The organism is Pseudomonas sp. HMSC08G10, assembly GCF_001808425.1.
Classification (GTDB): Bacteria; Pseudomonadota; Gammaproteobacteria; order Pseudomonadales; family Pseudomonadaceae; genus Aquipseudomonas; species Aquipseudomonas guariconensis.
On sequence record NZ_KV793281.1, the window covers coordinates 1 to 57671 of the forward strand.

Annotated in this window: 49 protein-coding genes and 1 pseudogene (1 of these 50 running past the window's edge); 32 read left to right on the forward strand and 18 right to left on the reverse strand. The window is 62.4% G+C overall.

The genetic code is table 11. The features are described from left to right. Positions 1–117 precede the first annotated feature (117 nt). A complete protein-coding gene (locus HMPREF3173_RS00010) occupies positions 118–2046 on the reverse strand; it encodes a transglycosylase SLT domain-containing protein (RefSeq protein WP_070571016.1) in 1929 nt (642 codons plus the stop codon). 221 nt (positions 2047–2267) lie between these two features. On the opposite strand from HMPREF3173_RS00010, the gene HMPREF3173_RS00015 reads away from it, so the two are divergent. After that, positions 2268–4202: an ATP-binding cassette domain-containing protein gene (locus tag HMPREF3173_RS00015; RefSeq protein ID WP_070571017.1), complete on the forward strand. Its 1935-nt coding sequence runs from the start codon at positions 2268–2270 to the stop codon at positions 4200–4202. A gap of 111 nt (positions 4203–4313) precedes the next feature. On the opposite strand, the gene HMPREF3173_RS00020 is transcribed toward HMPREF3173_RS00015, so the two are convergent. Next, positions 4314–4757, reverse strand: a complete 444-nt coding sequence (locus HMPREF3173_RS00020; RefSeq protein WP_043206695.1) for a universal stress protein — start codon at positions 4755–4757, stop codon at positions 4314–4316. A 108-nt stretch (positions 4758–4865) separates the two neighbouring features. On the opposite strand from HMPREF3173_RS00020, the gene HMPREF3173_RS00025 reads away from it, so the two are divergent. The 7 genes from HMPREF3173_RS00025 (at position 4866) to HMPREF3173_RS00055 (ending at position 13030) form a co-directional block, all read left to right on the forward strand. Beyond that, positions 4866–5303 carry a hypothetical protein gene (locus tag HMPREF3173_RS00025; protein WP_070571018.1) on the forward strand — a complete coding sequence of 146 codons (438 nt, stop codon included), beginning with the start codon at positions 4866–4868 and terminating at the stop codon, positions 5301–5303. A 404-nt stretch (positions 5304–5707) separates the two neighbouring features. Beyond that, positions 5708–7855, forward strand: a complete 2148-nt coding sequence (gene fadB, locus HMPREF3173_RS00030) for a fatty acid oxidation complex subunit alpha FadB (RefSeq protein WP_070571019.1) — start codon at positions 5708–5710, stop codon at positions 7853–7855. A gap of 31 nt (positions 7856–7886) precedes the next feature. Next, positions 7887–9062 carry an acetyl-CoA C-acyltransferase FadA gene (gene fadA / locus HMPREF3173_RS00035; protein WP_043206692.1) on the forward strand — a complete coding sequence of 392 codons (1176 nt, stop codon included), beginning with the start codon at positions 7887–7889 and terminating at the stop codon, positions 9060–9062. Between the two features lie 77 nt (positions 9063–9139). Next, positions 9140–9391: a DUF1653 domain-containing protein gene (locus HMPREF3173_RS00040; RefSeq protein ID WP_070571020.1), complete on the forward strand. Its 252-nt coding sequence runs from the start codon at positions 9140–9142 to the stop codon at positions 9389–9391. Positions 9392–9491: 100 nt separating this feature from the next. Next, positions 9492–12101 (forward strand): type I DNA topoisomerase, encoded by a 2610-nt coding sequence (gene topA / locus HMPREF3173_RS00045; protein WP_070571021.1) that lies wholly within the window; start codon positions 9492–9494, stop codon positions 12099–12101. A gap of 122 nt (positions 12102–12223) precedes the next feature. After that, positions 12224–12745 (forward strand): DUF6586 family protein, encoded by a 522-nt coding sequence (locus HMPREF3173_RS00050; protein WP_070571022.1) that lies wholly within the window; start codon positions 12224–12226, stop codon positions 12743–12745. Between the two features lie 51 nt (positions 12746–12796). Beyond that, positions 12797–13030 (forward strand): hypothetical protein, encoded by a 234-nt coding sequence (locus tag HMPREF3173_RS00055; RefSeq protein ID WP_043215749.1) that lies wholly within the window; start codon positions 12797–12799, stop codon positions 13028–13030. A 50-nt stretch (positions 13031–13080) separates the two neighbouring features. On the opposite strand, the gene sulA is transcribed toward HMPREF3173_RS00055, so the two are convergent. Then, positions 13081–13569, reverse strand: coding sequence for an SOS-induced cell division inhibitor SulA (gene sulA, locus HMPREF3173_RS00060; RefSeq protein ID WP_070571023.1), 489 nt, complete (start codon positions 13567–13569; stop codon positions 13081–13083). A 13-nt stretch (positions 13570–13582) separates the two neighbouring features. Beyond that, positions 13583–14191, reverse strand: coding sequence for a transcriptional repressor LexA (gene lexA, locus HMPREF3173_RS00065; RefSeq protein WP_070571024.1), 609 nt, complete (start codon positions 14189–14191; stop codon positions 13583–13585). A gap of 242 nt (positions 14192–14433) precedes the next feature. On the opposite strand from lexA, the gene HMPREF3173_RS00070 reads away from it, so the two are divergent. From HMPREF3173_RS00070 to nagZ, 3 genes are read left to right on the forward strand one after another with little or no spacing between them, the layout of a single operon-like run. Then, the gene (locus HMPREF3173_RS00070; protein ID WP_070571025.1) at positions 14434–15147 is read left to right on the forward strand and encodes a TetR/AcrR family transcriptional regulator; all 714 of its coding nucleotides are present in this window, start codon (positions 14434–14436) and stop codon (positions 15145–15147) included. A 39-nt stretch (positions 15148–15186) separates the two neighbouring features. Next, the gene (locus HMPREF3173_RS00075) at positions 15187–15711 is read left to right on the forward strand and encodes a L,D-transpeptidase (RefSeq protein WP_070571026.1); all 525 of its coding nucleotides are present in this window, start codon (positions 15187–15189) and stop codon (positions 15709–15711) included. A 23-nt stretch (positions 15712–15734) separates the two neighbouring features. Then, a complete protein-coding gene (gene nagZ, locus HMPREF3173_RS00080; RefSeq protein ID WP_177343680.1) occupies positions 15735–16733 on the forward strand; it encodes a beta-N-acetylhexosaminidase in 999 nt (332 codons plus the stop codon). A gap of 57 nt (positions 16734–16790) precedes the next feature. Here the strand turns inward: nagZ and HMPREF3173_RS23745 are convergent, their stop codons facing one another. The 3 genes from HMPREF3173_RS23745 to mfd are packed head-to-tail and all read right to left on the reverse strand — an operon-like array spanning position 16791 to position 24138. Continuing rightward, on the reverse strand, positions 16791–20105 hold the full coding sequence (locus HMPREF3173_RS23745; protein ID WP_083299888.1) for a DEAD/DEAH box helicase: 3315 nt from the start codon (positions 20103–20105) through the stop codon (positions 16791–16793). Between the two features lies 1 nt (position 20106). Then, entirely contained in the window at positions 20107–20679 is a 573-nt protein-coding gene (locus HMPREF3173_RS00090) for a peptidoglycan binding protein CsiV (protein WP_070571027.1), read from the reverse strand. 9 nt (positions 20680–20688) lie between these two features. After that, positions 20689–24138, reverse strand: coding sequence for a transcription-repair coupling factor (mfd, locus tag HMPREF3173_RS00095; protein ID WP_070571028.1), 3450 nt, complete (start codon positions 24136–24138; stop codon positions 20689–20691). Between the two features lie 167 nt (positions 24139–24305). Here mfd and HMPREF3173_RS00100 point away from each other — a divergent pair, with 167 nt between their 5' ends. From HMPREF3173_RS00100 to sthA, 3 genes are all read left to right on the forward strand, one after another. Next, positions 24306–25769 carry a glyceraldehyde-3-phosphate dehydrogenase gene (locus tag HMPREF3173_RS00100; RefSeq protein WP_070571029.1) on the forward strand — a complete coding sequence of 488 codons (1464 nt, stop codon included), beginning with the start codon at positions 24306–24308 and terminating at the stop codon, positions 25767–25769. Positions 25770–25890: 121 nt separating this feature from the next. Further along, positions 25891–26889: an FAD:protein FMN transferase gene (locus tag HMPREF3173_RS00105; protein ID WP_070571057.1), complete on the forward strand. Its 999-nt coding sequence runs from the start codon at positions 25891–25893 to the stop codon at positions 26887–26889. 202 nt (positions 26890–27091) lie between these two features. After that, a complete protein-coding gene (gene sthA / locus HMPREF3173_RS00110) occupies positions 27092–28486 on the forward strand; it encodes a Si-specific NAD(P)(+) transhydrogenase (protein ID WP_043212867.1) in 1395 nt (464 codons plus the stop codon). Between the two features lie 42 nt (positions 28487–28528). Here the strand turns inward: sthA and HMPREF3173_RS00115 are convergent, their stop codons facing one another. Both HMPREF3173_RS00115 and HMPREF3173_RS00120 read right to left on the reverse strand, forming a co-directional pair. After that, entirely contained in the window at positions 28529–29251 is a 723-nt protein-coding gene (locus HMPREF3173_RS00115) for a glycerophosphodiester phosphodiesterase (RefSeq protein WP_070571030.1), read from the reverse strand. 31 nt (positions 29252–29282) lie between these two features. Beyond that, positions 29283–29867, reverse strand: a complete 585-nt coding sequence (locus HMPREF3173_RS00120; protein WP_043212871.1) for a PilZ domain-containing protein — start codon at positions 29865–29867, stop codon at positions 29283–29285. 93 nt (positions 29868–29960) lie between these two features. Between HMPREF3173_RS00120 and HMPREF3173_RS00125 the strand changes: the two genes are divergently transcribed. The 3 genes from HMPREF3173_RS00125 to HMPREF3173_RS00135 all read left to right on the forward strand — a co-directional run bounded on the left by HMPREF3173_RS00125 (position 29961) and on the right by HMPREF3173_RS00135 (position 33205). Then, complete coding sequence (locus HMPREF3173_RS00125; protein ID WP_043212874.1) at positions 29961–31211, forward strand: lipoprotein-releasing ABC transporter permease subunit; 1251 nt, start codon at positions 29961–29963, stop codon at positions 31209–31211. After that, complete coding sequence (gene lolD / locus HMPREF3173_RS00130; protein WP_043212877.1) at positions 31204–31899, forward strand: lipoprotein-releasing ABC transporter ATP-binding protein LolD; 696 nt, start codon at positions 31204–31206, stop codon at positions 31897–31899. Before HMPREF3173_RS00125 ends, lolD begins: the two co-directional genes overlap by 8 nt. Positions 31900–31960: 61 nt before the next feature. Then, positions 31961–33205, forward strand: coding sequence for a lipoprotein-releasing ABC transporter permease subunit (locus HMPREF3173_RS00135; RefSeq protein WP_070571058.1), 1245 nt, complete (start codon positions 31961–31963; stop codon positions 33203–33205). A 24-nt stretch (positions 33206–33229) separates the two neighbouring features. Here the strand turns inward: HMPREF3173_RS00135 and HMPREF3173_RS00140 are convergent, their stop codons facing one another. Then, entirely contained in the window at positions 33230–34582 is a 1353-nt protein-coding gene (locus tag HMPREF3173_RS00140; RefSeq protein ID WP_070571031.1) for a heavy metal sensor histidine kinase, read from the reverse strand. Further along, complete coding sequence (locus HMPREF3173_RS00145; protein ID WP_043212887.1) at positions 34579–35259, reverse strand: heavy metal response regulator transcription factor; 681 nt, start codon at positions 35257–35259, stop codon at positions 34579–34581. Before HMPREF3173_RS00145 ends, HMPREF3173_RS00140 begins: the two co-directional genes overlap by 4 nt. Positions 35260–35458: 199 nt before the next feature. Between HMPREF3173_RS00145 and HMPREF3173_RS00150 the strand changes: the two genes are divergently transcribed. Together HMPREF3173_RS00150 and queF are read left to right on the forward strand one after the other, a co-directional pair. After that, positions 35459–35947: a cupredoxin domain-containing protein gene (locus tag HMPREF3173_RS00150; protein ID WP_070571032.1), complete on the forward strand. Its 489-nt coding sequence runs from the start codon at positions 35459–35461 to the stop codon at positions 35945–35947. 67 nt (positions 35948–36014) lie between these two features. Continuing rightward, a complete protein-coding gene (gene queF, locus HMPREF3173_RS00155; protein WP_070571033.1) occupies positions 36015–36845 on the forward strand; it encodes an NADPH-dependent 7-cyano-7-deazaguanine reductase QueF in 831 nt (276 codons plus the stop codon). A gap of 118 nt (positions 36846–36963) precedes the next feature. On the opposite strand, the gene HMPREF3173_RS00160 is transcribed toward queF, so the two are convergent. Then, positions 36964–37227: a DUF4404 family protein gene (locus tag HMPREF3173_RS00160; RefSeq protein ID WP_043212894.1), complete on the reverse strand. Its 264-nt coding sequence runs from the start codon at positions 37225–37227 to the stop codon at positions 36964–36966. A gap of 123 nt (positions 37228–37350) precedes the next feature. Next, positions 37351–37914, reverse strand: a complete 564-nt coding sequence (locus tag HMPREF3173_RS00165; RefSeq protein ID WP_070571034.1) for an HAD superfamily inactivated hydrolase PcrP — start codon at positions 37912–37914, stop codon at positions 37351–37353. 192 nt (positions 37915–38106) lie between these two features. On the opposite strand from HMPREF3173_RS00165, the gene HMPREF3173_RS00170 reads away from it, so the two are divergent. After that, positions 38107–38814 (forward strand): MlaA family lipoprotein, encoded by a 708-nt coding sequence (locus HMPREF3173_RS00170; RefSeq protein ID WP_043212899.1) that lies wholly within the window; start codon positions 38107–38109, stop codon positions 38812–38814. 53 nt (positions 38815–38867) lie between these two features. On the opposite strand, the gene HMPREF3173_RS00175 is transcribed toward HMPREF3173_RS00170, so the two are convergent. Continuing rightward, positions 38868–39167 (reverse strand): PilZ domain-containing protein, encoded by a 300-nt coding sequence (locus tag HMPREF3173_RS00175; RefSeq protein ID WP_043212901.1) that lies wholly within the window; start codon positions 39165–39167, stop codon positions 38868–38870. A 269-nt stretch (positions 39168–39436) separates the two neighbouring features. Between HMPREF3173_RS00175 and rssB the strand changes: the two genes are divergently transcribed. Both rssB and rssC read left to right on the forward strand, forming a co-directional pair. Continuing rightward, entirely contained in the window at positions 39437–40621 is a 1185-nt protein-coding gene (rssB, locus tag HMPREF3173_RS00180) for a two-component system response regulator RssB (protein WP_043212903.1), read from the forward strand. After that, positions 40618–41100, forward strand: coding sequence for an anti-sigma factor antagonist RssC (gene rssC / locus HMPREF3173_RS00185; RefSeq protein WP_008099230.1), 483 nt, complete (start codon positions 40618–40620; stop codon positions 41098–41100). The genes rssB and rssC overlap by 4 nt, the downstream gene beginning before the upstream one ends. Before the next feature lie 123 nt (positions 41101–41223). Here rssC and HMPREF3173_RS00190 read toward each other — a convergent pair whose 3' ends face one another. From HMPREF3173_RS00190 to dusA, 3 genes are all read right to left on the reverse strand, one after another. Next, positions 41224–43110 carry an alkaline phosphatase D family protein gene (locus HMPREF3173_RS00190; RefSeq protein ID WP_070571035.1) on the reverse strand — a complete coding sequence of 629 codons (1887 nt, stop codon included), beginning with the start codon at positions 43108–43110 and terminating at the stop codon, positions 41224–41226. 120 nt (positions 43111–43230) lie between these two features. Next, positions 43231–44157: a transaldolase gene (gene tal / locus HMPREF3173_RS00195; RefSeq protein WP_070571036.1), complete on the reverse strand. Its 927-nt coding sequence runs from the start codon at positions 44155–44157 to the stop codon at positions 43231–43233. 122 nt (positions 44158–44279) lie between these two features. Beyond that, positions 44280–45290, reverse strand: a complete 1011-nt coding sequence (gene dusA / locus HMPREF3173_RS00200) for a tRNA dihydrouridine(20/20a) synthase DusA (protein WP_070571037.1) — start codon at positions 45288–45290, stop codon at positions 44280–44282. A gap of 95 nt (positions 45291–45385) precedes the next feature. Between dusA and HMPREF3173_RS24745 the strand changes: the two are divergent. Beyond that, positions 45386–45553 (forward strand): annotated as a pseudogene (locus HMPREF3173_RS24745) (site-specific integrase); the annotation flags it as partial. 103 nt (positions 45554–45656) lie between these two features. Here HMPREF3173_RS24745 and HMPREF3173_RS00210 read toward each other — a convergent pair. Beyond that, entirely contained in the window at positions 45657–46571 is a 915-nt protein-coding gene (locus HMPREF3173_RS00210; RefSeq protein ID WP_070571039.1) for a LysR family transcriptional regulator, read from the reverse strand. A gap of 174 nt (positions 46572–46745) precedes the next feature. Here HMPREF3173_RS00210 and HMPREF3173_RS00215 point away from each other — a divergent pair, with 174 nt between their 5' ends. From HMPREF3173_RS00215 to HMPREF3173_RS00255, 9 genes are all read left to right on the forward strand, one after another. Further along, positions 46746–47714, forward strand: coding sequence for an ABC transporter substrate-binding protein (locus HMPREF3173_RS00215; RefSeq protein WP_070571040.1), 969 nt, complete (start codon positions 46746–46748; stop codon positions 47712–47714). Positions 47715–47789: 75 nt separating this feature from the next. Continuing rightward, the gene (locus HMPREF3173_RS00220; RefSeq protein WP_070571041.1) at positions 47790–48641 is read left to right on the forward strand and encodes an ABC transporter permease; all 852 of its coding nucleotides are present in this window, start codon (positions 47790–47792) and stop codon (positions 48639–48641) included. A gap of 11 nt (positions 48642–48652) precedes the next feature. Beyond that, the gene (locus HMPREF3173_RS00225; RefSeq protein WP_371906654.1) at positions 48653–49471 is read left to right on the forward strand and encodes a quaternary amine ABC transporter ATP-binding protein; all 819 of its coding nucleotides are present in this window, start codon (positions 48653–48655) and stop codon (positions 49469–49471) included. Between the two features lie 12 nt (positions 49472–49483). Further along, positions 49484–51007, forward strand: coding sequence for a histidine ammonia-lyase (gene hutH / locus HMPREF3173_RS00230; RefSeq protein WP_070571042.1), 1524 nt, complete (start codon positions 49484–49486; stop codon positions 51005–51007). A gap of 408 nt (positions 51008–51415) precedes the next feature. Continuing rightward, positions 51416–51898, forward strand: coding sequence for a formate dehydrogenase subunit gamma (locus HMPREF3173_RS00235; protein WP_043212943.1), 483 nt, complete (start codon positions 51416–51418; stop codon positions 51896–51898). Then, positions 51892–53451, forward strand: a complete 1560-nt coding sequence (locus HMPREF3173_RS00240) for a formate dehydrogenase beta subunit (RefSeq protein ID WP_043212921.1) — start codon at positions 51892–51894, stop codon at positions 53449–53451. The genes HMPREF3173_RS00235 and HMPREF3173_RS00240 overlap by 7 nt, the downstream gene beginning before the upstream one ends. Next, positions 53448–56333 (forward strand): formate dehydrogenase subunit alpha, encoded by a 2886-nt coding sequence (gene fdhF, locus HMPREF3173_RS00245; RefSeq protein WP_070571043.1) that lies wholly within the window; start codon positions 53448–53450, stop codon positions 56331–56333. The genes HMPREF3173_RS00240 and fdhF overlap by 4 nt, the downstream gene beginning before the upstream one ends. After that, complete coding sequence (locus HMPREF3173_RS00250; RefSeq protein WP_070571044.1) at positions 56330–56545, forward strand: formate dehydrogenase subunit delta; 216 nt, start codon at positions 56330–56332, stop codon at positions 56543–56545. Before fdhF ends, HMPREF3173_RS00250 begins: the two co-directional genes overlap by 4 nt. A 179-nt stretch (positions 56546–56724) precedes the next feature. After that, on the forward strand, positions 56725–57671 hold the 5' portion of the coding sequence (locus HMPREF3173_RS00255; RefSeq protein WP_070571045.1) for an ABC transporter ATP-binding protein/permease. The gene runs 871 nt beyond the window's last position; the window shows 947 of its 1818 coding nt (coding positions 1–947); its start codon is at positions 56725–56727; its stop codon lies off the right edge, out of view.

Consider the following 57671-nt stretch of genomic DNA (forward strand, 5'->3'; position numbering starts at 1 on the left):
GGCCAAGACCAAAGTGACCCGCCGTGAGGGCGGAAAGCGCCAGTGGCGCCCCCACCCAAAAAGGATATTCACACTATCTGCAAGCCCAAGCCCAAGCCCAAGCCCAAGCCCAAGCCCTCACATATCGTCGAAATACCGCTCATGCCAGTCCACCAACGGCTGCGGCGAGTTCAGCTTCTGCCCGTAGATCACCGAATAAGACAACACGTTCTGCACATACTGGCGTGTTTCGTCGAATGGGATCGACTCCACCCATACATCGAAGCTCAGGTGCTTGGCCCCTTTGAGCCACTGCCGTACCCGCCCGGGACCTGCGTTGTACGCCGCCGAGGCCAAGACCCGATTGCCATTGAACTGCCCATGCACCTGGCTCAGGTAAGCCGCACCAAGCTGGATGTTCTTGTCCGGATTGAGTACCTGCGAAGGCGAGGCCAGCGGAATGTTGAATTTGCGCGCTGTCTCCTTGGCCGTGGCCGGCATCAGCTGCATCAGACCACTGGCTCCCACACTGGAGCGGGCGTCTTCCATGAAGGCGCTTTCCTGGCGGGTGATGGCGAATACCCAGCTCGAATGCAATCCGCGCACCTTGGCTTCGCGCACCAGCGTGTCGCGGTGAGCCATGGGGAAGCGGATGTCCAGATCATCCCAGTACTGGGCCTGACTGATCGTACGGATCGCTGGGAAGTACCAGCGCAGGTCGTAGGCTAGGCGGGCCTGGGCGACCATCTCGTCGCGGTTGAAGTGGCGGCTAACGTGGTACCACTCACGACGACCCTCGACGATCTGGCCACGCGCATGGAACTCCAGGGCACGACGCACCCCGGGGGTGTTGCGCACCTTGTTGATGACCTGCTGGCTCAGCATCAACGGCTTGTTGTTGAGCTGGTAGGGCGTCTGTGCCCGATCGGCGGCCAGGAATCCATAGAAATCACGCTCGCGGGCCACTGTCTTGTACAACAGTGGGATCTGCGGGTTGTTCGGCTGCGCCAGCTCCAGGCTGCGGGCCTGCCAATAGCGCCACCGGTTGCTGCTGGCCAGGTCCTGAGGCAAACGCTTGGTCAACTCGTAGGCGTCTTCCCAGCGACCCAGGCGCAACAGCAGGCGCAGGCGCCACTCGCTGACGGTATTGTCACGCAGCTCGGGGTCGTAGCGAGTCATCAGGTCCAGGGCGCGTGGGTCGTAACGGCGTGCCAGGGTCAGGCCGATTTCGCGGGCGATGGCGACCTTCTCGTCGCGCGAGAAGTGCATGCGCTGGGCGTAGTCGTCGAGCAGTGACATGGCCCGCTCAGGGTCCTGACGCGCCAGGCGACGCAGGCCCAGGCTGACCACATCGGACATGGCTTCGTTGACGGGCATGAAACGCGACGGCTGGTTGAGCAGCTCCGGCTTTTGCGCCACATCGATCAGCAGTCGGCCCTGGGGGGCGAGGGTGGTCAGGGTCTTGACCAGGTTATTGGCCAGGCTGTAGTTGCGCGCCTGGGCCGCGAGTTTGGCCCGTTGCCAGCGTTTGGCCTCGGTCAGCTGGCCTTCGGCCGCCCACAGGCCGAACAGGGTGTCGCAGGCGGCAGGTTGCGACTTGCCGACGTTCCACAGTTTTTCGGCGCTGGCAAAGCCTTCGGCGCGCAGGCCGTGGGTGAGCTGGTACTGGCCGTTCAGGCAATCCAGCTCTGTAAAGTTGAGCTTGGGGTCGTAGTATTTGACGAAGGTGTTCCATTCGCCGCGTTCGGCCAGCCAGCGTAGCCAGCGCAGTTTCATCCAGTTGGCCTGGGGCAGGTCGCCATGCCGGGCGAGGAAACCTTCGATTTCTTCGTTGCTGGCGCTCTTGAGGCGGGCGGTAAGCTCGTCATAGGCCAGGTAAGGTGTCAGCGGATAATCGCGAAGCGCATTGGCGTAGCGCAGGTAAGGCCCCTTGTCGCCCTTGGCCAGGGCGCGCTTGGCCTCATCGTAATATTGACGCTGCTGAGTGATATCGATGGCCTGTGCCGCGCTCGCGGTGGTGGCGGTGAGCAGCAGGCAGGAAACGAGTTGGAACAGGCGGCTGCGCATGAGACGTCCGGGCAAGTGAACCAAGGAAAAGTGACGGCGAAGCCAGCACTGTTGGGATCTATTGCCTTAGCTTAGCCGTTTGCCGGCAGCGGGTGAAAGCACTGTGCTTGTATCCAATCATTATCTTCGACCGGATGTCGCAACGTCTGCGGGGTGCGGTCTGGCTAATGCCCGCAAGGGGCAAGTCAGGTAGAATGCGCGCCCGGTTTTTGGAGAAGATTATGACCCTGCTCAAATTCAGCGATGTGTCCCTTGCGTTCGGCGCCATGCCGCTGCTGGACAAGGTGTCCTGGCAGATCGCGCGTGGCGAGCGGGTGTGCATCATCGGCCGCAACGGCACTGGCAAGTCGAGCATGCTGCGCCTGGTCAAGGGCGAGCAGAAGCCTGACGACGGCGAAATCTGGCGTGCTCCGGGCCTGAAGATCGGCGAATTGCCGCAGGAATTGCCGGTTGCCGACGAGCGCACAGTGTTCGATGTGGTGGCCGAAGGCCTGGACGGCGTCGGCGCGCTGCTGGCCGAGTATCACCACTTGAGCCAGAACATTCAGGGCGACGCCGACCTCGAGAAACTGATGCACGTCCAGCATGAGCTCGAAGCCCGCGATGGATGGCGATTGCAGCAAGTGGTGGAAAGCACCCTGAGCCGTCTGCAGCTGCCCGCTGACAAGACCCTCGCCGAGCTGTCCGGTGGTTGGCGTCGGCGTGTGCTGCTAGCCCAGGCGCTGGTGTCCGAACCAGACCTGCTGCTGCTCGACGAGCCGACCAACCATCTGGACATCGGTGCCATCGCCTGGCTCGAGGAGGCCCTCAGCGGGTTCAACGGGGCCGTGCTGTTCATCACTCACGACCGTTCCTTCCTGCAAAACCTGGCCACCCGCATCCTGGAACTGGATCGTGGCGGTCTGATCGACTGGAACGGCGATTACGCCAGCTTCCTGGTGCACAAGGAGGCCATGCTGGCCGCCGAGGAAACCGCCAATGCGCTGTTCGACAAGCGCCTGGCTCAGGAGGAGGTTTGGATTCGCCAGGGCATCAAGGCCCGGCGTACCCGTAACGAGGGCCGCGTGCGCGCCCTGAAGGCCTTGCGTGTGGAGCGCGGCGAGCGTCGCGAGCGCCAGGGTAAGGCGAACATCCAGATCGAGGTTGCGGACAAGTCCGGCAAGCAGGTCATGACGCTTGAAAATGTCAGCTTCGCGCACGCCGATGGTCCCATGCTGGTCAAGAACTTCTCCATGGTCCTGCAGCGCGAGGACCGCATTGGCCTGCTGGGCGCCAACGGTACTGGCAAGACGACCTTGCTCAAGCTGATGCTGGGCGACTTGGAGCCCACTTCGGGCAAAGTCGAGCGCGGCACCAAGCTTGAGGTCGCCTACTTTGACCAGTTGCGCCATCAACTGGACCTGGAGAAGACGGTTATCGACAACCTCGCGCAAGGGCGGGACTTTATCGAGATCGACGGCCAGAGCCGGCACGTGCTCAGCTACCTGGGCGACTTCCTGTTCAGCCCACAGCGTGCCCGTACGCCGGTCAAGGCGTTGTCCGGGGGCGAGCGGGCGCGGCTGTTGCTGGCCAAACTGTTCAGCAAGCCGGCCAACCTGCTGGTGCTGGACGAGCCGACCAACGACTTGGATGTGGAGACCCTCGAGCTGCTCGAGGAAGTGCTCTCCAACTTCAAGGGCACCGTGCTGATGGTCAGCCATGACCGGGCATTTCTCGACAACGTGGTGACCAGTACCCTGGTGTTTGAAGGCGAAGGCCGGGTGCGTGAGTATGTCGGTGGCTATGAGGACTGGATCCGTCAAGGTGGCTCGCCGAAGCTGCTCGGCGTGGCCGAGAGCAAGGGCGGCAAAGCCGAGCTGGGCAGCGCCGTAGTGGAAAAGCCTGCGGAGCAGGCGGCACCGGCTGCAAACGTTGCGGCTGCTGCGTCGGATCCGGCTAAGAAGAAGCTGAGCTACAAGCTGCAGCGTGAGCTGGAGGCGCTGCCAGGGCTCATCGATGAATTGGAGCAGCGCATGGCTGCGGTGCAGGAAGAGGTCAATGCCCCGGGCTTCTATCAGCGACCGATCGGTGAGACCTCGGCGGTGCTGGCCAGACTTGAGCAGATGCAAAGCGAGCTGGATACGCTGGTCGAGCGCTGGGCTGAACTGGAAGGGTAAGGCTGTCTCAGGCCATCAGGGGCGCTTGGCGCCCCGCCGCAGGCTTCGCCAGCCCAAACGATCAGAAGCTGGTGAAACCTGCGAGTGGCTGTTGGTGGGTCCAGGGGGCGTTTAGCCTTCTTTTTTCTGCAGGCGTACGGCCAGCACGTCGCAAGGCGCGCCATGCAACACATCGTTTGCGGTGGAGCCAAGCAGCAAGGCAAGACCGTGGCGGCCATGGCTGCCAACCACAATCAGGTCGCAGTTCTGGTCCTTGGCCAGTTGATGGATTTCCTGGCGTGGCTGGCCGTAGGTCAGGTGCGAATCGCCACGGTTGATGGTCGGGTACTTGTTGAACAGGCGATCCATGCGCTCCTTGGCCTGATCGAACTGTTGCTGCTGCAATTGCGACAAGTCCATCGGCACGTCGCCACCGAAGGCCATGGCCATGGGTTCGACGATGTGCACCAGCGAGACCTTGGCTCCAGTAGGTTCGGCGAGCTTCATGGCGCGCTTGATCACCGGGTCGCATTCTTCGGTCAGGTCGACAGCAACCAGAAGATGTTCGTAGGACATGGTGGTACTCCTGACATTTGCGATAGTAGAAGTATGGTCGCTTTCGGGCCGAGTGCCGAGAAACCTGGCTAACCAGCTCATTTGCAACGCTTTATGGAATCTACAGATATGACGGTATGGCTGGTGGTGTCAATCCTTGCGCTGATTCTGAGCCCCATGGCTTGGTTGCGCCCTTCGCGAAAACAGAGCGAGCAGATGAATCTGCGCCTGGAGGGCCGGCGCATGGGATTGGCCATGCAATTGGCGCCTCAGCAGTGGCCTCATTGGCTGGAAAAAGAGCCTCCCAGCCCCTGTCCGCAATACCATCGAGCCCGGCGCAAGGGCAGCAACGATACTTGGAGCTATTGGCAGGTCACGCCGGGAGTGTGGTGGAACCAGTGGCGCGAGCCCTGCGAAGACCCGCGTCTGAGTGAGGCCTTTGCGCGTCTGCCGGCAACGGTCTACAAGGTCGAAGCCGACAGCCGCATGCTGGCCCTGTACTGGAGCGAGCGGGGCGACAAGACTGTTTTGCAGGATATTGCCCGCGTGCTCGAAACCCTCGCTTGATCTCTACCCTCCCTGGGCCGCTTTTCGCGGCCCCGATAGCGTAACGCCTCTGCCGTGTGCCCCATTTTCCTCATTTACCAGTGCATTTCTGGGTGTATGGGGTGTCTATCTTCCCGATGAATGTGCCGCAATCACCGTCATCATGTTTGGTACCTGTGCGGTGCAAAATGACCGGAAAGTCGCGTTTTAAGGGTGCTTTCGAGCATTTGACAACGCCGATCTTTTCGGTGAATGTGTGCATACCCAAATCAAACGGGCGTATGAATTGAGCGTTTGTATGTCAGATCGCTCTTACAGAATCCCGACTATCGCGCTGACGGGTGTGCCTGGAAAGAAGGCTTGATCGGCTTTCGCACCAGCGATCGGCGTGTACAGTTCAGCTTCCATATCGTGGAGATCAGTTGATGATTTACGAAGGTAAAGCCATCACGGTTAAGGCTCTTGAAAGCGGCATCGTCGAACTGAAGTTCGACCTCAAGGGTGAGTCCGTCAACAAGTTCAACCGCCTGACCCTGGAAGAGCTACGCCAGGCCGTGGACGCCATCAAGGCCGACGCCGCCATCAAGGGCGTGATCGTCAGCAGCGGCAAGGACGTGTTCATCGTCGGCGCCGACATCACCGAGTTCGTCGACAACTTCAAGCTGCCCGAGGCCGAGCTGGTCGCCGGCAACCTGGAAGCCAATCGCATCTTCAACGGCTTTGAAGACCTCGCCGTGCCGACCGTCGCTGCCATCAACGGCATCGCCTTGGGTGGCGGCCTGGAAATGTGCCTGGCGGCCGATTACCGCGTCATGTCCTCGAGCGCCAAGATCGGTCTGCCCGAAGTCAAGCTGGGCATCTACCCAGGCTTCGGTGGCACCGTGCGCCTGCCGCGCCTGATCGGTTCGGACAACGCGATCGAGTGGATCGCCTCCGGCAAGGAAAACCGTGCCGAGGACGCGCTCAAGGTCGGCGCCGTCGACGCCGTGGTTGCCCCTGAACTGCTGCAGTCCGCTGCTCTGGACCTGATCAAGCGTGCCATCAGCGGTGAGCTGGATTACAAGGCCAAGCGCCAGCCAAAGCTTGAAAAGCTGAAGCTCAATGCCATCGAACAGATGATGGCCTTCGAGACCGCCAAGGGCTTCGTCGCAGGTCAAGCCGGCCCGAACTACCCAGCACCGGTCGAAGCCATCAAGACTATTCAGAAAGCCGCCAATTTCGGTCGTGACAAAGCGTTGGAGGTCGAGGCCGCAGGTTTCGCCAAGCTGGCCCGCACTTCGGTCGCCGAAAGCCTGATCGGCCTGTTCCTGAACGATCAGGAGCTCAAGCGCAAGGCCAAGGCCCATGACGAGATCGCCCGTGACGTGAAGCAGGCTGCCGTGCTCGGCGCCGGCATCATGGGTGGCGGCATCGCCTACCAGTCCGCCGTCAAGGGCACGCCGATCCTGATGAAGGACATCCGCGAGGAGGCCATCCAGCTGGGCCTGAACGAGGCCTCCAAGCTGCTCGGCAAGCGTGTCGAGAAGGGGCGCCTGACCCCGGCGAAGATGGCCGAGGCGCTCAATGCCATTCGTCCTACCCTGTCCTATGGTGATTTCGGCAACGTCGATATCGTCGTCGAAGCGGTGGTCGAGAACCCGAAGGTCAAGCAGGCAGTGCTGGCGGAAGTGGAAGGGCAGGTCAAGGAGGACGCGATTCTGGCCTCCAACACCTCGACCATCTCCATCAACCTGTTGGCCAAGGCCCTCAAACGTCCTGAGAACTTCGTCGGCATGCACTTCTTCAACCCGGTGCACATGATGCCGCTGGTAGAAGTCATCCGTGGCGAGAAGTCCAGTGAGGTAGCAGTTGCTACCACCGTCGCCTACGCCAAGAAGATGGGCAAGAACCCGATCGTGGTCAACGACTGCCCGGGCTTCTTGGTCAACCGTGTGCTGTTCCCGTACTTCGGCGGTTTCGCCAAGCTGGTCAGTGCCGGTGTTGACTTCGTGCGCATCGACAAGGTGATGGAAAAGTTCGGCTGGCCGATGGGCCCGGCTTACCTGATGGACGTCGTCGGTATCGACACCGGCCACCACGGTCGCGACGTCATGGCCGAGGGCTTCCCGGACCGCATGAAAGACGATCGCCGCTCCGCCGTCGATGCCCTGTACGAGGCCAATCGCCTGGGCCAGAAGAACGGCAAGGGGTTCTACGCCTACGAAACCGACAAACGCGGCAAGCCGAAGAAGGTCGCCGATGCCTCGGTGCTGGATGTGCTCAAGCCGATCGTCTTCGAGCAGCGTGAAGTGACCGACGAGGACATCATCAACTGGATGATGATCCCACTGTGCCTGGAAACCGTCCGCTGCCTGGAAGATGGCATCGTCGAGACTGCCGCCGAAGCCGACATGGGCCTGGTGTACGGCATTGGCTTCCCTCCCTTCCGTGGTGGCGCGCTGCGTTACATCGATTCGATCGGGGTTGCTGAGTTCGTCGCCCTGGCCGACCAGTATGCCGATCTGGGGCCGCTGTACCACCCGACCGCGAAGCTGCGCGAAATGGCCAAGAACGGTCAGCGCTTCTTCAACTGAGCGCCCAACGAGTTAGAGCGAGAGTATTGATATGAGCCTGAATCCAAGAGACGTGGTGATTGTCGACTTCGGTCGCACGCCGATGGGTCGTTCCAAAGGTGGCATGCACCGTAACACCCGTGCCGAGGATATGTCCGCGCACCTGATCAGCAAGCTGCTGGAGCGCAATGACAAGGTCGATCCGAAAGAAGTCGAGGACGTGATCTGGGGCTGCGTCAACCAGACCCTGGAGCAGGGCTGGAACATCGCCCGCATGGCGTCGCTGATGACCCAGATCCCGCACACTTCTGCGGCCCAGACCGTGAGCCGCCTGTGCGGCTCGTCGATGAGCGCGCTGCACACCGCCGCCCAGGCGATCATGACTGGCAACGGTGATGTGTTTGTCGTCGGTGGTGTCGAGCACATGGGGCACGTCAGCATGATGCATGGCGTGGATCCCAACCCGCACCTGTCCCTGCATGCCGCCAAGGCGTCGGGCATGATGGGCCTGACTGCGGAGATGCTCGGCAAGATGCATGGCATCACCCGCGAGCAGCAGGACCTGTTCGGCCTGCGTTCGCACCAGTTGGCCCACCAGGCGACGGTCGAAGGCAACTTCAAGGACGAGATCATCCCGATGCAGGGATATGACGAGAACGGTTTCCTGAAGGTCTTCGACTACGACGAGACCATTCGCCCGGAAACCACCCTTGAAGGCCTGGCGTCGCTCAAGCCGGCGTTCAACCCGAAAGGGGGTACCGTCACCGCTGGTACTTCGTCGCAAATCACTGACGGCGCTTCGTGCATGATCGTCATGTCCGGCCAGCGTGCCATGGACCTGGGGATCCAGCCTCTGGCGGTCATCCGCGCCATGGCGGTGGCCGGCGTCGACCCGGCAATCATGGGCTACGGGCCGGTGCCGTCGACCCAGAAAGCCCTCAAGCGTGCCGGCCTGACCATGGCCGACATCGACTTCATCGAGCTCAACGAAGCGTTCGCCGCGCAGGCCCTGCCCGTGCTCAAGGACCTGAAAGTGCTCGACAAGATGGATGAGAAGGTTAACCTGCACGGCGGCGCGATTGCGTTGGGTCACCCGTTCGGTTGCTCGGGAGCGCGGATTTCCGGCACCCTGCTCAACGTCATGAAGCAAAAAGGCGGTACCCTCGGCGTCGCCACCATGTGTGTCGGCCTGGGTCAAGGCATCACCACTGTCTTCGAACGCGTCTGATCGCGTCAATGACAGCAACCGGGGCCTTGTGCCCCGGTTTTTGTTTTTTACAGGATTTGTTTCAAGAGGTGGGCGACATGCAGATACAACCCGGTGTGTACCGGCATTACAAAGGGCCTGAGTACCGTGTGTTCGGCGTTGCGCGGCACTCCGAGACCGAAGAATGGGTCGTGTTCTACCAGGCGTTGTATGGCGAGTTCGGGCTTTGGGTGAGGCCGTTGACGATGTTCCTGGAGTCTGTCGAGGTTGACGGCGAGCAGGTGCCACGCTTTGCTTTGGTCAAGGCCGAAGAGGGGCGATTCGAGCAGCCTGGTGTAGCGCAAGGCTGAACCTGAGCGCTTGACCTCACCCTGTTGCCACTATATATAGCGGTGCCGCGTCTGGCACCTGACGCGTTTTTCATCTTCAGATTCAGGAATACTCCGATCCATGGGCAAATCGCTGGTCATTGTGGAATCCCCGGCCAAGGCCAAGACCATCAACAAGTACCTGGGCAGCCAGTACGTGGTGAAGTCGAGTATCGGCCATATCCGAGACCTCCCCACCAGCGGTTCGGCCAGCGCCACCAAGGAGCCGGCGGCCAAGCGCGGTAAGACCGCGTCCGAGGCCCCCGCGCTGTCGCCGAAGGAGAAGGCGCGCCGCCAGCTGGTCGCCCGCATGGGGGTCGACCCGGAAGCCGGCTGGAAAGCCAAGTACGAAATCTTGCCCGGCAAGGAAAAGGTCATCGACGAACTGCGTCGCCTGGCCAAGGATGCCGACACCATTTATCTCGCAACCGACTTGGACCGCGAAGGGGAAGCCATCGCCTGGCACCTGCGCGAGGCTATCGGTGGTGATGACAGCCGCTACAAGCGCGTGGTGTTCAACGAGATCACCAAGAAGGCCATTCAGGAAGCCTTCTCCCAGCCAGGCGAGCTGGACATCGATCGGGTCAACGCCCAGCAGGCCCGGCGCTTCCTCGATCGCGTGGTCGGTTACATGGTCTCGCCGTTGCTGTGGGCCAAGATCGCCCGTGGCTTGTCCGCCGGTCGGGTGCAGTCGGTGGCCGTGAAGCTGGTAGTGGAACGTGAGCGGGAAATTCGGGCCTTCAATCCTGAAGAATACTGGGAAGTGCATGCTGACCTGGGGACCGCCAAGAATGCCAAGGTGCGCTTCGAAGTGGCACGTGAGAAGGGCGAAGCCTTCAAGCCGTTGAACGAAGCCCAGGCCATGGCGGCGCTTGAGAAACTCAAGGCTTCCAGCTACAGCGTTGCCAAGCGCGAAGACCGCCCGACTAGCAGCAAGCCGTCGGCGCCGTTCATTACCTCGACGCTGCAACAGGCCGCGAGCAACCGCCTGGGCTTTGGTGTGAAGAAAACCATGATGATGGCCCAGCGTCTCTACGAGGCGGGCTACATCACCTACATGCGTACCGACTCGACCAACCTGTCGGTCGATGCGCTGGATATGGCGCGCAGCTACATTGAGCGCGAGTTCGGCAAGCAGTACCTGCCGGAAAAGCCAGTGGTGTATGGCAGCAAGGAGGGTGCCCAAGAAGCGCACGAAGCGATACGCCCCTCTGATGTCAACACTCATCCGACCAAGCTCAGTGGCATGGAGCGTGACGCCGAGCGCCTGTACGAATTGATCTGGCGCCAGTTCCTGGCGTGCCAGATGCCTCCTGCGCAATACCTGTCCACCAGCGTCACGGTCAATGCCGGTGACTTTGAATTGCGTGCCAAGGGCCGCATCCTCAAGTTCGACGGTTATACCCGTGTACTGCCTCAGCAGAGCAAGCCGGGCGAAGATGACGTGTTGCCGGAAATGGCCCAGGGCGAGTCGCTCAAGCTCATCCAGCTCGACCCGAGCCAGCACTTCACCAAGCCGCCGGCGCGCTACACCGAAGCCAGCCTGGTCAAGGAAATGGAAAAGCGCGGGATCGGTCGACCATCGACCTACGCGGCGATCATCTCTACCATCCAGGACCGCGGCTATGTGACATTGCACAATCGCCGCTTCTACTCCGAGAAGATGGGCGACATCGTCACTGAGCGTCTGTCGGAAAGCTTCTCCAATCTCATGGATTACGGTTTCACCGCCGGCATGGAAGAGAACCTCGATGACGTCGCCCAGGGCGAGCGCGACTGGAAGAACGTTCTGGATGAGTTCTATGGCGATTTCAGCAAGAAGCTGCTGGCTGCCGAATCCGCCGAGAACGGTATGCGTGCCAACCAGCCGACCCTGACCAACATTCCCTGCAAGGAATGTGGTCGACCCATGATGATCCGTACCGCCTCCACTGGCGTGTTCCTGGGATGCTCGGGTTACAGTCTGCCACCCAAGGAGCGCTGCAAGGCCACCGTGAACCTCGTACCGGGCGATGAAATCGCTGCCGACGATGAAGGTGAGTCCGAGTCCTTGGTCCTGCGTGGCAAGCACCGTTGCCCGATCTGTTCCACGGCGATGGATGCTTACCTGCTGGATGAAAAGCACAAGCTGCACATCTGTGGCAACAATCCGGACTGTGCCGGTTACGAGATCGAGCAGGGCAGCTATCGCATCAAAGGCTACGAAGGGCCTAGCCTGGAATGTGACAAGTGCGGTAGCGAGATGCAGCTCAAGACTGGCCGTTTCGGCAAGTTCTTCGGTTGCACCAATCCCGCATGCAAGAACACCCGCAAGCTGCTCAAGAGCGGTGAGGCAGCGCCACCGAAGATGGACAAGGTGGACATGCCCGAGCTCAAGTGCGAGAAGGTCGATGACACTTACGTGCTGCGCGACGGCGCCTCGGGGCTGTTCCTGGCTGCCAGCCAGTTCCCGAAGAACCGCGAAACACGCGCGCCACTGGTGCTGGAGATCATCCCGCACAAGCACGAGATCGATCCGAAGTATCACTTCTTGTGCGATGCCCCACAGAAAGATCCCGACGGGCGTCCGGCGGTGATTCGCTATAGCCGCAAGACCAAGGAGCAATACGTGCAGTCCGAGGTCGACGGAAAGCCGACCGGCTGGAAGGCATTCTTTGACGGCAACAGCTGGAAAATCGAAGACAAGCGCTGATCCAAAGTGCTGAAAGGGGGCCGCAAATCGGCCCCCTTTCTTTGTGACATTGAGCTTGCGGCGGGGCAGGGCAATCCCTGACACTGGGATATCGCCTTGCAGCCTCAGGGAGGTCACTGAAGATGGCCCAGGAACTCTACACCCGCACCAATCAGAAACTCTTCTTCGCCGGGCTTGCCCTGGAGTCCATGGCCAAGGCTGAAGGTAGCCAGGCGATGAATGCCCAAGGCCTGATACAGGCCGAGCGCGAGTCTGCACTGTTTCACTTGTATGGCGCTTTACTGGGGCTGTGCCATGAAATCGCAGGTTTCTACCGCTTGCCCCAGGCTGCGGCGTCGCGGGTAGAGCTTTTGCTCAACGACGAGACGCTGGATGGCATTGCCATTCCTGAGGTGGCCGAGCTGCTTGAGCTGGTGCGTCAGCCAGAAACTTGGCTTGCCCAGATGCTGCGTGCTTATGCCGATTTGTTCCGACCGCCGGTCGCCAAAAAAGCCCCTAAATCCGATGTCACCCAGCCGCTGATCCAGGCCGTGAATTTGGACGAGCCCGAGCAACCAGCGCTTTCCCGGCAAGAGCTGGAAAGTTGGCGGGCCAACCTCAAGGACGTGGTTCGGCGCTTTCGTGACGCGTTGAGTGAGTGCTGATAGCGCTGGCGGCTGGTACAATAATCGCCTTTCGTGAAAAGCAGGCCCTATATGTCAACGTCCTTTCTAGAAATTGTCGAGTTGCCTGATGGCCGGATTGAACTGCGCCGCGCCGAGGACGAGGGTTCCCTGGTGACCCTGGATTTCTCCGAGGACGCCAAGGCCTTCCTGCAGGGCCAGCATGTTGAAGTGGCCAAGGCCATGTTGAGCGTGGGTGTGCAGATGGCAGGTCGCCTGGTAGAGGGCGATTTCGAGCGTGACGAAGGACCGCGCGTTTTGCACTGAGCACCGCGCTCCGATTCAGGGATTGGATTGAGACAGGCAAAGCCTGAACATCAGCCGAGGCGGATGTTCAGGCTTTGTGCGTTTCCGGTGTTGGCAGCGCGGATCAATTGCTGGCGTGCATTAGCATTGACGTTGCCAAGCCAACTGACGACGGTGTGACTGTGGCCCAGGCGTAGCGCTTCACACGCTAGTTGCAAGGCGCTCTGGTTTGCGCCTGGTTGCAACAGCAAAATACGTTCGCGGTTCAGGCCGGCATCACGCAACCAGGCCTGGGTCAGGCTGACAGGGGGCGCGATGAGCGTCAGCCAGCGGGTTTCGTCCTCTTCGCTCAGCTCGCGCAGGATCGGGGCCAGCAGGCCCTGGCAATGACCTAGAGCGCCGCGCAAAGACAGTTCGCTGAACAACTCCGGCTGGGTGCCCTTGCGCGGCTGCTCACCGGCAGTGTCTCTAGGCTTGAGACCTGGCAGCGCCGGCTGGGCCAGGAAGGCTTCGAACAGCGGCAACTGGGCTTGCTGGGGTGTGTGGATGAACTGCTGCATGACGCCTCCTGGATCAGCGGCGAATGACGCCGACACTCAAGCCCTCGATCACCAGTTCCTGTTCTTTCAGGTCGACTTCGATGGGGGCGAATTCGGGATTCTCGGCGATCAACCAGACCTTGCTGCCTTCGCGCTTGAAACGCTTGACGGTCACTTCGTCACCGATGCGGGCGACCACGACCTGGCCGTTGCGGGCCTCCCGGCAGGTGTGGACCGCCAGCAGATCACCGTCGAAGATGCCGATGTCCTTCATGCTCATGCCGTGGACACGTAGCAGATAGTCGGCGCGAGGATGGAAGAAGGCTGGGTTGATGTTGCAGGATTCTTCGATGTGTTGCTCGGCGAGGATCGGTGCGCCGGCAGCGACCCGGCCGATGATAGGCAGGCTGTTCTCTTCTGCCTTGGCCTCAAGCCCTGGGATGCGAATGCCGCGGGAGGCGCCCGGGGTCATTTCGATCGCTCCTTTGCGGGCGAGCGCCTTGAGGTGCTCTTCGGCCGCATTGGGCGATTTGAAACCAAGCTCCTGAGCGATTTCCGCGCGGGTCGGCGGAAAGCCGTTGTCTTCCAGGCAGCGTTTGATGAAGGCCAGGATTTCAGCTTGGCGTGGCGTCAGTTTAAGCATGGCAAGCGCTCTGTCTTTTTATACAGTGACTGGGATTATATACAGTGGCTGGCCAGCTGCAAGCACTGTGGGCCGGGAAAACACGTCACTGTGTGGTGCATATAGGGCGAAGCCTACGCCAACCGTGGCTTGCAGCGAATGTTTCAATGCTGTGGTTAAATGGCGACTGGCGGGTCACGCGTCTTGACAGATGAAAGCTTGAAACGTATGTTTCAAACAACTGTTTGTCAGACGGAGTAGTCATGGCCCAATCGGAAACCGTTGAACGCATTCTCGATGCTGCAGAGCAGCTGTTTGCGGAGAGGGGGTTCGCGGAAACCTCGTTGCGGCTGATCACCAGCAAGGCCGGGGTCAACCTGGCGGCGGTGAACTACCATTTCGGCTCCAAGAAAGCCCTGATCCAGGCGGTATTCTCGCGTTTTCTCGGCCCGTTCTGCTCCAGTCTCGAACGTGAGCTGGATCGTCGTCAGGCGCGCCCCGAGCCCAAACCGAGCCTGGAGGAGTTGCTCGAGATGCTGGTCGAGCAAGCGCTGGCCGTGCAGCCTCGCAGCAACAACGATCTGTCGATCTTCATGCGCCTGCTTGGCCTTGCCTTCAGCCAGAGCCAAGGTCACCTACGTCGATACCTCGAAGACATGTACGGCAAGGTGTTCCGCCGCTACATGCTGCTGGTCAACGAAGCCGCGCCGCGTATCCCGCCGCTGGAGCTGTTCTGGCGCGTGCACTTCATGCTTGGGGCTGCCGCTTTCAGCATGTCGGGCATCAAGGCGCTGCGTGCCATCGCCGAAACCGACTTCGGCATCAATACCTCGATCGAGCAAGTGATGCGCCTGATGGTGCCGTTCCTCGCCGCTGGCATGCGTGCCGACAGTGGGGTCACCGATCCGGCCATGGCCGCCGCGCAACTGCGACCGCGCAGCAAGAGCGGTACCGCGCCAGCGCCAGCCAAGGCCTGACACTGTGCGCTAAGAGGCGCTTGGGCTAAGCTAGCGCCCATGCCTGACCTCGACTTTCTGCAAATCTCTCTTGCCGACCAGCGCCTCTACGGATTCACCCGTGGGGCACTGCGCGTGCGCCTGGAGGTGTCCACGGCGCGAAACGGTGCCGGGGAGCTCAATGGCTCCGGCTGTACGCCGCGAGGCCTTCACCAGGTCCGCGCCAAGATCGGTGCCGGCCTGCCGCAGGGCGCTGTACTGCGCAGCCGGCGCTGGACGGGCGAGGTCTGGTCCCCGGCGCTGCATGAGCAGTTTCCCGGGCGCGACTGGATCCTGAGCCGCATTCTCTGGCTCAGTGGTTGTGAACCTGGGGTCAATCGGCTTGGCAAGGTCGACACCTTTCGCCGCTACATCTACCTCCACGGTACGCCGGACACTGAACCTATGGGCATCCCGTTGTCCCATGGTTGCATACGTCTCAGGAACAGCGACTTGATCGCGTTGTTCGATCGGGTACCGAACCATTGCGCGGTGCGGATCGACGAGTCCGCCTGCCCGCACTGGGGCGTGCTGCCCCTCCCATGAAGGAATCCAATATGACTGCCCGCCTGCAAGGCTCCCTGATGGTGGATATCGCCGGTAAATGGCTGACCGCCGAAGACCGTCATCTCCTGCGCCAGCCCGAAGTGGCCGGCCTGATCATTTTTGCCCGCAACATCGATAGCCCTCGCCAGGTGCGTGAGCTGTGCGCCTCCATCCGTGCTGTGCGCCCCGACCTCATCCTGGCTGTCGACCAGGAGGGTGGACGGGTCCAACGCCTACGCCAGGGGTTCGTACGTCTGCCGGCCATGCGTGCGATCGCCGACAATGCCAACGCCGAATACCTGGCCGAGCAGTGTGGTTGGCTGATGGCGACCGAAGTGCAGGCTGTAGGCCTTGACCTGAGCTTCGCTCCGGTGCTTGACCTGGATCATCAGCGCAGCGCTGTAGTCGGCAGCCGTGCCTTCGAGGGTGACCCGGCGCGCGCCACCCAACTGGCGGGGGCGTTCATCCGCGGTATGAATGCCGCTGGCATGGCTGCTTGTGGCAAGCACTTCCCGGGGCATGGCTGGGCGGAAGCCGACTCTCACGTGGCTATACCTACGGATGAGCGCAGCCTTGAGCAGTTACGCCAGGCGGACCTGCTGCCTTTCATTCAGCTAAGAGGCCAATTGGCGGCTGTGATGCCTGCGCATGTGATCTACCCGCAAATCGATAACCAGCCGGCCGGGTTCTCGCGTCGCTGGCTGCAGGACATCCTGCGCGGTGAGATGGGGTTCGAGGGGGTGATTTTCAGTGACGACTTGTCCATGGCCGGTGCCCATGTGGTGGGTGATGCTGCCAGCCGGATCGAGGCGGCCCTGAGCGCCGGTTGCGACATGGGGTTGGTGTGCAATGACCGGGCAGCGGCGGAGCTGGCATTGAGCGCGGCCCAGCGGCTGAAGGTCGAGCCATCGCCGCGGATCGCGAGGATGCGCGGACGTGGCTTCGCCCGCACCGATTACCGCCAGCAGCCGCGTTGGCTGGAGGCGCTGGGTGCTTTGAAGGAAGCACAGTTGGTCGATTGATTTGGGGTGCCTTGATTCGGCGCGATCTGGTGGAGCGACGAAAGCGTCCTCCACAGATCAGCGACTGCGCTTGCCAGGCAGTGGCGCAAACAGTGCCTCGATCTCCTCATCGCCCAAGCGCCATTGGCCAGCCGATCCGCCATCGAGCAGGCCGGCTGCCAGGGCTGCCTTTTCCTGTTGAAGCTGCTGGATCTTTTCTTCTACCGTGCCTCGGGTGATCAGCTTGAACACAAACACCGGCTTGTCCTGGCCAATGCGATAGGCGCGGTCGGTGGCCTGGCTCTCGCTGGCTGGATTCCACCACGGGTCGTAGTGGATCACCGTGTCGGCAGCCGTCAGGTTAAGGCCCGTGCCGCCGGCCTTGAGGCTGATCAGGAATACCTCGCTTTCGCCGGTCTGAAACTGCTGCACAGGGGTGCGTCGGTCACGGGTGTCACCGGTCAGTAGGCTATAGCGGACATTGCGCTTGGCAAGTTCGGTCTCGATCAACGCCAGCATCGAGGTGAATTGCGAAAACAGCAGCACCCGGCGCCCCTCGCTGAGCAACTCCTCGAGCATGTCCATCAAACTGCCGAGCTTGCCCTTGTCGGCCTGGTTGCCCTTGGCCTCCACGCCCTTGACCAGGCGAAGGTCACAGCACACCTGGCGCAGCTTGAGCAAGGCATCGAGGATGACGATCTGACTGCGCGCCGCCCCATTGCGGGCTATCTCGTCACGGACTTTCTTGTCCATGGCCACGCGCACGGCTTCGTAGGTGTCGCGCTGGGCATCGCTGAGCTCGACCCAGTGGATCATCTCGGTTTTGGCCGGCAGCTCGGTGGCCACCTGTTCCTTGGTCCGGCGCAGCAGGAATGGTCGGATGCGACTGGCCAGATGCGCCATGCGTTCGGTATCGCCGTGGCGTTCGATCGGTGTGCGGTAGTCCTGGTTGAAGCGCTTCAGATCGCCCAGCCAGCCAGGCATCAGGAAGTGGAACAGCGACCATAGCTCGCCCAGGTTGTTCTCCATCGGGGTGCCGGTCAGGCACAGGCGCTGGCCTGCCTTCAGATCGCAGACCGCTTGGGCTGCCTTGCTGGTACTGCTCTTGATGTTCTGCGCCTCGTCGAGAATCAGCAGGCTCCAGTGCACTGAACGCAGGTGCTCCAGGTCCCGCGGGAGCAGGGCGTAGGTGGTCAGGATCACATCGTAGTCGTGCAGCGCGGTGAAGTGCTTGCTGCGGCCCGGGCCATGCAGTGCCAGGACGCGAAGTGCGGGAGCGAAGCGTTGGGCTTCATCGAGCCAGTTGGGCACAAGGCTCGTGGGCATCACCACCAGGGCCGGTTGCTCCAGGCGTGCACTTTGTTTCTCAAGCAGCAGGTGGGCAAGGGTCTGCAGGGTCTTGCCCAGGCCCATGTCATCGCCCAGGATGCCGCCAGTGCCCATTTCGCGCAGGGCCTGCAGCCAGCTCAGGCCTTGCTGCTGGTAGGGGCGCAGCTCGGCCTTGAGCCCCTTGGGCGGCTTGATCTGCAAATCACGCGCATCGCGCAGCCGTCGGCCCAGCTCACGCACATGCTCGCCGCCTTCCCAGTGCAGGGGCAGGTGCTCGATATCGTTCAGTCGCGCCGCATCGGCACGCTCCAGGCGCAGGGATGGGCCGACAGCATCTTCATGCAGGTAGAGCTCGCCGAGGGTGCCCATCACCGCTTTGATCCGGCCATAGGGCAGGGCGACACGCAGGGCAGGGCTGTCCTGGCGGCCGCGGTTGAGGTCGATGAGCAGGTGTTCATCGTCGCTACGTCGGGCCAGTTCGCCGGCGCGCAGCAGTTCAGGACTGGTGCGCAACAGCTGCAGCACGATCGGCAGCAGGCTGTGGCGTTGCCCATCGACCACGATACCCAGCTCGAGATCGAACCATTCATGGCCCGGCGCTTCTTGGACGGTGGCGTACCAGTCGTCCACCTCCTGTAGATCGAAGGCGAAATCCCGAGGAATGTCGATCTCCCAGCCGGCCTGACGCAGTTTGGGTAGCCCTTCGCGGGCAAAGCGCAGCCAAGCCTCATCGTCGGGTAGCTGGAGCATCTCGCCTGCGCTGTCCGGCAGAGCTTTGCTCTGTCGGGTGGCAGGCTTGAAGCCCAGTTCGCGCAGGGTTTGGCGAAAGGCTTGCTCGGCCTTGGGCTGGCGACGGATGCGCTGGCTGGTTTCGCCTACCAGGCGGCTCAGGGGCTTTTCGTCGGTACCGCTGGCCAGCAGGCCGTCATAATTGAACGCCAGCGCAGCGCGATGCTGCATCTGACGCTGCATGCGCCCGGTCTTGGGCATGTAGGCACTGAATTCCAGGCTGCCCAGGGTCAGGTGCGGACGTGGCTGGATGTCATCGTGCTCTTCGCTACGCACGGCGGTAGGGGTGGGGACTTGGCGGTTCAAGGCGTTCAGGCGGTGACTCAAAGGGACAACCAGGTGTTCGGGTACGATGGGCGCGCGCGCCAGCTGGCTGGCGATGAATGGGTCCAGGTTATGTTGCAGTCTGCCGGTTTGGCGGGTCTGTGGATTGACGTAATACAGCGGGTCGAGCGGCAGGACCTGCAGCGGTGTGTCGCTGTCGTGATGCCAGACGCCCCGATACGCGCCGTCCTCCAGTCGGACCCAGCGAAACTCGGCGGCCTGGTCCGGGCCAGGAGTCAGCGGCTCCTGCTGCTGGTCGAACAGCAGGCGACCGCTTGCCAATGCGTACTCGAGGAGTTCGGAACCCTTTTTCCCCTCCAGACGGGTTACTGGCGAGACGACGTTGCTGTTTTGGGCGCTGATCAGGCGCAGCAGCCGCGCATCGGCTTCGGTCACATAGCGTGGCGTGTAGTAGATCATTTCCGGCAGCGAGGTGATCCTGCTCAGCTTCAGTGTGCCGTCGCTCTGGCGTGTGCCTTTCACCGCCTCCAGCCGACATTGTGCCTGGTTCAGGCTGATCTGGTAGTAGATGGCCGGCCCTTTGCGCGAAGGGCTTGGATTGGCCGGCGCAGACTCGGGCGTTTCCAGTGCCTTGACCCACTGGCTCAGCTCCGGGGGAAGGGACAGCCCGTCGCTGGCGTCATGATCATCGAGGGACGCGTGCAAATGGAAAAGTGTCGCAGCGCAATGTTTGCAGTTGACGCCCACAGGACAGCTACAGCGGCCCAGTACCCGCAGCCTGCCAGCGTTCGGCTCGAGAAGGATCTTCTGAGTGTAGCGCTGGCCTGCCGAGCCCAGGCAGGCAGCCTCTATCGTTCTGTCATGGATCGAAAGCGTTTTTGTCCGGCCCTGCGCCGCGTAGTTCTGTCCACGGGCGAGCGCTCCGTCGTCGAAGTCCGCCTTCCAGCTTTCATCACGCTGAAGCAGGCGCCGCACATCGCTCTCGCTCACCTCACTGCTCCATCATCTCCGGATCCATCACCGGCATCTTGCGCATGCCAGCGGGTGTCACCTTCAGCAGTACGGCAAGGTGCCCGCCGTCGAGGAAGGTCAGCTGGTTGCCTTTCATGTTGCTGTTGCTCTGCTTGAACTGCTCGCTGCGTACCACGGCACCATTGCCATCGAGTTGGTTCACCCAGAAGTTGGCCTGCACGGCGATGAAGCGGCCATCGGCGATGCTCAGGTTGCCCTCGATGGGGAAATGACCGAACTGCTCCTGGCCTGCACTCAGGGCGATACGGCTCGGTTCGCTGCTCACTTCCTGCTGCCAGGCCTTGTGCATCAGCACGGTGTAGTCGGCGGTGGCTTGCAAGCGGGTGACTTCGTCCTCCAGCGCCAGTGGGCGCTCGGCGCCCTTGTCCAGGCGGGGGGCGCCGGCGCTCCAATCTTCGGGGGCGAACGGGCTGGTTACCGCAGGTACGGCGTTCTGCCGCACCAGGATCATTTCCACCTGATAAAGGCCTTCGGCGAAGGCGGCCGGCGCGAACAGCGTCAGCATCAAGGTCAGGCAACGAATGGCACGCATGGATCTTCCTTAGGCAGGCTGTGGGGTCAGGCGCTCGAACAGCGCCTCCAGGGTGTTGAAACGTTCATCGGGGCGCTCCATCGGCACGAGGAAGCGGAACTGCGTGGCGCCCTCGAATTTGTAGCGCTTGGGCTGGCCCTGGATCAGCTTGATCAGGGTCAGCGGGTCGACCGGGGTTTCGGCCTCGAACTCGAGCTTGCCGCCATTGGGGCCGGCATCGACTTTCTTGATGCCGAGTTTTTCCGCCTGCAGCTTGAGCAGGGTCAGGCGCATCAGGTTCTTGGTCGGTTCAGGCAGCAGGCCGAAGCGGTCGATCATCTCCACTTGCAGGTCCTTGAGGCCCTCTTCGTCGGCGGCCGAGGCGATGCGTTTGTAGAGAATCAGACGGGCATGCACGTCCGGCAGATAGTCCTCGGGAATCAGCGCCGGTAGGCGCAGGTTGATCTCCGGGCCGCCACCAAGCGGTTGCTCGAGGTTCGGCTGGGTGCCCTTGCGGATGGCCTTGACGGCGCGCTCGAGCATTTCCATGTAGAGGGTGAAGCCCACGGCCTGAATCTGCCCGCTCTGGCCTTCGCCGAGCAGCTCGCCGGCACCGCGAATCTCCAGGTCGTTGGTGGCCAGCACGAAACCTGCACCCAGGTCCTGGGTGTTGGCGATGGCCTCGAGGCGTTTTTCGGCATCGGCGCTGATCTGCTGGCGCGGCGGCGTCAGCAGGTAGGCGTAGGCCTGGTGGTGGCTGCGTCCGACCCGGCCGCGCAACTGGTGTAGCTGGGCCAGGCCGAACTTGTCGGCGCGTTCGATGACGATGGTGTTGGCGCTCGGCACGTCGATACCCGTCTCGATGATGGTCGAGGCCACCAGCACGTTGAAGCGCTTGTGGTAGAAGTCGCTCATCACCTGCTCGAGTTCGCGCTCGCGCATCTGGCCGTGGCCGATGCCGATACGTGCCTCGGGTACCAGTTCGGCCAGCTCGGCGGCGCATTTCTCGATGCTCTTGACGTCGTTGTGCAGGTAGTACACCTGGCCGCCACGCAGCAATTCACGTAGCAACGCCTCTTTGACCGTGCTCTTGTTCTGCTCCATGACGAAGGTGCGCACCGACAGGCGTCGCGCCGGCGGGGTGGCGATGATCGACAGGTCCCGCATGCCCGACACGGCCATGTTGAGGGTGCGCGGGATGGGGGTGGCGGTCAGGGTAAGGATGTCTACCTCGCTGCGCAGGGCCTTGAGCTGTTCCTTCTGGCGCACACCGAAACGGTGCTCCTCATCGATGATCACCAGGCCTAGGTCCTTGAAGCGCACGTCGTCCTGCAGCAGCTTGTGGGTGCCGATGAGAATGTCGATCTTGCCTTCGGCCAGGTCCGCGGCGGCGGCGCTGACTTCTTTGGCCGACTTGAAGCGGCTCATCACCTCGACGGTCACCGGCCAGTCGGCGAAACGGTCGCGGAAACTGTTGTAGTGCTGCTGGGCGAGCAGGGTGGTAGGCACCAGTACTGCCACCTGGCGGCCACTGTGCACGGCAATGAACGCTGCGCGCATGGCCACTTCGGTCTTGCCGAAGCCGACGTCGCCGCACACCAGGCGGTCCATCGGCTTGCCGGCGAGCATGTCGGCGCGCACTGCCTCGATGGCCGATTGCTGGTCCGGGGTTTCCTCGAACGGGAAGCCGGCACTGAAGGTGGCGTAGTCTGCGGCCGGATCGGCGAATGCATGCCCCTTGCGGGCGGCGCGGCGGGCATAGATGTCGAGCAGTTCGGCCGCCACGTCACGGACTTGCTCGGCGGCTTTGCGCTTGGCCTTTTGCCAGGCTTCGGAGCCAAGGCGGTGCAGTGGGGCCAGGGCATCGTCGCTGCCGGTGTAGCGGGCGATCAGGTGCAGGTTGGCCACCGGTACGTAGAGCTTGGCGCCCTCTGCATATTCCAAGGTCAGGAACTCGGCGGCCTGGCCTTCGATTTCCAGGGTGGCCAGGCCCAGGTAACGTCCCACGCCGTGGTCGATATGCACCACTGGTGCACCTTCGCGCAGTTCGGTGAGGTTCTTGATGACGGCATCGTTGGCCGCCTCACCACGTTTTTCACGACGCCGGCGCTGCATCACGCGCTGGCCGAACAATGGGCTCTCGGCGATCAGGGCCAGGCCTGGGTCATCCAGCAGCAGGCCGTCGTCGAGCGGGGCGATGGTGATCGCCAGGCGGTCCTTGCCGGTGACGAAGTCGGCCCAGCCTTCGACGGTTTGAGGGCGCAGCTTCAAGCGCTCGAGCAGTTCCAGCAGCACTTCGCGGCGGCCGGCCGATTCGGCGGTGAACAGCACGCGTCCGGGGAACTGCTCGAGGAAATTCGACAGCTCCGCCAGTGGCTGGTTGGCCTTGGCTTCGATCGCCAGATTCGGCAAGGCTCGCGCCGGGAACCGTAGGCGACCCGCGCCGGTTTCGATCTCGTCGCTGCTGACCACGACCCGGGGCCACTGCTTGAGCTGGGCGAAGCAGTCCTCGACCGGCAGGAACAGCTCGGCCGGTGGCAGCAGGGGGCGGGACAGGTCGCCGCGGCGCTCTTCGTAGCGTCCGCGCACATCGTTCCAGAAATGCTCGGCTGCCTGTTCGACACCCGGCAGGGAGAACACCTGGGTGTCGGTCGGCAAGTAGTCGAAGAGGGTCGAGGTTTCTTCGAAGAACAGCGGCAGGTAGTACTCGATACCGGCGGGAATGATGCCGCTGGTCAGGTCCTGAAAGATCGCGCTGCGCCGGAAATCCACGTCGAAACGCTCACGAAAGCGCGCCTTGAAGCGGGTGACCTCGTCCTTCTGCATCGGGAACTCGCGGGCCGGCAGCAGGCGAACCGAGTCGACCTTGTCGATCGAGCGCTGGGTCTCGGGATCGAAGGTGCGCAGGGTCTCGATCTCATCGTCGAACAGGTCGATCCGGTAGGGCAGCTTGCTGCCCATGGGGAACAGGTCGATCAGGGCGCCGCGCACGGCGAACTCGCCATGCTCGTAGACCGTGTCGACGCAGCGGTAGCCGCTGGCTTCCAGGCGCGTGCGCATTTGTTCGACGTCGATCGTCTGGCCCACATCCAGCACCAGGCTGCTGCCCAGCAGGAAGCGGGTCGGGGCCAGGCGGTGCAGGGCGGTGGTGATCGGCACCACGAGGATGCCGTGATCGAGCTCAGGCAGCCGATAGAGACTGGCGATGCGCTGGGAAATGATGTCCTGGTGGGGCGAGAACAGGTCGTAGGGCAGGGTTTCCCAATCGGGGAACGGCAGCACCGGCAGGTCGGGCGCGAAGAAGCGCAGCTCCTGTTCCAGGCGGTCGGCAGCCTGGCTGTCGGCGGTCAACAGCAGGGTGAAGCGACCGGCGCTGCTGGCGGCTTCGGCGATGGCCAGGCTCAGGGCGGCCCCGGGCAGGTTTCCCCAGGTTTGTTTGCCGGCCGTGGCCGATAATTGCGGTAGGCGCAGAACTGACACGGGAGATTGGACTCCAAGCGTTGCGGCAAAGAGGACAATTGTACCGGTGCCGGTGCGCGCTGTCAGGCTCGGAAGGGCTTGGCGACGGGCTCGAGCGGCGGCGACAGGCGCTCATTGCCCGATACGTCGAGGGGCGTCATAATGTAGCCCCTTTTTTCTCCCCCTACATGTGGAAGGTTCCCGTGACTCAGAAGCCCGACCAGTGTCTTGGTGAGTGGATCGATCGTGAAGCCCTGGCTGAAGCGATGATCCCGCTTATCGGTCAGCTCTACCGCAACAATAACGTGGTGAGCTCGATCTATGGCCGCAGCCTGATCAATCGTTCGGTTATCTCGATCCTCAAAGCCCACCGCTTTGCCCGTCACCGTCAGACCGACGAAACCGAGCTGTCCGTCCACGAGACATTCCCCCTGCTCAAGGCCATGAGCGAGCTGAAACTGGGCGCCGCTTCGGTCGACCTGGGCAAGCTGGCAAACAAGTTCAAGCTCGAAGGCAACGGCCGCAGCGTCGAGCAGTTCGTGCGTGAAGAACTGGCCGATGTCGTCGGTCAGCAGAACCTGTCCGCCCGCAAGGGCACCGACGTCGTCCTGTACGGCTTCGGTCGCATCGGCCGCCTGCTGGCGCGTATCCTGATCGAGAAAACCGGTGGTGGCGACGGCCTGCGCCTGCGTGCCATCGTCGTGCGCAAGGGCGCCGAGAACGACCTGACCAAGCGTGCCAGCCTGCTGCGCCGCGACTCGGTACATGGTCCGTTCGACGGCACCATCGTCATCGACGAAGAGCACAACACCATCACCGCCAACGGCAACCTGATCCAGGTGATCTACTCCAACGATCCGGCCTCGATCGACTACACCCAATACGGCATCGACAACGCCCTGCTGGTGGACAACACCGGTAAATGGCGTGACGCCGAAGGCCTGGGTCAGCATCTCAAGTGCCCTGGCATCGATCGCGTGATCCTCACCGCTCCGGGCAAAGGCGCGCTGAAGAACATCGTTCACGGCATCAACCATGGCGATATCAGCGCCGATGACAAGATCATCTCCGCTGCGTCCTGCACCACCAACGCCATCGTACCGGTGCTCAAGGCTGTCAATGACCAGTACGGCATCATCAACGGCCACGTCGAAACCGTTCACTCGTTCACCAACGACCAGAACCTGATCGACAACTTCCACAAGGGCAGCCGCCGCGGCCGCGCCGCGCCGTTGAACATGGTCATCACCGAGACCGGCGCAGCCACCGCTGCCGCCAAGGCACTGCCTGTGCTCAAGGGCAAGCTGACCGGCAACGCCATTCGCGTGCCGACGCCGAACGTCTCGATGGCCATCCTCAACCTGAACCTGGAAAAGGCCACCAACCGCGACGAGATCAACGAGTACCTGCGCCAGACCGCCATGCACTCGGAACTGCACAAGCAGATCGATTACGTCAGCTCCCAGGAAGTGGTCTCCACCGACTTCGTGGGCTCGCGCCACGCCGGTGTGGTCGACGCCGAAGCGACCATCTGCAACGACAACCGCGTTGTCCTGTACGTCTGGTACGACAACGAGTTCGGTTATAGCTGCCAGGTGGTGCGTGTGATGGAAGAGATGGCTGGTGTGAACCCGCCAGCGTTTCCACGCTGATCCGCTTGTAATGCGTTGAAGAAACGGGAACCTTCGGGTTCCCGTTTTTTTATGCCGTGTGCGGGCCTATTCATGGGTAAGCCCGCGAAGAGGTCAGTACGGCCAGTCGAGAAACTTGAAATTGCGTACAGGTCTTCTGCTTACCCTGATGTTCCTGGCAGGTTGCGACCAGGCTCCGAGCGTGGAGCGCTTTGGCGGTCCAACCATGGGCAGCAGCTACAGCATCCAGTATGTCCGCGAGCCAGGTGGGCCGTCGCGCCTTGAGGCGCAGGAGGCCGTGGAAGCGATCCTGCGCGATATCGATGAGCACTATTCAACCTACCGTGGCGATTCTGCGGTCAGCCGCTTCAACCAGTTGCAGGCAGGCCAATGCCAGGCGCTGGGAAAGGACATGCTGGCGCTGGTCGGGTTTGGTCAGCGGTTGGCCGAACAAAGCCAGGGCGCTTTCGACCTGACCGTCGAGCCATTGCTCGATCTCTGGGGCTTCGGCCCTCAGGCGCGCCAGGAGCAGGTGCCTGACCCGTTGCAGTTGGCCCAGGCCCGTCAGCGCGTCGGCTACCACCACTTGCGCATCGATGGCGATACCCTGTGCAAGGACGCCGCAGTGGAACTGGACTTCAACAGTATCGCCGCAGGCCACGCTGTGGACCTGATCGCCGAGCGCCTTGGGGCGATGGGCGTCGCAAGCTTTCTTGTCGAAGCCACGGGCGAACTCAAGGCTGTGGGTCGCAAGCCCGATGGCGGTCCGTGGCGAGTGGCTCTGGAACTGCCGCGCGAAGACCGTCAGGTCGCGCGCCAAGTCATCGCCGTGGATGGTCTGGCTGTATCGACCTCGGGTGACTATCGGCATTATTTCAAGGACAATGGCCGGCGCTATTCGCACACCTTCGATGCCCGCCTGGGGCGTCCGGTCGAACATGACCTTGCTGCTGTCACCGTGCTCGATGCCTCGGCGCTCCAAGCCGATGGCTACTCGACCCTGTTGTTGATCCTGGGGCCGGAACAAGGCTGGGACTTCGCCGTCGCCCATGGTATTGCCGCGGTGCTGGTGACCCGGGCCGAGGGTGGCTTCGTCTCTCGTGCTACGCCTGCGTTCGAGCGGGCACTGAAAGGCGAGTGAAAGCGCAAACACGGATGATCGTCGCCAGGGAATCGGTGAATGACATGTAGTGCAGGCAAAATTGGCCTACGACGCGACCAAGGGTTAATGTGCGCGGCGTTCACGCTTGATTAGACTGCACCCGAATTTTCTCATGGCGCCCCGGCGACATGATCGTGCCCCGCGGCCATCCGGTCGGCGGGCCAGTTCTGAAGGAGTACGCATGGCTGTCTATAACTACGACGTAGTGGTGCTGGGTTCCGGCCCGGCCGGAGAAGGTGCGGCAATGAATGCCGCCAAAGCAGGACGCAAGGTGGCCATGGTCGACAGCCGTCGCCAGGTCGGCGGCAACTGCACTCACTTGGGCACCATTCCGTCCAAGGCCCTGCGTCACTCGGTGCGCCAGATCATGCAGTTCAACACCAACCCGATGTTCCGCGCCATCGGTGAGCCGCGCTGGTTCTCCTTCCCCGATGTGCTCAAGAGCGCCGAGAAGGTGATCTCCAAGCAAGTGGCCTCGCGCACCGGCTACTACGCGCGCAACCGCGTCGACGTGTTCGTTGGCACCGGCAGCTTCGCCGATGAGCAGACCGTCGAAGTGGTGTGCTCCAATGGCGTGGTCGAGAAACTGGTCGCCAAGCACATCATCATCGCCACCGGCTCGCGTCCGTACCGTCCAGCCGATATCGACTTCCACCACCCGCGCGTCTACGACAGCGACACCATCCTCAGCCTGAGCCATACCCCGCGCAAGCTGATCGTCTATGGCGCTGGTGTGATCGGTTGCGAATACGCCTCCATTTTCAGTGGCCTGGGCGTGCTGGTCGAGCTGGTGGACAACCGCGGCCAGCTGCTGAGCTTCCTGGATTCGGAAATCTCCCAGGCGCTGAGCTACCACTTCAGCAACAACAACATCACCGTACGCCACAACGAGGAGTACGAGCGGGTCGAAGGCTTGGACAATGGTGTGATCCTGCACTTGAAGTCGGGCAAGAAGATCAAGGCCGATGCCTTGCTGTGGTGCAACGGCCGTACCGGCAACACCGACAAGCTGGGCCTGGAGAACATCGGAATCAAGGTCAACAGTCGCGGCCAGATCGAGGTCGACGAGGCCTACCGCACCAGCGTGCCGAACGTCTATGGCGCCGGTGACGTGATCGGCTGGCCGAGCCTGGCCAGCGCTGCCCACGACCAGGGGCGTTCCGCCGCTGGCAGCATCGTCGACAATGGCAGCTGGCGTTTCGTCGATGACGTACCGACCGGCATCTACACCATTCCGGAGATCAGCTCGATCGGCAAGAACGAGCAGGAGCTGACCCAGGCCAAGGTGCCGTATGAAGTGGGCAAGGCCTTCTTCAAGAGCATGGCCCGTGCCCAGATCGCCGGTGAGCCTCAGGGCATGCTGAAGATCCTGTTCCACCGCGAGACCTTGGAAATCCTGGGTGTACACTGCTTCGGCTACCAGGCCTCGGAGATCGTCCATATCGGCCAGGCGATCATGAACCAGCCCGGTGAGCAGAACAATCTGAAGTACTTCGTCAACACCACCTTCAACTACCCGACCATGGCCGAAGCCTATCGGGTAGCGGCCTACGACGGCCTGAACCGGCTTTTTTGAGCGGCTCCGGCCGGTGGCCTGAGCCGGTCGGGGAGTCCGGATTCAGCCCTTCCCAAGGGTGGTCATGGCCAAACCGGGAAAGTCTGTAATCAGGCTGTCTACGCCAAAGTCGGCGAGCCGGCGCATCAGCGCCGGTTCGTTGACCGTCCACACCGATACGTGCAACCCCTGACGCTGTGCCTTGAGCAGGCGCTCGGGCGTGCACAGTGTCCAGTTCAAGGCCAGCATCTGGCAGCCATAGTTCTGGGCCACCTTCAGCGGGTCGAGCCAGGCGTACTCGGCGACCAGTCCGCGAGACACATCCGGCACCAGTTCCAGCGCGGCGCCAAGTACTTCCCGGGAGCTGGAGGTGATGGTGATCTTGTCCAGCAGGCCGTACTGCTGCGCCAGCTCGCGAATCGCCAGCACGGTACTGGCGGCCCGGGTACGCGAGGCGCTCTTGACCTCCAGTTGCCAATGCGCGAAAGCGCACTTCTCGAACAGTTCTTCCAGGCGTGGGATGGGGCAGGGCTGCACCCAGCCCGGGCCGCCCTTACGTGCATCGTAGGTGACCAGCTCGGCGGCGGTGTGCTCGACCACCTTGCCGCGCCGACCGGTGGTGCGCTTGAGCGTCGGGTCGTGGATCACCATCAGCTCGTTGTCGGCCGACAGGTGCAGGTCCAGTTCGCAGCGATCGACGCCATGTGACAAGCACTGGCGGAAGCTGTTCAGGGTATTCTCGGGCGCTTCGCCTTTGGCGCCGCGATGGCCATAGATCAGGGTCACGTTCGTTCCTTCAGGTCAAAATGGAAAAGGCTCAAGAGGCGGGGTCGTTCTGTTCCAGCGCCTGGCGTCGTTGTTGTTGCTGGCGCTGCAGGATGTACCGGGCCAGCAGTTGGCGCTGGGCGTCGGTCATGTCGATGAATTCGGTGCCGACCTCGTGATTGCCTTCCGGGCGTGGGTCGCAGTGGGTGACCCGCGCGCGCAGCAGTAGGCCGAGGGCACGGGGCATGAGGATCATCTTCACTGCCAGTCGCGTACCGGGGGCGATGGGCGTTGCGTGGGCGAACTCGATGCCGCCTTCGGAGAGAATCACCCGCCGGGGCTTGCCGATTTCACCCAGCAGGGTCTGGGCGAGCACCGCGCTGAGCAGGTCGATGCGTTTGTTTTGTACCCGCAGGAAGGCCGCGAGGGTGCGGTCCTTCTCGCTCAACTGGCGCATCAGGTGCTGGGACTCGAAGTCGGCCAGGTGCAGTTCGCTGAGCAGATTGAACAGCGGTGAAGCATCCTGCAACAGGTCTGTCTCCTGGCCTTGGGCCGTGTCCAAGGCGTTGATTTCAAGTGCGATACTGTCTTCGATGCGGTAGTATTCGCGGCGATCTTCTTCGTCTAGTGTCGTCATGGCGAACCCATGGTTACGGCGGTGGTCCGAGTGTAAAGCCGCTGCAGGCGCCCTGCCACAAGGACGTTCCCTTTCATCCGAACAAGCCCCGACATGTTCAGACCTCTTTTCGTATTCATTGGCACCCGCTACACCCGTGCCAAGCGTCGCAACCACTTCGTCTCGTTCATTTCGCTGACTTCGATGATCGGCCTCGCCCTTGGCGTGGTGGTGATGATCGTGGTGCTGTCGGTCATGAACGGCTTCGACCACGAGATGCGTACCCGCGTGCTGGGCATGATCCCCCATGCCACGCTCGAAACCGGCCAACCGCTGGACAACTGGTCGGGCCTTGCCCAACAAGTAAAGCAGAATCCACAGGTGCTGGCGGTCGCGCCCTTCACCCAGATGCAGGGGTTGCTGACTCATGACGGCAAGGTGCAGAAGGTGCTGCTCAACGGCATCGACCCTGCGCTGGAGCGGCAGGTATCCATCATCGAGAATTTCGTCCTGGAGGGCAGCCTCGACAAGCTGGCGCCGGGCGAATGGGGCATCATGATCGGTGACAAAGCCGCGGCCAAGCTGGGCGTGGGTATCGGCGACAAGCTGACCTTCGTCGCCCCGGAGGTCAGCGTGACCCCGGCGGGCATGTTCCCGCGCATGAAGCGCTTCACCGTGGTCGGCACTTTCCACGTTGGCGCCGGCGAAATCGACGGTTACCTGGGCCTGACCAACATCAGTGACCTCTCGCGCCTGCACCGCTGGAAGGCCGACCAGGTCCAGGGCCTGCGCCTGAAGTTCGACGACCTGTTCCAGGCCCCGCGCGTGGCCTGGGATATCGCCCAACGCCTGGGCGAGCAGGAGTTCTACACCCGCGACTGGACTCGCAGCCACGGCAACCTGTACCAGGCCATCCGTATGGAGAAGGCCATGATCGGCCTGTTGCTGCTGCTGATCGTGGCAGTGGCGGCGTTCAACATCATTTCCACACTGGTGATGGTGGTCAACGACAAGCGTGGCGACATCGCCATCCTGCGTACCCTCGGCGCCACGCCGGGGCAGATCATGGCCATCTTCATGGTCCAGGGGACGGTGATTGGCGTGGTCGGCACGTTGATCGGTGCCGTCGTCGGCATCGTCGCCGCACTCAATGTCAGTGCGGTGATCGCCGGCATCGAGAAGCTGATCGGGCACAAGTTCCTGAACGCGGATGTGTACTTCATCGATTACCTGCCGTCGCAGATCATGGCCGAGGACGTCTGGATGGTCTGCGGTGCGGCGTTGGTCCTGAGTTTCTTCGCCACCCTGTATCCGGCCTGGCGTGCGGCCCGCACCCAGCCAGCAGAGGCGCTACGTTATGAGTGAGTCGCGCATGAATAAAGCCGTACTGAGCTGCCGCAACCTGGGCAAGTCCTACGAGGAAGGGCCGGAGTCGGTGAAGGTGCTGTCCGGGTTGAACCTGGAGCTGCATGCAGGTGAGCGGGTGGCTATCGTCGGCAGCTCCGGCTCCGGCAAGAGTACCTTGCTCAACCTGCTCGGCGGCCTCGACACCCCGACCCAGGGCAGTGTCTGGCTCGCGGGCGAGGAACTGTCTGCCCTTGGCGAGCGCGCCCGTGGCCTGCTGCGCAACCGTGCGCTGGGCTTCGTCTACCAGTTCCACCACCTGCTGCCGGAGTTCACCGCCCTGGAGAACGCCTGCATGCCGCTGCTGATCGGCCGCACGCCGATCCCCGAAGCGCGTGAGCGCGCCGAGGCCCTGCTCAAGCGGGTGGGCCTGGGTCATCGTCTGAACCACAAGCCGGCCGAACTTTCCGGTGGCGAGCGCCAGCGCGTGGCAATCGCCCGTGCCCTGGTCAACCGCCCGGGCCTGGTGATGCTCGACGAGCCCACCGGCAACCTCGATCACCACACCGCCCTTGGTATCCAGGAATTGATGCAGGAGCTGTCCAGCGCTTCGCAGACGGCGTTCCTGGTGGTCACCCATGACTTGAACCTGGCGCGTCAGATGGACCGCGTGCTGCACCTGGAAGACGGCCGTCTGGTGCCGATCTGAGTCGATTGCACGGCGCGGCATGGGCTGCGCCGTAACCTTTTTTCATTGGGTGTTCTCGTACATGTTCAGACCCTTGCCCTTGTTCATCGGTGCTCGCTACACCCGTGCCAAGCGCCGCAACCAATTCATCTCGTTCATTTCCATGACCTCGATGATCGGCCTGTCTCTGGGCGTGCTGGCGATGATCGTGGTGCTGTCGGTGATGAACGGTTTCCAGCGTGAGATGAGCTCGCGCATCCTTGGGCTGGTGCCACACGCCAGCATCCTGGGGGTGCAGCCGCTGAATGACTGGCGCAAGGTGGCCGATGCGGCGCTGAAGAATCCTGCCGTGGTCGCAGCTGCGCCCATCACGGAAATGGAAGGCATGTTGTCCTATAAGGGGGCGATGCAGCCGATCCAGGTCAGTGGTATCGACCCGGCCGAGGAGGGCAAGGTCTCCATCGTCGGTCAGCATATCGTTCAGGGGCGCCTGCAGGACCTGGTACCCGGCGAGTATGGCGTGGTCATCGGTGAGCTCACCGCGCGGCGTTTTCGTCTCAATACCGGCGACAAGCTGACGCTTATCGTCCCTGAAATCAGCAAGGCCCCTGGCGGTATCACGCCGCGCATGCAGCGCTTGACCGTGGTCGGCATCTTCAAGGTGGGCGCCGAGCTCGACGGTTCCCAGGCTTACATCCATGTTGCCGATGCCGGCGACATGCAGCGCTGGGCGTCGGGTAGCGTGCAGGGGGTGCGCCTGAAACTGCACGACCTGTACGCCGCACCCCAGGTGTCCAAGGCAATCGCCGCAGGCCTGGGCGATGCCTATCGCGCCGATGACTGGTCCCACACACAAGGCAGCCTGTTCAGTGCCATGAAGATGGAAAAGACCATGATCGGCCTGTTGCTGATGATGATCATCGCGGTGGCCGCATTCAACATCATCGCCACATTGGTGATGGTGGTGAACGACAAGGGTTCGGACATTGCCATCCTGCGCACCATCGGTGCGACGCCTGCGCAGATCATGGGGACCTTCATGGTCCAAGGCTCGCTGATCGGTATCGTCGGTACCTTGATCGGTGGTGTGCTCGGCGTGATCGCGGCCCTCAATGTCAGCCAGATCGTGGGCTGGCTGGAGCGGATCAGCGGGCAGCACATCTTCACGTCCGACGTGTACTTCATCAGCAGCCTGCCCTCTGACCTGCAATGGGGAGATGTGGCGATCATCTGCACCGCGGGGCTGGTCATGAGCTTCCTGGCCACCCTTTATCCCGCGTATCGGGCTTCCCAGGTGGAGCCGGCGATGGCGCTGCGTTACGAGTGATCTGAAGGGGCCATGGCGGCCCCTTCACAACGTTTCGGGCAGCTCGATCACGAACCGCGTCCAACCCTGCGCGCACTCGGCGCGGATGCTTCCGCCATGGGCCTGGATGATCGAACGGGTAATCGCCAGACCCAATCCCGCATGTTCGCTGCTGCCTTCCCGTCGGGCGGGATCTGCCCGATAGAAACGGTCGAAAAGCCTGGGCAGAACAGCCGGTTCAATTGCAGGACCGGTGTTGGCGACGACGATGTGAGCCCCGGGCTGCAGCGACACACGGATCTCCCCACCTTGCGTCGTGAAACGCAGGGCGTTGTCCAGCAGATTGGACAATGCCCTGCGTAGCATATGTCGGTCACCCTCCAGCCGCGCCTCGCCTTCGCGCACCAGGCGCACCTCGGCGTCCTCGGCCAGCGGCGCGTAGTATTCCAGCAAGGCATCCAGCTCCACCGCCAGGTCCAACGCCTCGCGGTTGGGCATTAGCAGGCCGTGATCGGCCTTGGCCAGGTAGAGCATGTCATTGACCAGTTGGGCCATCCATTGCAGTTCCTCCAAATTGCCGTGCAACGCCTCGCGATACTCGTCGAGGCTGCGTGGACGGGTGAGGGTGACCTGGGTGTGGGTCAGCAGGTTGGACAGCGGTGTGCGCAGCTCATGGGCGATGTCGGCGGAAAACGCCGACAGGCGCTGAAAGGCATCATCCAGGCGTTGCAGCATGGCATTGACGGTGGTGGCCAGCTCGGCCAGCTCCTCGGGCATCTGGGCCACGGGCAATCGGGTGGTCAGGGAACGGGCATTGACCCTGGCAGCCACTTCGCCCATTTGGCGCAAGGGCCGCAGCCCGCGCCGAGCAGCCCAGGCGCCGAGCAGGGCGGTGGCCAAAGCCGAGAGGCCGACGGTCAGCCAGATCAGACGCTGCATGCCTTGCAGGAAGTGTTGGTGGTGGGTGATGTCCAGCAAGAGGGTCAATTGGGCCGAGTCTGGGCTGCCTTCGTCCAGTTGGATGCACAGGCTGCGGTAGTCAACGCCATCGGCATGCAGGGTGGTAAGCCCGGTGTGGCTGGGGGTATCTGGCAAGTCGTTGCGGCTGTCGAACCACAGCGCGCCATCCGCACCGCGGATGCGCAAGGCCAGATCGGCCTGGTGGCTCAGTTCGTTGCGAAGGGCGGGCAAGCGCGACGCCAGGTCGGCAGGGCGGGTGACGCCTTCGAGCAAGGTGCGCATCAAGGACAGCCGGCCATTGAGCAGTTGCTGGTCCAGTTCGATGAAGTGCCGTTCGCTGGCGCGGCTGAACAGCAGGCCGGCGGTCAGCGAGACGGCCGCCGTGCAAACGGCGAACAGCAGGGCCAGACGCCCGCCTAGGGACACGCGCGGCATCAGTCGTGGCGCTCCTCGAGTACGTAGCCCATGCCGCGCACGGTATGGATCAGCTTGTTGTCATGGTGATCGTCGATCTTCAGGCGCAGGCGGCGGATCGCCACCTCGATGACATTGGTGTCGCTGTCGAAATTCATGTCCCAGACTTGCGAGGCGATCAGCGATTTGGGCAGTACCTCGCCCTGGCGGCGCAACAGCAGTTCGAGCAGGGCGAACTCCTTGGCGGTCAGGTCGATACGTTGGCCGGCGCGTTCGGCGCGGCGGCGGATCAGGTCCAGGCGCAGGTCGGCCAGACCCAGTTGCGTATCCTGGCTGGAGTTGGCGCCCCGGCGAAGCAGCGTGCGCACCCTGGCCAACAGCTCGGAGAAGGCGAAGGGTTTGACCAGATAGTCGTCCGCGCCCAGCTCCAGACCATGGACCCGGTCTTCCACGGCATCGCGGGCGGTGAGGAACAGTACTGGAGTTTCCAGGCCAGCCTGGCGTACCGCCTGGAGGATCTGCCAGCCGTTGCGCCCCGGGAGCATGACATCGAGAATCAGCAGGTCATGATCGCCAGTCAAGGCCAGGTGCTGGCCGGTGTCGCCATCACAGGCGAGTTCGGTGGCAAAGCCGGCTTCGCTGAGCCCTTGGCGCAGGTATTGGCCGGTCTTGACCTGGTCTTCGACGATCAGCAGTTTCATGTCCTGTCCATAATTCGAAAAGTACGCACCTGCCTCGGTGGGGCGGGGAAGCCCGCGTTCGCAGGAGGTGACGGCTGAAATGATACGTGACTCCGGCAAGCGGCAACCAAGCTGACAAAGTTGTAATCCGACTGTCAGCTAAGCGCCAGCGGAGCCTTATAGAGTGAGTCTCATCCTGCTGCGTCTGTTTGGAGTCTTCATGAAGCACCTGTTCATCGCCGCCGCCCTGGCCCTGGTCAGCCTGCCCATTTTGGCAAGCGAAGCAAAAACCTTCGCGTTCGGCGAACCAGCCCCGGCATCCAAGGCCACTCGCACCGTGGAAGTCATACTCAAGGACATCGCCTTCGAGCCGGCCGGCCTCGAGGTCAAGGCGGGCGAGACTGTGCGCTTCGTCCTGGTCAATCAGGGCAAACTGCCCCACGAATTCAACCTGGGCGACGCGGCCATGCATGCCGCGCATCAGAAGCAGATGATGGCCATGACAGGCATGAGCATGAACCATGAAGGCATGGACCACGGTGCGATGATGGGCGGGCACGGTCATGACGGCGGCAATACGGTGCTGGTGCAGCCTGGCCAGCGTGCCGAGTTGACTTGGACCTTCCGCAAGTCTGCGCCTATCGAGTTCGCCTGCAACGTGCCGGGCCATTACCAGGCCGGCATGGTCGGGAAACTGACCATCGAGTGACTTCGACCCCAAGGCGGGATGCAAAACCGGTAGAATGAGGGCCATCACGAGTCTTCAGGTCAGGTCCATGCATCCCGCCGCCGAACATTCCCCGCTGGGCAAGTCCAGCGAGTACATCGCCACCTACACCCCTTCGTTGCTGTTCCCTATTCCGCGCGCGGCCAAATGGGCCGAGTTGGGCGTGACCGCCCAAACCCTGCCGTGGCAGGGCGTGGACTACTGGAACTGTTTCGAGCTGTCCTGGTTGCTGCCTTCGGGCAAGCCGGTGGTGGCCATCGGTGAGTTCGCCATTCCGGCCGATTCGCCCAACATCATCGAATCCAAGTCGTTCAAGCTTTACCTCAACTCCTTGAACCAGACTGTCTTCGCCTCCACCCGCGAACTTCAGGTTTGCCTGGAGAGAGACCTGTCCGCCGCCGCGGGCAAGTCTGTCACTGTTCGGGTTCGTACCTTGGCGGATGTCGAGGCCCAGGGCGTGGTAGCGCTGCCAGGCCATTGCATCGATGATCTGGATGTAAGCATCAGCAACTACGAGCAGCCCCGGCCTGAATTGCTGCAATGCGACCCGCAGCGCGTTGTCGAGGAGGCAGTGCACAGCCATTTGCTCAAGTCCAACTGCCCGGTCACCGGGCAACCGGACTGGGGAAGTGTCGTGGTGGCGTACAAAGGCCTGGCGCTGGATCATGCGAGTCTGTTGAGCTACCTGGTGAGCTTCCGCCAGCATTCGGACTTCCATGAGCAGTGCGTCGAACGCATTTATCTGGATCTCTTGCGCCTGCTCAAACCGGAGCACCTGACCGTATATGCGCGCTATGTGCGTCGTGGTGGCCTGGACATCAACCCTTACCGCAGCACCGGGGCGATCAGCCCAGACAATCAGCGGCTCGTTCGTCAGTAAGTTTGGCGTTGTCCGCGGCGGGCTCTGTTCGCGACACAAGGCCGCTCCTACAGCACGATGTCCGTAGGAGCGGCCTTGTGTCGTGAGAGGGCTGCGCAGCAGCCCCGGATGAGCAGGGTCAGATACCCATGCTGTGGAGATAGTTGGCAATATTGCGCAGTGTGGCGGTCAGGTCGGGGTGGTCGACCTCGAAGCGTTCAATGGCGAGGTTCACACCGTCAACCAGGTTGTTGTCGGGGGTGGCTTCCTCAAGCTTGAGTTGCGCCTCTATCTGCCTCGCTTCCTCGTGCAGACTGGCCAGTTCTTCGTCCGACAGCGGTACATTCCGATCCAGTTGCTCGCGCAGGCTATTGAGTCGCTCTTGCAGTTCGCGGGCGGGCATTGGGTGTTCTCCCTCTATGGCTTGGCAAGGCATGGACCTTCGCGGTGGTGCAAAGGTTCTGGCCTGTTTCCAAGCGTAATCCACCTGCAGGCGCTTTGCATGATCGGCGTCAACGACCCTGTATCAGGGCTTTTCGCCCTTGCGCCGGCGCAGGGCGATGTCCGCCAGGCATGTATCCAGTGCTTCCAGATGGTCGATCACCGAGTGTACGCCGAGTCCGAACAGCTCCAGGGTGGCCTTGCCGCGGGCCAGTTCGCGCGCCTGCTCGGTCATGGCTTGCCACTGGCTGGAGCCGACCTCGCATGATGGGCTGCTGTTGGCCAGGCCTACCGTCCATAGCCCGGCGTTGAGGGCCGATTGCAGCAGGCGCGGCTCCCCGCTGACCAGCACACAGCCGTCCAGGCGGGTGCTGCGCAGGGTCATCAACGCCTGCCAACAGGCGTTCGGCGCGGGCCAGGGGCAATCATTGAGCGCTTGCCCGGGCAGCCAGTCCGGCAACACGTTGGCCAAGCGTTTGCCCTGGCTGGCGCCCAGTTCATCGAGCCACATGCACGGTACCTGGCGTTCACGCAGGACCGACAGGATGTCCAAGGCCCCAGGGGCGGGGCGGGGAGTGCCGTTGACCGCCTGGACCAGGCAGCCACGCAGTCCGAAGAGTACGGCGGTGAAGGCAGATGCAGCTTCCATGGCAGCGTCCCTCAAATACTCCGCAGGCTAGCGGGCGCCTGTTACCGGTGGATGACATCGCAACGGTTGTTCACATAATCTTGATTAAAAATGTGTAAAGCTGCTTATCAGCCGATGAGCCTTTATACTGGCGTCTTAATTTCGCAGCGCACTCATGTGCCTGCTGCCGTCAAATCCGATGGAGAAACATCTATGCGTAGGATCGGTGCCGGAGTGATCGAGCGATTCACCCAGGCCTGTGTCTGCGCCAGCCTGCTGCTGGCGCCCGTGGCAGCCACCCAGGCGGCCACCGAGGAAGATCCCTGGGAATCGGTCAACCGACCGATCTTCAAGTTCAACGATACCCTCGACACCTATGCCCTCAAGCCATTGGCTAAGGGTTATCAGGCCGTCACCCCGCAGTTCCTCGAAGATGGTATCCACAATATCTTCCGCAACTTGGGCGATGTCACCAACCTAGTCAATGATGTGCTGCAGCTCAAGCCCCATGCCGCGGGCGTCGACACAGCGCGCCTGATCGTCAACACCACGTTCGGCCTGGGCGGCTTCTTCGACGTCGGTACCAAGATGGGGCTGCAGCGCAACGACGAAGACTTCGGCCAGACCCTTGGCTATTGGGGCTTGGGCAGCGGTCCTTATGTGGTCATTCCATTCCTGGGTCCAAGCACCGTGCGCGATGGCCTGGCCAAGTACCCGGACACCTACACCGAACCCTACCGCTATATCGACCACGTGCCGACGCGCAACTCGATCTTCGCCCTGGACGTGATCGACACCCGGGCCAACCTGTTGTCGGCAGAAAAACTGATCACTGGCGACAAGTACGTGTTCATCCGCAACGCTTACCTGCAGAACCGTGAGTTCAAGGTCAAGGATGGGGAAGTCGAAGACGACTTCTGATTCGTGCGGGTATGTAAAAAGGCGACCTTCGGGTCGCCTTTTTCGTCTTTGCTTCAATGCAGGGCCAGGATGCGCAAACCGAACTTCTGCTCGCCGCCGGGTTGATCGGCGATCCACACTACCTCGGTGCTGGCTTCCAGGCCCTTGAGGGCAGGGTGGTCGGATTCGATCCGTGCCTGCACTTTGTCACCGACCTCGAAATGTTGCTCGGCCTGTACCTGCATGCCGCCACTGGAGAGGTCGAGGCAGACGGCCGATATCACCTGGCCCGCATGCAGGAGGGTGACGCCGGCATCGATACGCATGCGAATGAAGTCGCGTTTCTCGCTGTGGTTCGTGGGGGTCTGAGGCATGCTGCATCCTTCCCATTGGGTTGCACGGATCGGCTTTCTTATAACTCTCGGTGATTTGCCCTGTAAAGTGCGGGGAAGTCGACCGTCGCATGGCTTGAAACGCTTGGCGGATGGGAGTACCGTCTGCGCCTTACAAGGCACCTCTGCCAGTTGCCGGGCCAGTTTTCTTGTCCTACAACTCAAGTAGAGAGTCGCCACAGAGTATCCCTGTAGCCGCCGTCTGCCTTGCTGACGTCGCTACGCCAACCAATCCGGCGCCGTTCGCCCACATGCAGAAAACCAGTGCAACGCTGCTGATCATCGATGACGACGACGTGGTCCGTGCCAGCCTCGCCGCCTATCTGGAAGACAGTGGCTTCAGCGTCCTCCAGGCCGGCAATGGCCAGCAGGGGCTCCAGGTCTTCGAAGAACACCAGCCCGACCTCGTGATCTGCGATCTGCGCATGCCGCAGATGGGTGGCCTCGAACTGATCCGTCGGATCAGCGAGCGGGCGCCGCAGTTGCCGGTGATCGTGGTCTCCGGAGCCGGTGTCATGAACGATGCGGTCGAGGCCTTGCGCCTGGGAGCCGCCGACTACCTGATAAAGCCCCTGGAAGACCTGGCCGTGCTCGAACACTCGGTTCGCCGCGCACTCGACCGTTCGCGCCTGGTGCTGGAAAACCAGCGCTACCGCGACAAGCTCGAGGCCGCCAACCGTGAGCTGGAAGCCAGCCTGCACCTGCTCCAGGAGGACCAGAACGCCGGTCGCCAGGTGCAGATGAACATGCTGCCGGAAAGCCCGTGGACAGCGGGCGATTTGTCGTTCGAGCACCAGATCATTCCGTCGCTGTACCTGTCGGGTGATTTTGCGGATTACTTCCGGGTCGATGAGCGACGTATCGCCTTCTACCTGGCCGATGTCTCCGGTCACGGCGCGTCCTCGGCGTTCGTCACCGTGCTGCTGAAGTTCATGACCACCCGCTTGCTGTTCGAATTCAAGCGCAGCGGCAAGATGCGCGAATTCAAGCCTTCCGAGGTGCTCAGCCACATCAACCGTGGTCTGATCAACTGCAAGCTGGGCAAGCACGTGACCATGGTGGGTGGGGTGATCGACGAGGAAACCGGGTTGATGACCTACAGTGTTGGCGGCCATCTGCCGCTGCCGGTGCTTTACACCCCGGGACAGGCTCGTTACCTGGAAGGCCGTGGCCTGCCGGTTGGGTTGTTCGAAGAGGCCAGTTACCAGGACCAGGTGCTGGAGCTGCCGTCGCGCTTCAGTCTGACCCTGATGTCCGATGGCATTCTGGACCTTTTGCCAGGGGATACACTCAAAGATAAGGAAGCGACCTTGCCGGAGATCGTCAAGGACGCGGGGGGCAGCCTGGACGGGCTGCGCCAACGATTTGGATTGGCTACGCTTGGGGAGATGCCGGATGATATCGCCCTATTGGTGTTGAGCAGGAACCTTGAATGAGTACCGGTAGAATCCAGTTCGCCGAGCAGAGCGGGACCTTTGTTCTGAAGTTCGTCGGTGAAGTGCGCCTGACCCTGTGTTCGGCGCTGGATGCAACGATCGAAAAGATCTTCACCGCGCTGAACTTCTCGGCCATCGTCATCGATCTGACCGAGACCGAGAGCATCGACAGCACCACGCTTGGCCTGCTGGCCAAACTGTCGATCCTGTCCCGGCAGAAGGTCGGCCTGTTGCCGACCGTGGTCACCACCAACCCGGACATCTCTCGGTTGCTGCAGTCCATGGGCTTCGATCAGGTGTTCAACATCGTCGATCGTCCGGTGCCGTGCCCGGAGTGCCTGACCGATCTGCCATCCCAGGACCAGAACGAAGATGTCGTGCGTTCCAAGGTGCTGGAGGCGCACAAGATCCTCATGGGGCTGAACGATTCCAACCGTGAGGCCTTCCACGATCTGGTCAGCGCCTTGGAGCGCACCTGATTCTTTCCTGTGTCGATCCCTTCGCGGGTGAACCCGTTCCCCTATCCCTCACAAGCTTTGCGGCTCGCGGTATTCCAGTGGGAGCGGGTTTACCCGTGAAGCGCCAAGCGCAGGCCGCCGCTGTCACTCTCGCTGCGTAAACTCTGTAGCTTCGTTCCCCGCGGCGCTCAGCTGGAACACCCGCGTCGGCCGCCCCTGCTCATCGAACCATACCTGCCCCAGCCCTGCGCCATTCCACAGTCGCTCACCCGCCTGGCTGCGGCTGGGTGTGCGCGGCACCACTTCCATTTGTCGGCGCTTGGTGAACCAGTTGAGTGGCGAACGCGGGGCATAGAGCCAACGGTTCAGGCGGTCCAGTACGTCCAGCAGGCGCTTGGGAAACTGGTTTTTGATACCGCTGCTGGTGATCTGCCACAGGTGCGGGCTGCGCTGACGGTGGCGGATCAACACCTCATAGACGAACGAATAGTGCACGTCGCCCGACAGGACTACATAGTGCCCAGGGGTACGCGAATGGCTGAAGATGTTGAGAATCACCTGTGCTGCGCCGCGATGGGCCATCCAGTTTTCCGCATCCACCAACAACGGGTAGCCCAGCCAACTGAACACGCGCTGGACCGTCTCGATCAGCTTGACCCCGAAGATCGGTGCCGGCGACACGATGATCGCCGAAGGATGATCCAGCAGTGCCTGCTGCAGTTCGCACAAGGCTTCCCAGTCGAGCAGGCCTGAAGGCTTTTTCAGGCTGCTCTCGCTGCGCCAGCGACGGGTGCGGGTGTCCAGCACCAGCAGTGGTGGCTCGGTGGCCAGGCTGAATTGCCAGCCCTGAAAGCGCAGCAACTGGTCGATCAGCGTGTCCTGGGCCTGGGCGTCCAGGCGTTGTTGCAGGCTGCGTTCGCCCAGGGCCTTGCACGGCTCGATCAGCGCCCGGCAGCTGTCCGGATCGTTGCCCCAGCCCTGGCAGAGCAGGTAACCGAGCAGCGCATTGCCGATGATCCGACGCGAGAAGGGATGCCCATAGGCGGTCTCTTCCCATTGCGCCGACAGGTTCCAGTCGTCGGTGATGTCGTGGTCATCGAAGATCATCAGGCAGGGCAGGTGTGCCATCACCCGTGCGACCCGATCGAGGTTGGCGGCGAATGCTTCGATCTGTGGCAATTCCTGCCGGTAGCGCGCCTGACGCTTGTCGGTCAGGCCCTCGGGCATGTCCAGGCGTACCAGCGCCCAGGGCACGGGGGACCAGACCAGCAGGTACATGGCCATGACCTCGGCGAAGGTCACCAGATGATTGTCGGCGTTGCTGCTGGAGAAGATCGGTTTGCGCTTGCCGCCGAAGAAGCGCTCGCGCAGGGTTTCGTTGCCCTGCTGGGCGGGTAGCAGGTCCGCGCGGTGGTAATAGCTGGCAGGGTGACGATACAGCGCAGCGCTGTCGGCGACCAATGCACCTTCCAGGGTCTCGCCGAACAGGCCCAGGCGTTCGATCAGCGTGTGGATGGCGCGCAGCATGGGCCCGGCGACATCATCGGCATAGACCTGGTCACCGCTCATCAGCAGCAGCGCCGGGCGTTCCTCGGGTAGCTGGCACTGCTGCAGGAGGCGGTCCGCGCACAGCAGGCCATCGGCAGCCGGGTAGTGAGGCTTGCGGCAGGAGCCATGGAGCAACTGCTCGAGGCGTTCATGCAACACGAAGCTTGGGCGTTGGCTACCGGGGTAGAGCAGGTGAGGAGCCCAGTCGGCGATCCCCTGGCCATCATCGAGCAACAGGTCATAGGGGATGGCGGTGTTGTACGGCAGTGGCTGGTCGAAGTGGATATCCAGCAGGTGAACGAAGGCCTGCGTGCCGATGGGGATCACCTCGCAGGCCAGCCTTGTCGTGACGGATGGCGCATCGAGAACGAACGTGGGGCGAAGCGGCTGTGTGGCGACCAGCCAGATTGCCAGGCGTTGAGGCTCCAGCCGGCGCAGGACGGGGCCTGCAAGGACAGGGGGAAGTGCGGTGTTCGGTGGCATCGATTGGTTTTCAGTCGTGTGTGCCCAGGGCTGGCGGGCAAGGCAGTTTGAAGGTGCCGCAAATGAAAACGGGCGGAAAATGCTCGGCATCTCCCGCCCGTAGGGCAACCCAAATATGTATCAGGCTTTTTCAGCCATCAACGCTTCCAGCTTCTCCTGATCACGGGCGAACTGACGGATGCCTTCGGCCAGTTTCTCGGTGCCCATGGCGTCTTCGTTCATCGCCCAGCGGAACTGGCTTTCGCTCAGATGCTGTTTGGCCTCGCCGGCGTTGCCTGGCTTGAGGATTCGCGGTAGTTGGCCTTGGTCATCGCTCAGTTGCTGCAGCAATTCGGGGCTGATGGTCAGGCGGTCGCAGCCGGCCAGTTGCTCGATCTGGCCGATGTTGCGGAAGCTTGCGCCCATCACCACCGTGTCGTAGCCGTTGGCCTTGTAGTAGTTGTAGATGCGCGTCACCGACTGCACGCCTGGGTCTTCGGCGCCGACATACTCCTTGCCGGTGCTTTTCTTGTACCAGTCGTAGATGCGGCCCACGAACGGCGAGATCAGGAACACCCCGGCATCGGCGCAGGCCTGGGCCTGGGCGAAGGAGAACAGCAGGGTCAGGTTGGTCTGGATGCCTTCTTTTTCCAGCTTCTCGGCGGCGCGGATACCTTCCCACGTGGAGGCCAGCTTGATCAGCACGCGATCACGCGGCACGCCGGCCTGCTCGTACAGGCTGATCAGTTGGCGGGCCTTGGCCAGCAGCGCGGGTTCGTCGAACGACAGGCGAGCGTCGACCTCGGTGGAGATACGCCCGGGAATGACCTTGAGGATGCCCGCGCCCACGGCCACGGCAAACTTGTCGCAGGCCAGGTCCACATTGCCCTTGGCATCGCTCTTGACCTGCTTGAGCAGGTCCGCGTAACCCGGGATCGCCGCGGCCTTGAGCAGCAACGATGGGTTGGTGGTGGCGTCGACCGGCTTGAGGCGGGTGATGGCGTCTAGGTCCCCGGTGTCGGCGACCACGGTGGTGAACTGCTTGAGTTGTTCCAGCTTGGAGGTCATGGGCGTGCTCTGTCCTGTGCAATGACTCGACATTACCCGAGCCCCGACGGCCACTCAAGGGCCGGCGGGGCAGGTCGGGCGAGGGAATGAAGGTTCGAGTCGAAAGCGCGCCGGGGGTTCCCTCAGCGGCCTTGCAGCAGCTCGGCGGCCTGGTCGAAGATCGCCAGGGGCTCCGGGGCTTTGTGGATGTCCGCCGACAGCAGTTGGCGGAAGCGTCGGGCGCCAGGGAAACCCTGGCCCAGGCCGAGGATATGGCGGGTGATGTGATGCATGGCGCCGCCGCTTTGCAAATGCGCGACGATGTACGGGCGCAGCTTCTCCAGCGCCTCGCTGCGGCTGACCACCGGGGCGGTGCTGCCGAATAGCTGCTGGTCCACTTCGGCCAGCAGGTACGGGTTGTGGTAGGCCTCGCGGCCCAGCATCACGCCGTCGAAGGTCTGCAGGTGCGCATGGCATTCTTCCAACGTCTTGATACCGCCATTGAGCACCAGCTCCAGATCCGGAAAATCGGCCTTCAGTCGCGCAGCCACGTCATAGCGCAGCGGCGGGATCTCGCGGTTCTCCTTGGGCGACAGGCCTTCGAGGATGGCGATACGCGCATGCACGGTGAAGCTGCGGCAACCCGCGTCACGCACCTGACCCACGAAATCGCACAGTTCGGCGTAGCTGTCACGGCCATTGATGCCGATGCGGTGCTTGACCGTGACCGGAATAGCCACCGCATCGCGCATGGCCTTGACGCAATCGGCCACCAGCGCCGGATGCCCCATCAGGCAGGCGCCGATCATGTTGTTCTGCACCCGGTCGCTCGGGCAGCCGACGTTGAGGTTGACCTCATCGTAGCCGGCATCCTCGGCCAGCCGCGCGCACGCCGCCAGCTCCGCCGGCACACTGCCGCCCAGCTGCAAGGCCAGCGGATGCTCTGTGTCGTCATGGCGCAGGAAGCGATGGGCATCGTTGTGCAGCAGCGCACCGGTGGTGACCATTTCGGTGTAGAGCAGGGCGTGCTTGGAGAGCAGGCGCAGGAAGAACCGGCAATGGCGATCGGTCCAATCCATCATCGGTGCAACGCTAAATCGCCGAGAGGGCTCAGGGCGCGTGGTTTGTGGTGTTAAGGCTGTTTCTAAGGGCATTCTGGTCTACGCATTTTTGTACCATCTTCCGGGGTTTTGAAGGCGTTTTGGGTGTGACAGTGGTGGGATGTACCACTGCTAAACGCGCTTGTACCATCGAAAATAGGGCAACGATCAGAGCAAGGAAAAAGGCCGATGGTACGGTGAGCGATACCGTCCAGATCCGCCTCGAGATAAACGGTGCCCTAGTCTACCAAGAAGCCCAGACGTTCGCCCGCAAGCAGGCAGCGCAGGCTTGGGTGAAGCGACGGAAGACCGGGTTGGTGGAGTGGTTGTCTCTGAGGTGTCTCTGCAGGTGCCGGTGGACGCGAGCAGTGATTCACTTAAGGTAGGCCATCGACCAATCAGGGCTTGCCCACCCGTTGTTCATTCGGATGCAAACGACGGTCTTTCCGCGAACCAGGCCACCGCCAACGCCTTGAACGCCTCAGCCGAAGGCGTCAACGGATAGCGCTGATCATGCGCCAGCACGATGCTATGCGTTGGCAGTTTTTCCTCGGTCGGCCGACATACCAGCGCTTGACCGTCATAACTGCGGTCACCAAACGGCCGGGTGTAGATCAGCGCAACGCCAAATCCATTTGCGACGAGGCTACGCTGCAACTCGAACGTGCGCACCCGGTGCACGACCGCGGGTGACAGATCGTAAAAGCTGAACAGGTCTAGCACATGCTGCCAACTTTGGGCCTGATCGGTGACGACCAAGGTGTATTCGGAGAGCGCCTTGAGACTGACACGCGACTGTTTGGCCAGTGGGTGATTGGCCGAGAGCAGTACCTGAGCGGTCAACTGACACAGTTGAGTGCATTGAGTGTTCGGCGGTAAACCCAGGTCGTAGGTGATCGCCAACTCAATCGCCCCCTCAGCCAGCCGCTTGCCAACATAATCGAAGCTGCCATCGCGCATATCGACAGTGACCCTTGGGCAGGACTCCTGCATCCGTCGCACGATTTGTGGCAGGCAGTAGGGCGCCAGGTCTTCAAAGCATCCTACCACCAATTCCCCGACGCACTCGCCTGCATTGGTATTGATCTCGGCAAAGGTCTGAGCTTCTGCCAGAACGCGACGGGCCTGGACCATGACGGTACGACCGAAAGGGGTCAGCGATATGCCAAGGCCACGTTGGCGTATGAAGATGGATTGCCCCAGGACCTCCTCCAGTTCGGTGATGGCCGCCGAGATGGAGGGTTGTGAAACATGAAGTTCCATGGCGGCAGTGGTCAGGTTTCCGTGCTTGGCCGCTGCGAGCGCATAGCGAAGTTGCCGCAGTGTGAACTTCATAGGTTTTACCTTTGTGATGCATCAGTACTTATTATTTTATCCTTTTTTTAGGTTATGAAATATTTCGCCCACGCAGTGCTCACCAAGGCAAGGGTCGTCAGCCAGTCTGGCGTCCCTCTTTGGGCCGGATGCCCTCGACTACTGCAATCAATGTTCTTGTTTGGGAGCGTCACAATGACAATTACAAAGGCTCTGCTGACTACGACACTTTCTTTCGGGCTGCTGGCGTCTGCTGGCGTCAGCCAGGCGGCCGGCTGGTGCGAGTCTGGCAAGCCGGTGAAATTCGCCGGCTTGAACTGGGAAAGCGGGATGCTGCTCACCGACGTGATGCAGTTCGTGCTGAAAAATGGTTATGGCTGTGAAACCGACAGCCTGCCGGGTAATTCCATTTCCATGGAAAACGCCCTGAGCAGCAACGATATCCAGGTGTTTGCTGAAGAGTGGGTAGGGCGCAGCGAGGTCTGGAACAAGGCTGCGGCGGCCGGCAAGGTCGTCGGCATCGGCTCGCCGGTGGTTGGTGCGGTCGAAGGCTGGTATGTGCCGCGTTATGTGATCGAAGGCGATGCCGGGCGCAATCTCGAAGCCAAGGCGCCGAACCTCAAGAGCATCGCCGATCTGAAGCAATACGCCCAAGTCTTCAAGGACCCGGAGGAGCCGGACAAAGGGCGCTTCTACAATTGCCCGGCTGGTTGGACCTGTGAGCTGGACAACAGCGAAATGCTCAAGCGCTATGGTCTGGAAAACGCCTATACCAACTTCCGCCCGGGCACCGGCCCGGCACTGGATGCCGCCGTTCTGTCGAGCTACAAGCGCGGCGAGCCGATCCTGTTCTATTACTGGTCGCCGACCCCGCTGATGGGCCAGGCCGACCTGGTCAAGCTGGACGAGCAACCCGGTGTGGATAAATCCGTGACCATCAAGGTTGGGGTGTCGAAGGCCTTCCATGAGCAGGCGCCGGAACTGGTGGCGGTGCTCGAAAAGATCAATCTGCCGATCGACCTGCTGAACCAGAACCTGGCGCGCATGAGCAAGGACCGTATCGAGTCGCCCGAGCTGGCCAGGTTGTTCCTCAAGGAACACCCCGAAATCTGGCACAGCTGGGTCAGCGAAGACGCTGCCAAAAAGGTAAGCGCAGCACTCTGAGCCTGTGGGGTCGTCCGGCTCCTGCCGGACAGGCCACGCGACAGTCCGCTCCATGCACTTGCTCGAGACAATTCCATGTTTCCGAAAAACTTCACATTTTCCATTGCCGACTGGGTCAATGGCTGGGTCGATGCGCTGGTAAGCAACTACGGTGACGTGTTCCGGCACATTTCCGACACCCTGTTATGGGCCATCGTCAACCTCGAAGGCCTGCTACGCGCAACTCCTTGGTGGCTGGTCCTGGCCATCGTCGCGGGCATTGCCTGGCACTCCACCCGTAAAGTCGTGACCACGGTGGTGATCGTCGGCTTGCTGTTCCTGGTCGGTGCGGTAGGCCTGTGGGACAAGCTGATGCAGACCTTGGCGCTGATGCTGGTGGCCACGCTGATCTCGGTCCTGGTCGGCATTCCGCTGGGTGTCCTTTCGGCGCGTAACGATCGGCTGCGGGCGGTGCTGATGCCATTGCTCGACATCATGCAGACCATGCCCAGCTTCGTGTACCTGATTCCGGTCCTGATGCTGTTCGGCCTGGGCAAGGTGCCGGCGATCTTTGCCACCGTCATCTATGCCGCTCCGCCGCTCATTCGCCTGACCGATCTAGGCATTCGCCAGGTGGACGGCGAGGTCATGGAGGCGATCAATGCCTTTGGTGCCAATCGCCTGCAGCAACTGTTCGGCGTGCAGTTGCCACTGGCATTGCCGAGCATCATGGCCGGGATCAACCAGACCACCATGATGGCCCTGTCGATGGTGGTCATCGCCTCGATGATCGGTGCTCGTGGCTTGGGTGAAGATGTGCTGGTCGGCATCCAGACCCTGAACGTGGGCCGCGGCCTGGAAGCGGGCCTGGCCATCGTGATTCTGGCGGTCGTGATCGACCGTATTACCCAGGCCTATGGCCGGCCACGGCATGGGGTGGGCAAATGAGCGACAAGCCGATGATGAACAAGATCGAAGTCAAGCATGTCTTCAAGGTTTTCGGTGCTCGCGCCGAAGATGCCCTGCAAATGATCCGCCAGAAAAAAGCCAAGGATCAGGTGCTGGCCCAAACCGGCTGCGTGGTCGGGGTCAACGATCTCTCGCTGTCCATCGGCAGCGGCGAGATCTTCGTGATCATGGGGCTGTCGGGTTCGGGCAAGTCGACCCTGGTGCGTCATTTCAACCGTCTGATCGAGCCGACCAGCGGCGAGATCCTGGTCGATGGCGAGAACATCCTGCAATACGACATGCAAGCCCTGCGCGAATTCCGCCGGCACAAGATCAGCATGGTGTTCCAGAGCTTTGGCCTGTTGCCGCACCGCACCGTGCTGGACAACGTCGCGTATGGCCTGAAAGTCCGTGGTGAGAGCAAGGCCATGTGCGCTGAGCGAGCGCTGCACTGGATCAACACCGTGGGCCTCAAGGGCTACGAAAAATCGTACCCGCATCAGTTGTCGGGTGGCATGCGTCAACGCGTCGGCCTGGCCCGAGCCTTGGCCGCCGATACCGACATCATCCTCATGGACGAAGCCTTCAGTGCGCTCGATCCGCTGATTCGCGCCGAAATGCAGGACCAGTTGCTTGAGCTGCAGAAAACCCTGCACAAGACCATCGTCTTCATTACGCACGATCTGGACGAAGCGGTGCGTATCGGCAACCGGATTGCCATTCTCAAGGACGGTCGCCTGATCCAGGTCGGCACACCGAAGGAAATCCTCTACCAGCCTGCGGACGAATACGTCGATCGTTTCGTGCAACGCCGCGTAGCTTCGCTTTAAGGAACCACGTGTATGTCGATTGCCGAAAGAATCATCATCGCCGAAGCGCCTATGCGCTGGCAGGATGTGGTAGCCGTGGCGCGGCATGGGGCGAAGCTTGAGCTGGCCCCGTCGGCCTGGGCGCGGATCGAGAACGCTCAGGCGATCGTCCAGCGCATCGTTGCCAGCGGTGAGCGCGCCTATGGCGTCAATACCGGGCTTGGCGCCCTGTGCAATGTGTCGTTGCAGGACGAACAACTCAGCCAGCTGTCGCGCAACACCTTGCTCAGCCATGCCTGTGGCGTGGGTACGGCGCTGTCGGACGAACAGACCCGGGCGATCATGTGCGCGGCGATCATCAATTTCTGCCAGGGCCGTTCCGGCTTGCAGCGCAAGGTGGTCGAGGCGCTGCTGACGCTGCTCAACGAGCACATCACCCCGCAGGTGCCGAAACAGGGGTCGGTGGGCTACCTGACCCACATGGCCCATATCAGTATCAGCTTGTTGGGCGTCGGCCAGGTCAGCTACCGTGGCCAGATCGTGCCGGCGCAGCAAGCCTTGGCCGAGGTCGGCCTGTCACCGCTGAAACTGGGAGCCAAGGATGGTCTGTGCCTGGTCAACGGCACCCCGTGCATGACCGGCCTGGCCTGCCTGTCCCTGGACGACGCCACGCGCTTGAGCCAATGGGCCGATGTCATCGGCGCCATGAGCTTCGAGGCCCTGCGTGGCCAGTTCGATGCCTTCGACCCTGAAATCATCGCGATGAAACCGCACCCGGGCATGCAGCGTGTGGGCAGCAACTTGCGCCGCCTGCTGGACGGCAGCGAGATCATTGCCAGCAGCCGTGGCATTCGCACCCAGGATGCCTTGAGCATTCGCTCGATTCCGCAGGTGCATGGCGCCGCGCGCGATCAGTTGGCACACGCGGCGCGGCAGATCGAGACCGAACTCAACTCCTCTACCGACAACCCGATGTTGCTGGGTACACCCGAGTCGTACCGGGTGGTTTCCCAGGCCAATCCGCACGGCCAGTCCGTGGCCATGGCGGCCGACTTGCTGGCCATCGCGGTGGCCGAAATCGGGGCCATTGCCGAGCGTCGTCTCGATCGCCTGATCAACCCGTTGGTAAGCGGTTTGCCGGCTTTTCTGGTCAGCCAACCGGGTGTGAATTCGGGCATGATGATTGTCCAGTACGTGGCCGCTTCACTCTGTGCGGAAAACCGTCAGTTGGCACAACCGGCAGTCATCGACAACTACGTCACCTCCGGGCTGCAGGAGGACCACTTGAGCATGGGCACCAATGCCGGGTTGAAGCTGCACCGGGCTCTGGAGAACTGTACGCAGATCCTCGCCATCGAATACCTGTTGGCGGCCCAAGCGTTCGAGTTCCTCAAGCAGCAACGCTTTGGCGCCGGTACCGACATTGCCTGGCGGTTGTTGCGCGAACGGGTCCCGGCCTATGCCCAGGACCGTTGGCTGGCCCCGGATATCGCCAGCAGTGCATCGATCCTGAAGGATCCGGTCCTGCTTGGCGCTGCATTCCCCGACCTGTTGTGACAGATGTAAGCGCCTGACGGTCCCATGGCTTCGAATCGTGCAGGTCACATGCCGATGCAATGTCGGCAAAGTGCCAGCTGAGAGAGCGTTGGGCGTGACAATCGTTCTTCTGCTTGGCGGCGTTGTGCTTGGCTTTGGAAAACCAAGGCGCCGGAAGACGCCAGGCAGATTCGATCGCAGACGTACCATCCCCGCGTCGGTTTCAGAATGAGCCCTGTCGCTTGGGCGCAACCTTCCAGCGCCAGGGGTGCCATGCTTGCAGGATGCCTACGGACCCACTGCGCGCAGACGCAGGGCCTAGGTACGGAGGGCGCCCGGTGACCATGTGACCGTGACATGGACGGTGCGCCGCAGCAGAAGACGCCGGACGCTTGCCCTGCAGCGGTCCGTGATGCCGAGGTCCGCTGTATGCCTGAAGAGACGCTTCACCTGCCATTGATCCAGCGCGTGCTGGAGCGCTACAAGGACACCGCCGGTGCCTTGCTGCCGATCCTCCATGCCATCCAGGAAGACGCAGGCTACGTGCCTGACGTCGCCGTCCCTGAAATCGCCCATGCCCTGAACCTCAGCCTGGCTGAGGTGCGCGGGGTGATCAGCTTCTATCACGATTTCCGTACTTCGCCCCCGGCGCGCCATACCTTGCGCCTGTGCCGGGCCGAGTCCTGCCAGAGCCGGGGCGCCGAGGCGCTGGCCGCGCAATTGCGTGAGCAGTTGGCGCTGGACGATCACGGCACCACCGCCGATGGCGCCATCAGTCTGCGGCCGGTGTATTGCCTGGGTGCGTGCGCCTGTTCGCCAGCTCTGGAACTGGACGGGCAACTGCACGCGCGCCTGACTCCTGAGCGCCTGAGCGCCTTGGTCAACGGCTGCCGGGAGGAAGAAGCATGCTGAAGCTATTCGTTCCGTGCGATTCGGTCGCCCGCGCGGTAGGCGCCGACCAGGTCGCCGATGCACTGGCCCGCGAGGCCGAGCGCCGACAGCTGCCGGTGGACATTCAACGCACCAGCTCTCGCGGCCTCTATTGGCTGGAGCCGCTGGTCGAAGTGGAACAGGCCGGCGAGCGCTTGGGCTTTGGCCCGGTTGCCGCCGAAGATGTGCCGAGCCTGCTGGATGCCTTGGTGAGCGAGCCGGCGGGCCATTCGCTGGCCCTGGGGCCGGTGGCCGAGATCCCGTATCTGAAAACCCAGCAGCGCTTGCTGTTCGCCCGTGCCGGTATCACCCGGCCCTTGTCGCTCGAGGACTACCGCGCCCACGGGGGCTTCGAAGGCCTGACCCGGGCCGTGGCGCTCGATGGCGCGGACGTGGTCGCGGCGGTGCTCGACTCTGGCCTGCGTGGCCGGGGGGGGGCGGCATTCCCGGCAGGTATCAAGTGGCGCACCGTACGTGACGCGCAGGCTGCGCAGAAGTACGTGGTCTGCAATGCCGACGAAGGTGACTCCGGCACGTTCGCCGACCGCATGCTGATGGAAGGCGACCCCTTCCTGCTGATCGAGGGCATGGCCATCGCCGGCCTGGCCGTCGGTGCCACCAAGGGCTACATCTATGTGCGTTCGGAGTATCCGGATGCGATCCGTGCACTGAATGCCGCTTTCGACATCGCCCGCGCGGCAGGCTACCTGGGCGATGACGTCGCCGGCAGCGGCCTGGCCTTCGACCTGGAAGTGCGGGTCGGCGCAGGCGCCTATATCTGCGGCGAGGAAACCGCGCTGCTCGAGTCCATCGAGGGCAAGCGGGGGATCGTGCGGGCCAAACCACCGTTGCCAGCCCTCGAAGGCCTGTTCGGCCTGCCAACCTTGGTGCACAACGTGCTCACCCTGGCCTCGGTGCCGGTGATCCTGGCTAAGGGTTCGGCGTTCTATCGCGACTTTGGCATGGGCCGCTCGCTGGGTACCATGCCGTTCCAACTCGCTGGCAACATTCGCCACGGCGGGCTGGTGGAGCGTGCCTTCGGTCTTACCCTGCGTGAGTTGGTGGAAGGCTACGGTGGCGGCACGGCCAGTGGCCGGCCGCTCAAGGCCGCACAGGTGGGCGGGCCGTTGGGCGCCTGGGTGCCGCCCAGTGGCTTCGACACGCCGCTGGACTACGAGGCCTTCGCCGCCATGGGCGCGATGCTGGGCCACGGCGGTGTGGTGGTGGCTGACGACACGCTGAACATGGCGAGCATGGCCCGCTTTGCCTTGCAGTTCTGCGCCGAGGAATCCTGCGGCAAATGCACCCCTTGCCGGATTGGCTCGACCCGCGGCATGGAAGTGGTGGATCGGCTGATCGCCAGCACCGACATGGCCGAGCGTGAAGACCAGGCGCTGTTGCTGCGCGACCTGTGCGACACCCTGCAGTACGGCTCACTCTGCGCCATGGGCGGGATGACCTCGTACCCGGTGGCCAGTGCCCTCAAGTATTTCCCTGCTGACTTCGGTCTGACCACCACGGAGGCCGCCCAGTGATCAATTTCTTCGACCCCACCAACGACCTCGACCTGGGAACCCCCGCCCGCGAAAGCGACGTGCAGGTCAGCCTGGTCATCGATGGCCGTGAGATCAGCGTGCCCGCCGGCACCTCGGTGATGCGCGCCGCGGCCTTGCTTGGCACCACTATTCCAAAACTGTGCGCCACCGACAGCCTGGAAGCCTTCGGCTCCTGCCGCATGTGCATGGTCGAAATCGAGGGCATGCGCGGCTACCCGGCCTCGTGCACGACGCCGGTGAGCGAAGGCATGGTGGTGCGGACCCAGACCTCGCGCCTGGCCGATCTGCGGCGCAATGTCATGGAGCTGTACATCTCCGACCACCCGCTGGACTGCCTGACCTGTTCGGCAAACGGCAACTGCGAATTGCAGACGGTCGCGGGCCAGGTCGGCCTGCGCGAGGTGCGCTACGGCTACGACGGTGCCAACCACCTGGAGGAGAAGAAGGACGTCTCCAACCCGTACTTCGACTACGAGCCGAGCAAGTGCATCGTCTGCAGCCGCTGCGTGCGCGCCTGCGAAGACATCCAGGGCACCTTCGCCCTGACCATCACCGGTCGTGGTTTCGAGTCCCGCGTGGCGGCGGCCGGTGGTGACGACTTCCTGAGCTCCGAGTGCGTGTCCTGCGGCGCCTGCGTGCAGGCCTGCCCGACCGCGACCCTGAGCGAGAAGAGTCTGATCCAGCTGGGCCAGCCCGAGCGTGCGGTGATCACCACCTGCGCCTACTGCGGCGTGGGCTGTTCGTTCCGCGCCGAGATGAAGGGCGACCAACTGGTGCGCATGGTCCCGGACAAGAACGGCGGCGCCAACCATGGCCACGCCTGCGTCAAGGGCCGCTTCGCCTGGGGCTATGCGACCCACCCGGATCGCGTCACCAAGCCGATGATCCGCAAGCACATCAACGACCCGTGGCAGGAGGTCAGCTGGGACGAGGCGGTCAACTATGCCGCCAGCGAGTTCCGGCGTATCCAGCTCAAGCATGGACGTGACTCCATCGGCGGCATCACCTCCAGCCGTTGCACAAACGAAGAAGCGTACCTGGTGCAGAAGCTGGTACGCGCCGCCTTCGGCAACAACAACGTCGATACCTGCGCGCGGGTGTGCCATTCGCCGACCGGCTATGGCCTCAAGCAGACCTTGGGCGAGTCCGCCGGTACCCAGAGCTTCGACTCGGTGATGCAGGCCGATGTGATCCTGGTGATCGGCGCCAACCCCACCGACGCCCACCCGGTGTTTGGCTCTCAGCTCAAGCGCCGGCTGCGCCAGGGCGCGCGGCTGATCGTCATCGACCCACGGCGCATCGACCTGGTGGATTCGCCCCACGCCCGCGCCGAGTTGCACCTGCAACTGCGTCCGGGTACCAACGTGGCCATGCTCAACGCCCTGGCCCATGTGATTGTCACTGAAGGCTTGGTGGACCAGCCGTTCGTCGATGCTCGCTGCGAGGCGCAAGACTTCGCCCGCTGGCGTGATTTCGTCAGCCTGCCGGAAAACGCCCCGGAGACGCTTGGCCCGGTGTGCGGCGTGCCTGCCGAGCAGATCCGCGAAGCCGCCCGCTTGTACGCCACCGGCGGCAATGCGGCGATCTACTACGGCCTGGGGGTCACCGAGCACAGCCAGGGCAGTACCGCGGTGATGGGCATCGCCAACCTGGCCATGGCCACCGGCAACGTCGGCCGTGAAGGCGTGGGCGTGAACCCGCTGCGGGGACAGAACAACGTGCAGGGCTCCTGCGACATGGGCTCGTTCCCTCACGAGCTGCCGGGCTACCGGCACATCTCCAACGAAACCGTGCGCGCCGAGTTCGAACAGGCCTGGGGCGTGACCCTGCAGCCTGATCCGGGCCTGCGCATTCCCAACATGTTCGAGGCGGCCCTCGATGGCAGCTTCAAGGCGCTCTACTGCCAGGGCGAAGACATCGCCCAGAGCGACCCCAACACCCAGCACGTGACCGCGGCCTTGATGGCCATGGAGTGCGTGGTGGTGCAGGACATCTTCCTCAACGAGACGGCCAAGTTCGCCCACGTGTTCCTGCCGGGCAGCTCCTTCCTGGAGAAGGACGGCACCTTCACCAATGCCGAGCGCCGCATTTCGCGGGTGCGCAAGGTCATGGACCCGCTGGCCGGCAAGGCCGACTGGGAAGCCACCGTCGCCCTGGCCAACGCCCTGGGCTATCGGATGGACTACCGTCATCCGTCCGAGATCATGGACGAAATCGCCCGCCTGACGCCGACCTTCCACCGGGTCAGCTATGCCGAGATCGACCGCCATGGCAGCCTGCAATGGCCGTGCAACGACGCAGCGCCCGACGGCACCCCGACCATGCACATCGACCAGTTCGTGCGTGGCAAGGGGCGCTTCATGCTCACCGGCTACGTGCCTACCGACGAGAAGGTCAACAGCCGCTTCCCGCTGCTGCTCACCACTGGCCGTATCCTCAGCCAGTACAACGTCGGCGCCCAGACCCGACGTACCGGCAACGTTGCCTGGCACGCCGAAGACCGCCTGGAGATCCACCCCAACGACGCCGAGGCCCGTGGCATCAGCGACGGCGACTGGGTAGGCGTGGGCAGCCGGGCAGGGCAGACCGTACTGCGTGCCAAGGTCAGTTCCCGGGTAGCACCGGGGGTGGTGTACACCACCTTCCACTTCCCCGAATCCGGCGCCAACGTGATCACCACCGACAACTCCGACTGGGCCACCAATTGCCCTGAGTACAAAGTGACGGCGGTGGAGGTGGTCAAGGTGTTCCAGCCCTCGGAATGGCAGAAGCGCTATCAGGCGTTCAGTGACGAGCAACAGCGCCTGCTCAAGGAGCGTCGCCAGGCCGAGAAATCCGAGAAAGCCGAGGTGCGTCGATGAGCGGTCATGACAGCCTGGTCAAGATGGCCAACCAGATCGCCCAGTACTTTGCCAGCGAGCCTGACCGGGCGCTGGCAGTGCAGGGCGTGAGGCAGCATTTGCAAAGCTTCTGGACGCCGGCGATGCGTCGGCAACTGGGGGAGCGGCTACAGGCTGATGGCGGGGAGGGGGTGGATCCGCTGGTGAAGGAGGCGCTGCAGCAGGCGGCGTGAGGCCGTAGACCAGCAGGGCTGCTTTGCAGTCCGATCGCGGGGCAAGCCGGGGCGCAGGTTAGGCGCTTCGACGTGTCCCGCGATTGGCGCCTGGCAAACATGAAAAGTCCGTCATGGATGCCAGATAAATCGTCGGGGAATGCTACGCTCGCAAAAACCTCGCAAATGGATACCCCGCTATGGACATGAACTGGCACCAGGCCCTGCAAGAGAGCCTGAGCTGGCTCGCAATCGCCTCCATCATCACCCTCATCGGTTTCACCGCCGCTGGCGCCTTGGCGGTGCGCTTTACGCGTTGGGGGCGTCAATTCTGGTCCCTCGCCGGGCCTTACTTCAGTTTCAGACGCAGTTGGCGCCCGCTGTTGGTGTTTGCCCTGTTGCTGGTGCTGACGCTGTTCTCGGTGCGCCTGAACGTGCTGTTCTCGTTCTGGTACAACGGCTTCTACAGCGCCTTGCAGGCCCTGGACCAGACAGCCTTCTGGTACCTGCTGGGCGTGTTCGCGGTGCTGGCCACCATCCATGTGCTGCGCTCGCTGTTCACCTATTACGTCACCCAGGCGTTCAACATTCATTGGCGTGTCTGGCTCACCGAGCGCCTGACCGCAGACTGGATGAAGGGCGATGCCTATTACCGCGGGCGGTTTCTCGCCGAGCCGGTGGACAACCCTGACCAGCGTATCGAACTGGATGTCAACGCGTTCGTCACAGGTTCGGTGTCCTTGGCCTTGGGCGCCGTCAGTGCGCTGGTCTCGCTGGTGGCGTTCACCGCGATTCTGTGGGGGCTGTCGGCGCCCTTGACGCTGGGTGGGGTGGAAATCCCCCGGGCGATGGTATTTGCGGTGTACCTGTATGTGATCGTCGCCACGTGGATCGCATTTCGCCTCGGGCGGCCGCTGATCCGCCTGAATTTCTTGAATGAAAAACTCACCGCGAACTTCCGTTATGCCCTGATGCGCCTGCGTGAAAACGCCGAGAACATCGCTTTCTACCAGGGGGCTCAGGTCGAGCGGGGGACCTTGCTGGGACGCTTTGGCGCACTGATCGTCAACGTCTGGGCGCTGGTCTATCGGAGCCTGAAGTTCAATGGCTTCAACCTGGGCATCAGCCAGGTCGCCGTGGTGTTTCC

Coding starts and splice junctions, on each gene's coding strand:
- HMPREF3173_RS00010 (WP_070571016.1), bottom strand. CDS start 2,046: ATGCGCAGCCGCCTGTTCCAACTCGTTTCCTGCCTGCTGCTCACCGCC.
- HMPREF3173_RS00015 (WP_070571017.1), top strand. CDS start 2,268: ATGACCCTGCTCAAATTCAGCGATGTGTCCCTTGCGTTCGGCGCCATG.
- HMPREF3173_RS00020 (WP_043206695.1), bottom strand. CDS start 4,757: ATGTCCTACGAACATCTTCTGGTTGCTGTCGACCTGACCGAAGAATGC.
- HMPREF3173_RS00025 (WP_070571018.1), top strand. CDS start 4,866: ATGACGGTATGGCTGGTGGTGTCAATCCTTGCGCTGATTCTGAGCCCC.
- fadB (WP_070571019.1), top strand. CDS start 5,708: ATGATTTACGAAGGTAAAGCCATCACGGTTAAGGCTCTTGAAAGCGGC.
- fadA (WP_043206692.1), top strand. CDS start 7,887: ATGAGCCTGAATCCAAGAGACGTGGTGATTGTCGACTTCGGTCGCACG.
- HMPREF3173_RS00040 (WP_070571020.1), top strand. CDS start 9,140: ATGCAGATACAACCCGGTGTGTACCGGCATTACAAAGGGCCTGAGTAC.
- topA (WP_070571021.1), top strand. CDS start 9,492: ATGGGCAAATCGCTGGTCATTGTGGAATCCCCGGCCAAGGCCAAGACC.
- HMPREF3173_RS00050 (WP_070571022.1), top strand. CDS start 12,224: ATGGCCCAGGAACTCTACACCCGCACCAATCAGAAACTCTTCTTCGCC.
- HMPREF3173_RS00055 (WP_043215749.1), top strand. CDS start 12,797: ATGTCAACGTCCTTTCTAGAAATTGTCGAGTTGCCTGATGGCCGGATT.
- sulA (WP_070571023.1), bottom strand. CDS start 13,569: ATGCAGCAGTTCATCCACACACCCCAGCAAGCCCAGTTGCCGCTGTTC.
- lexA (WP_070571024.1), bottom strand. CDS start 14,191: ATGCTTAAACTGACGCCACGCCAAGCTGAAATCCTGGCCTTCATCAAA.
- HMPREF3173_RS00070 (WP_070571025.1), top strand. CDS start 14,434: ATGGCCCAATCGGAAACCGTTGAACGCATTCTCGATGCTGCAGAGCAG.
- HMPREF3173_RS00075 (WP_070571026.1), top strand. CDS start 15,187: ATGCCTGACCTCGACTTTCTGCAAATCTCTCTTGCCGACCAGCGCCTC.
- HMPREF3173_RS00090 (WP_070571027.1), bottom strand. CDS start 20,679: ATGCGTGCCATTCGTTGCCTGACCTTGATGCTGACGCTGTTCGCGCCG.
- HMPREF3173_RS00100 (WP_070571029.1), top strand. CDS start 24,306: ATGTGGAAGGTTCCCGTGACTCAGAAGCCCGACCAGTGTCTTGGTGAG.
- sthA (WP_043212867.1), top strand. CDS start 27,092: ATGGCTGTCTATAACTACGACGTAGTGGTGCTGGGTTCCGGCCCGGCC.
- HMPREF3173_RS00120 (WP_043212871.1), bottom strand. CDS start 29,867: ATGACGACACTAGACGAAGAAGATCGCCGCGAATACTACCGCATCGAA.
- HMPREF3173_RS00125 (WP_043212874.1), top strand. CDS start 29,961: ATGTTCAGACCTCTTTTCGTATTCATTGGCACCCGCTACACCCGTGCC.
- lolD (WP_043212877.1), top strand. CDS start 31,204: ATGAGTGAGTCGCGCATGAATAAAGCCGTACTGAGCTGCCGCAACCTG.
- HMPREF3173_RS00135 (WP_070571058.1), top strand. CDS start 31,961: ATGTTCAGACCCTTGCCCTTGTTCATCGGTGCTCGCTACACCCGTGCC.
- HMPREF3173_RS00145 (WP_043212887.1), bottom strand. CDS start 35,259: ATGAAACTGCTGATCGTCGAAGACCAGGTCAAGACCGGCCAATACCTG.
- HMPREF3173_RS00150 (WP_070571032.1), top strand. CDS start 35,459: ATGAAGCACCTGTTCATCGCCGCCGCCCTGGCCCTGGTCAGCCTGCCC.
- queF (WP_070571033.1), top strand. CDS start 36,015: ATGCATCCCGCCGCCGAACATTCCCCGCTGGGCAAGTCCAGCGAGTAC.
- HMPREF3173_RS00160 (WP_043212894.1), bottom strand. CDS start 37,227: ATGCCCGCCCGCGAACTGCAAGAGCGACTCAATAGCCTGCGCGAGCAA.
- HMPREF3173_RS00165 (WP_070571034.1), bottom strand. CDS start 37,914: ATGGAAGCTGCATCTGCCTTCACCGCCGTACTCTTCGGACTGCGTGGC.
- HMPREF3173_RS00170 (WP_043212899.1), top strand. CDS start 38,107: ATGCGTAGGATCGGTGCCGGAGTGATCGAGCGATTCACCCAGGCCTGT.
- HMPREF3173_RS00175 (WP_043212901.1), bottom strand. CDS start 39,167: ATGCCTCAGACCCCCACGAACCACAGCGAGAAACGCGACTTCATTCGC.
- rssB (WP_043212903.1), top strand. CDS start 39,437: ATGCAGAAAACCAGTGCAACGCTGCTGATCATCGATGACGACGACGTG.
- rssC (WP_008099230.1), top strand. CDS start 40,618: ATGAGTACCGGTAGAATCCAGTTCGCCGAGCAGAGCGGGACCTTTGTT.
- HMPREF3173_RS00190 (WP_070571035.1), bottom strand. CDS start 43,110: ATGCCACCGAACACCGCACTTCCCCCTGTCCTTGCAGGCCCCGTCCTG.
- tal (WP_070571036.1), bottom strand. CDS start 44,157: ATGACCTCCAAGCTGGAACAACTCAAGCAGTTCACCACCGTGGTCGCC.
- dusA (WP_070571037.1), bottom strand. CDS start 45,290: ATGCCCTTAGAAACAGCCTTAACACCACAAACCACGCGCCCTGAGCCC.
- HMPREF3173_RS00210 (WP_070571039.1), bottom strand. CDS start 46,571: ATGAAGTTCACACTGCGGCAACTTCGCTATGCGCTCGCAGCGGCCAAG.
- HMPREF3173_RS00215 (WP_070571040.1), top strand. CDS start 46,746: ATGACAATTACAAAGGCTCTGCTGACTACGACACTTTCTTTCGGGCTG.
- HMPREF3173_RS00220 (WP_070571041.1), top strand. CDS start 47,790: ATGTTTCCGAAAAACTTCACATTTTCCATTGCCGACTGGGTCAATGGC.
- HMPREF3173_RS00225 (WP_371906654.1), top strand. CDS start 48,653: ATGATGAACAAGATCGAAGTCAAGCATGTCTTCAAGGTTTTCGGTGCT.
- hutH (WP_070571042.1), top strand. CDS start 49,484: ATGTCGATTGCCGAAAGAATCATCATCGCCGAAGCGCCTATGCGCTGG.
- HMPREF3173_RS00235 (WP_043212943.1), top strand. CDS start 51,416: ATGCCTGAAGAGACGCTTCACCTGCCATTGATCCAGCGCGTGCTGGAG.
- HMPREF3173_RS00240 (WP_043212921.1), top strand. CDS start 51,892: ATGCTGAAGCTATTCGTTCCGTGCGATTCGGTCGCCCGCGCGGTAGGC.
- HMPREF3173_RS00250 (WP_070571044.1), top strand. CDS start 56,330: ATGAGCGGTCATGACAGCCTGGTCAAGATGGCCAACCAGATCGCCCAG.